Origin of the sequence: Endozoicomonas sp. G2_1 (assembly GCF_017744155.1) — a bacterium.
GTDB lineage: Bacteria > Pseudomonadota > Gammaproteobacteria > Enterobacterales > Alteromonadaceae > JAGHQT01.
In genome coordinates, this window is sequence record NZ_JAGHQT010000010.1 from 1 (window position 1) to 57671 (window position 57671).

General features: G+C 43.6%; 47 protein-coding genes and 1 tRNA gene (1 of these 48 running past the window's edge). 28 read left to right on the forward strand and 20 right to left on the reverse strand.

Annotated features, from left to right (window positions below; genetic code table 11):
- On the forward strand, positions 1-90 hold a 90-nt coding region (locus J7384_RS12270; RefSeq protein WP_209114217.1), incomplete at its 5' end, for an integrase core domain-containing protein.
- Between the two features lie 40 nt (positions 91-130).
- Here the strand turns inward: J7384_RS12270 and csrA are convergent.
- The 7 genes from csrA to folB all read right to left on the reverse strand — a co-directional run bounded on the left by csrA (position 131) and on the right by folB (position 6736).
- On the reverse strand, positions 131-331 hold the full coding sequence (gene csrA, locus J7384_RS12275; RefSeq protein ID WP_209114437.1) for a carbon storage regulator CsrA: 201 nt from the start codon (positions 329-331) through the stop codon (positions 131-133).
- Positions 332-733: 402 nt separating this feature from the next.
- Complete coding sequence (gene alaS, locus J7384_RS12280; RefSeq protein WP_209114439.1) at positions 734-3358, reverse strand: alanine--tRNA ligase; 2625 nt, start codon at positions 3356-3358, stop codon at positions 734-736.
- 160 nt (positions 3359-3518) lie between these two features.
- Positions 3519-3950 carry a recombination regulator RecX gene (gene recX, locus J7384_RS12285; RefSeq protein WP_209114440.1) on the reverse strand — a complete coding sequence of 144 codons (432 nt, stop codon included), beginning with the start codon at positions 3948-3950 and terminating at the stop codon, positions 3519-3521.
- 27 nt (positions 3951-3977) lie between these two features.
- Positions 3978-4826: a tetratricopeptide repeat protein gene (locus J7384_RS12290; RefSeq protein WP_209114442.1), complete on the reverse strand. Its 849-nt coding sequence runs from the start codon at positions 4824-4826 to the stop codon at positions 3978-3980.
- 73 nt (positions 4827-4899) lie between these two features.
- On the reverse strand, positions 4900-5724 hold the full coding sequence (locus J7384_RS12295; protein WP_209114444.1) for an undecaprenyl-diphosphate phosphatase: 825 nt from the start codon (positions 5722-5724) through the stop codon (positions 4900-4902).
- 89 nt (positions 5725-5813) lie between these two features.
- Entirely contained in the window at positions 5814-6341 is a 528-nt protein-coding gene (gene folK, locus J7384_RS12300) for a 2-amino-4-hydroxy-6-hydroxymethyldihydropteridine diphosphokinase (RefSeq protein ID WP_209114446.1), read from the reverse strand.
- Positions 6341-6736: a dihydroneopterin aldolase gene (folB, locus tag J7384_RS12305; protein ID WP_209114448.1), complete on the reverse strand. Its 396-nt coding sequence runs from the start codon at positions 6734-6736 to the stop codon at positions 6341-6343. Before folB ends, folK begins: the two co-directional genes overlap by 1 nt.
- Positions 6737-6881: 145 nt before the next feature.
- Between folB and plsY the strand changes: the two genes are divergently transcribed.
- Positions 6882-7457 carry a glycerol-3-phosphate 1-O-acyltransferase PlsY gene (plsY, locus tag J7384_RS12310; protein WP_348523870.1) on the forward strand — a complete coding sequence of 192 codons (576 nt, stop codon included), beginning with the start codon at positions 6882-6884 and terminating at the stop codon, positions 7455-7457.
- A gap of 1 nt (position 7458) precedes the next feature.
- Here the strand turns inward: plsY and tsaD are convergent, their stop codons facing one another.
- Positions 7459-8499, reverse strand: a complete 1041-nt coding sequence (tsaD, locus tag J7384_RS12315; RefSeq protein ID WP_209114450.1) for a tRNA (adenosine(37)-N6)-threonylcarbamoyltransferase complex transferase subunit TsaD — start codon at positions 8497-8499, stop codon at positions 7459-7461.
- A 247-nt stretch (positions 8500-8746) separates the two neighbouring features.
- Between tsaD and rpsU the strand changes: the two genes are divergently transcribed.
- The 7 genes from rpsU (at position 8747) to J7384_RS12350 (ending at position 18795) form a co-directional block, all read left to right on the forward strand.
- Positions 8747-8962 carry a 30S ribosomal protein S21 gene (gene rpsU / locus J7384_RS12320; protein ID WP_193022122.1) on the forward strand — a complete coding sequence of 72 codons (216 nt, stop codon included), beginning with the start codon at positions 8747-8749 and terminating at the stop codon, positions 8960-8962.
- A gap of 29 nt (positions 8963-8991) precedes the next feature.
- Positions 8992-9438 carry a GatB/YqeY domain-containing protein gene (locus tag J7384_RS12325; RefSeq protein WP_209114452.1) on the forward strand — a complete coding sequence of 149 codons (447 nt, stop codon included), beginning with the start codon at positions 8992-8994 and terminating at the stop codon, positions 9436-9438.
- A gap of 209 nt (positions 9439-9647) precedes the next feature.
- The gene (gene dnaG, locus J7384_RS12330; protein ID WP_209114454.1) at positions 9648-11408 is read left to right on the forward strand and encodes a DNA primase; all 1761 of its coding nucleotides are present in this window, start codon (positions 9648-9650) and stop codon (positions 11406-11408) included.
- 176 nt (positions 11409-11584) lie between these two features.
- Positions 11585-13438 carry an RNA polymerase sigma factor RpoD gene (gene rpoD, locus J7384_RS12335; protein WP_209114456.1) on the forward strand — a complete coding sequence of 618 codons (1854 nt, stop codon included), beginning with the start codon at positions 11585-11587 and terminating at the stop codon, positions 13436-13438.
- A 366-nt stretch (positions 13439-13804) separates the two neighbouring features.
- Positions 13805-13881 (forward strand) — tRNA-Ile (locus tag J7384_RS12340).
- Positions 13882-14278: 397 nt separating this feature from the next.
- On the forward strand, positions 14279-15181 hold the full coding sequence (locus J7384_RS12345) for an ABC transporter ATP-binding protein (RefSeq protein WP_209114458.1): 903 nt from the start codon (positions 14279-14281) through the stop codon (positions 15179-15181).
- 14 nt (positions 15182-15195) lie between these two features.
- Entirely contained in the window at positions 15196-18795 is a 3600-nt protein-coding gene (locus J7384_RS12350; RefSeq protein WP_209114459.1) for an ABC transporter permease subunit, read from the forward strand.
- A 302-nt stretch (positions 18796-19097) separates the two neighbouring features.
- Here J7384_RS12350 and J7384_RS12355 read toward each other — a convergent pair whose 3' ends face one another.
- The 4 genes from J7384_RS12355 to J7384_RS12370 form a co-directional block, all read right to left on the reverse strand.
- Positions 19098-19586 (reverse strand): helix-turn-helix transcriptional regulator, encoded by a 489-nt coding sequence (locus J7384_RS12355; protein WP_209114461.1) that lies wholly within the window; start codon positions 19584-19586, stop codon positions 19098-19100.
- A gap of 448 nt (positions 19587-20034) precedes the next feature.
- Positions 20035-21489, reverse strand: a complete 1455-nt coding sequence (locus tag J7384_RS12360) for a TolC family protein (RefSeq protein WP_209114462.1) — start codon at positions 21487-21489, stop codon at positions 20035-20037.
- Entirely contained in the window at positions 21479-22504 is a 1026-nt protein-coding gene (locus J7384_RS12365; protein ID WP_209114464.1) for an HlyD family efflux transporter periplasmic adaptor subunit, read from the reverse strand. Before J7384_RS12365 ends, J7384_RS12360 begins: the two co-directional genes overlap by 11 nt.
- A 2-nt stretch (positions 22505-22506) precedes the next feature.
- On the reverse strand, positions 22507-24210 hold the full coding sequence (locus J7384_RS12370) for an ABC transporter transmembrane domain-containing protein (protein WP_209114466.1): 1704 nt from the start codon (positions 24208-24210) through the stop codon (positions 22507-22509).
- A gap of 474 nt (positions 24211-24684) precedes the next feature.
- On the opposite strand from J7384_RS12370, the gene J7384_RS12375 reads away from it, so the two are divergent.
- The 3 genes from J7384_RS12375 (at position 24685) to J7384_RS19715 (ending at position 30099) form a co-directional block, all read left to right on the forward strand.
- Positions 24685-25818 (forward strand): efflux RND transporter periplasmic adaptor subunit, encoded by a 1134-nt coding sequence (locus J7384_RS12375; RefSeq protein WP_209114468.1) that lies wholly within the window; start codon positions 24685-24687, stop codon positions 25816-25818.
- A gap of 3 nt (positions 25819-25821) precedes the next feature.
- On the forward strand, positions 25822-28959 hold the full coding sequence (locus J7384_RS12380; RefSeq protein WP_209114470.1) for an efflux RND transporter permease subunit: 3138 nt from the start codon (positions 25822-25824) through the stop codon (positions 28957-28959).
- Between the two features lie 129 nt (positions 28960-29088).
- Positions 29089-30099, forward strand: a complete 1011-nt coding sequence (locus J7384_RS19715) for a GGDEF domain-containing protein (protein WP_209114472.1) — start codon at positions 29089-29091, stop codon at positions 30097-30099.
- A 123-nt stretch (positions 30100-30222) separates the two neighbouring features.
- Here the strand turns inward: J7384_RS19715 and ccoG are convergent, their stop codons facing one another.
- On the reverse strand, positions 30223-31608 hold the full coding sequence (gene ccoG, locus J7384_RS12390) for a cytochrome c oxidase accessory protein CcoG (protein ID WP_209114474.1): 1386 nt from the start codon (positions 31606-31608) through the stop codon (positions 30223-30225).
- A gap of 236 nt (positions 31609-31844) precedes the next feature.
- Complete coding sequence (locus J7384_RS12395; protein ID WP_209114476.1) at positions 31845-33278, reverse strand: sigma 54-interacting transcriptional regulator; 1434 nt, start codon at positions 33276-33278, stop codon at positions 31845-31847.
- A 273-nt stretch (positions 33279-33551) separates the two neighbouring features.
- Here J7384_RS12395 and J7384_RS12400 point away from each other — a divergent pair, with 273 nt between their 5' ends.
- The 5 genes from J7384_RS12400 (at position 33552) to J7384_RS12420 (ending at position 40941) form a co-directional block, all read left to right on the forward strand.
- Positions 33552-35018 carry an imelysin family protein gene (locus tag J7384_RS12400; RefSeq protein ID WP_209114478.1) on the forward strand — a complete coding sequence of 489 codons (1467 nt, stop codon included), beginning with the start codon at positions 33552-33554 and terminating at the stop codon, positions 35016-35018.
- A gap of 212 nt (positions 35019-35230) precedes the next feature.
- Positions 35231-36943, forward strand: a complete 1713-nt coding sequence (locus J7384_RS12405) for a di-heme oxidoredictase family protein (protein ID WP_209114480.1) — start codon at positions 35231-35233, stop codon at positions 36941-36943.
- Between the two features lie 15 nt (positions 36944-36958).
- Positions 36959-38437 carry a di-heme oxidoredictase family protein gene (locus J7384_RS12410; protein WP_209114482.1) on the forward strand — a complete coding sequence of 493 codons (1479 nt, stop codon included), beginning with the start codon at positions 36959-36961 and terminating at the stop codon, positions 38435-38437.
- 5 nt (positions 38438-38442) lie between these two features.
- Complete coding sequence (locus J7384_RS12415) at positions 38443-39660, forward strand: imelysin family protein (RefSeq protein ID WP_209114484.1); 1218 nt, start codon at positions 38443-38445, stop codon at positions 39658-39660.
- 27 nt (positions 39661-39687) lie between these two features.
- Positions 39688-40941 carry a DUF1513 domain-containing protein gene (locus J7384_RS12420; protein ID WP_209114486.1) on the forward strand — a complete coding sequence of 418 codons (1254 nt, stop codon included), beginning with the start codon at positions 39688-39690 and terminating at the stop codon, positions 40939-40941.
- A 20-nt stretch (positions 40942-40961) separates the two neighbouring features.
- On the opposite strand, the gene J7384_RS12425 is transcribed toward J7384_RS12420, so the two are convergent.
- The 3 genes from J7384_RS12425 to J7384_RS12435 all read right to left on the reverse strand — a co-directional run bounded on the left by J7384_RS12425 (position 40962) and on the right by J7384_RS12435 (position 43416).
- Positions 40962-41846 (reverse strand): aspartoacylase, encoded by an 885-nt coding sequence (locus tag J7384_RS12425; protein ID WP_209114488.1) that lies wholly within the window; start codon positions 41844-41846, stop codon positions 40962-40964.
- A 149-nt stretch (positions 41847-41995) separates the two neighbouring features.
- On the reverse strand, positions 41996-42751 hold the full coding sequence (locus J7384_RS12430; RefSeq protein ID WP_209114490.1) for a transporter substrate-binding domain-containing protein: 756 nt from the start codon (positions 42749-42751) through the stop codon (positions 41996-41998).
- Entirely contained in the window at positions 42751-43416 is a 666-nt protein-coding gene (locus tag J7384_RS12435) for a transporter substrate-binding domain-containing protein (RefSeq protein WP_209114491.1), read from the reverse strand. Before J7384_RS12435 ends, J7384_RS12430 begins: the two co-directional genes overlap by 1 nt.
- A 255-nt stretch (positions 43417-43671) precedes the next feature.
- On the opposite strand from J7384_RS12435, the gene J7384_RS12440 reads away from it, so the two are divergent.
- From J7384_RS12440 to J7384_RS12490, 11 genes are all read left to right on the forward strand, one after another.
- Positions 43672-44232, forward strand: coding sequence for an LON peptidase substrate-binding domain-containing protein (locus J7384_RS12440; protein WP_209114493.1), 561 nt, complete (start codon positions 43672-43674; stop codon positions 44230-44232).
- Between the two features lie 62 nt (positions 44233-44294).
- Complete coding sequence (locus tag J7384_RS12445) at positions 44295-45083, forward strand: sigma-70 family RNA polymerase sigma factor (protein WP_247741776.1); 789 nt, start codon at positions 44295-44297, stop codon at positions 45081-45083.
- Positions 45076-45771: a ChrR family anti-sigma-E factor gene (locus J7384_RS12450; RefSeq protein ID WP_209114496.1), complete on the forward strand. Its 696-nt coding sequence runs from the start codon at positions 45076-45078 to the stop codon at positions 45769-45771. The genes J7384_RS12445 and J7384_RS12450 overlap by 8 nt, the downstream gene beginning before the upstream one ends.
- Before the next feature lie 28 nt (positions 45772-45799).
- Positions 45800-46777: a DUF523 and DUF1722 domain-containing protein gene (locus tag J7384_RS12455; RefSeq protein WP_209114499.1), complete on the forward strand. Its 978-nt coding sequence runs from the start codon at positions 45800-45802 to the stop codon at positions 46775-46777.
- Positions 46778-46898: 121 nt separating this feature from the next.
- A complete protein-coding gene (gene phrB, locus J7384_RS12460; RefSeq protein ID WP_209114502.1) occupies positions 46899-48353 on the forward strand; it encodes a deoxyribodipyrimidine photo-lyase in 1455 nt (484 codons plus the stop codon).
- Between the two features lie 4 nt (positions 48354-48357).
- Entirely contained in the window at positions 48358-48951 is a 594-nt protein-coding gene (locus J7384_RS12465) for a nuclear transport factor 2 family protein (protein WP_209114505.1), read from the forward strand.
- Complete coding sequence (locus J7384_RS12470; protein WP_209114508.1) at positions 48948-49730, forward strand: SDR family NAD(P)-dependent oxidoreductase; 783 nt, start codon at positions 48948-48950, stop codon at positions 49728-49730. The genes J7384_RS12465 and J7384_RS12470 overlap by 4 nt, the downstream gene beginning before the upstream one ends.
- Before the next feature lie 36 nt (positions 49731-49766).
- Positions 49767-51149 carry an FAD-dependent oxidoreductase gene (locus J7384_RS12475; RefSeq protein WP_209114511.1) on the forward strand — a complete coding sequence of 461 codons (1383 nt, stop codon included), beginning with the start codon at positions 49767-49769 and terminating at the stop codon, positions 51147-51149.
- A 75-nt stretch (positions 51150-51224) separates the two neighbouring features.
- Positions 51225-52019, forward strand: coding sequence for a DUF1365 domain-containing protein (locus J7384_RS12480; protein WP_209114513.1), 795 nt, complete (start codon positions 51225-51227; stop codon positions 52017-52019).
- A 92-nt stretch (positions 52020-52111) separates the two neighbouring features.
- Positions 52112-53362: a cyclopropane-fatty-acyl-phospholipid synthase family protein gene (locus J7384_RS12485; protein WP_209114515.1), complete on the forward strand. Its 1251-nt coding sequence runs from the start codon at positions 52112-52114 to the stop codon at positions 53360-53362.
- Positions 53363-54549: 1187 nt separating this feature from the next.
- Positions 54550-54909, forward strand: coding sequence for a DUF5329 family protein (locus J7384_RS12490; protein WP_209114517.1), 360 nt, complete (start codon positions 54550-54552; stop codon positions 54907-54909).
- Positions 54910-54968: 59 nt separating this feature from the next.
- Here J7384_RS12490 and J7384_RS12495 read toward each other — a convergent pair whose 3' ends face one another.
- From J7384_RS12495 to J7384_RS12505, 3 genes are all read right to left on the reverse strand, one after another.
- Complete coding sequence (locus tag J7384_RS12495) at positions 54969-55571, reverse strand: response regulator transcription factor (RefSeq protein ID WP_209114519.1); 603 nt, start codon at positions 55569-55571, stop codon at positions 54969-54971.
- On the reverse strand, positions 55564-56697 hold the full coding sequence (locus J7384_RS12500) for a sensor histidine kinase (RefSeq protein ID WP_209114522.1): 1134 nt from the start codon (positions 56695-56697) through the stop codon (positions 55564-55566). The genes J7384_RS12495 and J7384_RS12500 overlap by 8 nt, the downstream gene beginning before the upstream one ends.
- 403 nt (positions 56698-57100) lie before the next feature.
- Positions 57101-57671, reverse strand: the 3' portion of a protein-coding gene (locus J7384_RS12505; protein WP_209114524.1) for a tetratricopeptide repeat protein. Its footprint extends 110 nt past the window's final position; 571 of the gene's 681 nt are visible here — the last part of the coding sequence; its start codon lies beyond the right edge, outside the window; it ends in the stop codon at positions 57101-57103.

Below are 57671 nucleotides of genomic sequence, written 5' to 3' on the forward strand. Positions count from 1 at the left end.
GTCGAGGAATCAGTTGTTATCTATAATCAACGAAGGCCACACATGGCCTTAAAATACAAAACGCCCGATGAAGTACATCGAGCGTTTTAGCGTAAATAGTGTCAACCTATACTAGGACAACACAGACAGTTTAGTAGCTGTTGCCAGGATTTTCGTTGGCATCACCTTTTTCAGACTGTATACGCATGTATATTTCTTCACGGTGAACAGAAACTTCTTTTGGGGCATTTACACCGATGCGCACTTGATTACCTTTTACACCAAGAACAGTAACAGTTACATCATCACCGATCATTAAGGTTTCACCAACGCGTCTAGTTAAAATTAACATAACAAGATTCCTTATTTTAAAACTGAGAGATCCACTAATCGTTAAGCCAGTTAAATACCATGCCAATTAAGCTAGTTAAACTAATTTGGTATCAATTTAACGTTAGACAAGTTTTAACCAAAAATATAGTCAAATTACTTGTATGACGATAAAAGCACAACGCTAAGCGTAAATAACAACGAGCAGCTAGTTACTCTGTTATTTTCGACCTATATTAAACAATAAATATCAGGTTTCTGATCAAACCTTACACTATCGATATAATTAATATAGCAAAACTAATCAACAAGACCTGAGCTTTTGATTAATTCTTTCAATCATTCTAGCAAATAATTGCTAATACTTCCTAGACAAAAGCTATAATAATGAGCACTTTTTGCTCATTATTATATTAACTTGCTATTAGCCGAGCTTTTCGCTGAGCCAGCTGATCGCCGTTTCAAGTGCTTTAGCCAAGTTTTCTGGTTGGCTGCCACCGGCTTGCGCCATGTCAGGTCTACCGCCACCTTTGCCACCGACTTCTTGGGCAGCAACGTTGACTAACTCACCGGCTTTAACAGCACCAGTTAAGTCTTTGGTCACGCCAGCAATTAAGCTCACTTTACTATCAGCTGCCAAACCTAGCACGATAATGCCTGAGCCAATCTTATTCTTAAGCTCATCAACCATGCCGCGTAGCGCCTTGGCTTCGCCGTTTTCAAGCGCGGCAACCAGCACCTTAGTACCGTTGATTTCAACCGCTTGACCTAATAGGTCAGAACCAGCTTGAGAGGCGAGTTTTTGTTTTAATTGCTCGATTTCTTTTTCTAACTGCTTACTGCGATGAATCATTTGCTGAACTTTATCAGTCACAGAGTTGCTATCGGTTTTCACCAAACCTGCAATATTACTTATCAAATCTGCCTGCTGTTCAGTGTAAACAATTGCGGCTTCACCTGTTACCGCTTCAATACGGCGAACACCAGCAGCAATACCTTGTTCAGAGGTGATTTTGAATAAACCAATATCACCCGTTTGATCAACGTGTACGCCGCCACACAACTCGGTTGAGAATTCACCTAACGTAACAACGCGAACTTCATCGTCGTACTTTTCGCCAAACAGTGCCATTGCACCTTTGGCTTTCGCTTCTTCAATAGGCATTAACTCGGTTTCACGTACTACGTTGCGGCGAATCTCTGCATTTACCATACGCTCAATAGTACGCAGTTCATCACTCGTTACCGCTTCAAAGTGAGAAAAGTCAAAGCGCAGCTTGTCAGGATCAACCAATGAGCCTTTCTGGGTAACATGCTCACCTAACACTTTGCGCAATGCGGCGTGCAAAATATGTGTTGCAGAGTGGTTTTTAATAATCGATTGGCGGCGCTCAGTATCAATTTCAGCGTGTACTCTTTCATTTAACTGAATAGCACCGTGTGCAATACCTTTGTGGGCAAAGGCATTACCCACTTTTACAGTGTCTTGCACTTCAAAACGGTTTTCACCAAGTGTTAAGAATCCCGTGTCCCCTACTTGACCACCTGACTCAGCATAAAAAGGAGTATGGTCTAAAATGACAATCCCCTTTTGACCTGAGCTCAATTGATTAACGTGTTCACCTTCGGCAAATAGCTCAACTACAGTACCTGTGTACTCAGCTTTGGTGTAACCGTAAAATTTGGTGACTTGATCTGACTTTAACTGCTCGTTGTAATCGGTACCAAATTGGCTAGCTTGTTGCGCGCGCTCACGCTGCAAGCCCATGGCAACATCAAAACCGTTGTGATCAATTCTCAGCTGACGCTCTCGGGCAATATCAGCAGTTAAATCAGCTGGGAAGCCGTAAGTATCGTATAGTTTAAATACGTCATCACCAGAAATAGTGTCGCCATCAAGATTAGCTAAAATATCTTCAAGCAAAGCCATACCGCGATCTAACGTGCGACCAAACTGCTCTTCTTCAATACGCAACATTTTTTCAATAACGGCTTGTTGCTGAACTAATTCTGGGTAGGCTTCACCCATTTGATCAATTAGCGCAACCACTAATTTATGGAAGAAGTGACCTTTCGCTTCTAACTTGTGACCGTGGCGAATCGCGCGGCGAATTATACGGCGTAATACATACCCGCGACCTTCATTTGAAGGCATTACACCATCGGCGATTAAGAAACTACACGAGCGAATGTGATCGGCAATTACGCGCAGTGATTTATGTTCAAAATCATTACATTCAAGCAACTTAGCGGTTTCGCCAATTAAGTGTTGGAAAATATCAATTTCGTAGTTGCTGTGTACGCCTTGCATAATCGCGGCAATGCGCTCTAAGCCCATACCAGTATCAACAGACGGTTTTGGCAATGGCTCCATCGTGCCGTCAGCATGACGGTTGTACTGCATAAAAACTAAGTTCCAAATTTCGATAAAGCGATCGCCGTCTTCTTCTGGCGACCCTGGAGGACCACCCCAAATGTGCTCACCGTGATCATAGAAAATTTCAGTACAAGGACCACAAGGGCCTGTGTCACCCATCGCCCAAAAGTTATCTGACTCAAACTTTTTGGTTGGTGATTTGTCGCCAATGCGAATAATACGGTCAGCAGGTACACCGACTTGGTTTGCCCAAATGTCGTATGCTTCGTCGTCAGACTCATACACAGTAACTAATAATTTTTGTGCCGGTAAACCCAAGGTTTGAGTTAAAAATTCCCAGCCATAAGTAATCGCGTCTTGCTTAAAATAGTCACCAAAACTAAAGTTACCCAGCATTTCAAAAAAGGTGTGATGACGAGCAGTATAGCCAACGTTTTCTAAATCGTTGTGCTTACCACCGGCGCGAACACAGCGCTGAGATGATGTTGCACGGGTATAGCTGCGTTTTTCGGCGCCCAAGAAAACATCTTTAAACTGCACCATACCAGCATTAGTAAACAACAATGTTGCATCGTTACCCGGCACCAAAGAACTACTTTGTACCTTTTGATGTTGCTTCGAGGCAAAAAAATCTAAAAATGCCTGGCGTATTTCAGCACTGCTTTTAATCATGACCTAATCCACTATTTGAAACTATTTATGTTGGCTAGTTACTCGGCCAACATAGCTATTAATCTGCTTATTTATTGACTATTTTAACGCATTGATAAACGCGTTTATTTGCTCGATATCAAAGCGGGTTAACACAATGCCAACCATTGCGAAAACCTTGCTAAGAAATCAAACTGAAAATCTGATCCGAGTCAAAGCCACGCGACTGTAAAAACCGAATGCGCTTCGCCTTATCTTTTTGATCTTTAATTTCACTGTCACCAAAGCGCCTATTATACGCAAGCTCAGCTTGATAATACCAATCTATTGTCAGGCTTTCTTTGAGCTCGCTAATCACAGAGCTACTGACCCCTTTAAAACTCAACTCTTGCTGAATGTAGCGCCAGCCATAGCCCTTGTTAACTCGGCTATTACATGCACTTTCAGCAAAACGGGCATCACTTTGATAATTCTTATCTTGTAAATACAGCAAGACTTCAGCAATGTCGTCACTGCTAAAGTCTTTTTGTTTGAGCTTATTAGTCAGCTCTTTCGCTGAGTGTTCGCGCCGCGACAGCAAATCAACGGCGCGGTGCAAGGCTTCAGTATTCAATCGGTACTCAACTAATACACTAAATTGCTAATACATTAACGTGTAAAGCTTACGACGAAACTTAGTCGCCAAAGCATCGCCATCGGGCAAGGCTTTTAACACGTCGAGCAATAGCTCTTTGCTTTCGCTGTCGGCGCGATCTTTTTGTACTTGTCGAAACAATACGGTCAAAGCATCTTCGTGACGATTCACTTGGCTGTACTGCGCGGCTAATTGCTGCACTACCGCTTTATCATCGGGTGATTCTGCATATTGTGCTTCAAGCGCTTGAATTTCAGGTGAATCAGCCGCTTGGTTAGCCAGCTCGAGCTTAGCGAGTAGTGCTTGGTAATCACTGTCTTGGTCAACCATTTTAATGGTGCCAAGCAGCTGTTCTGCCTCATCGATTTTACCCACTTGTAAACAACTATCGGCAAGCACTAATTTGATATCAGCGCGCTCACTGTCGAGTTGGTAAGCTTGCATCGCAGCACTGTAGGCTTGATTAGCATCTTGATCGAGTAAAGCTTGTTTTGCTTGCGCCAGTAAATTGTCTTGCGGCTTAGGCAAATGCTTGTCTAAAAACGCCTGAATGGTTTCATCGGTTTGCGGACCAGCAATACCATCGATTGGCTGACCATCTTTAACCACAACTGCCGTTGGTAAACTTTGAATACCGAACTGCATCGCGATTTGCTGCTGCGCTTGGCAATCAACGGTGGCGTAAATCAAATGATCGTCGAAACCGGCAGTTTTAGCGGCAAGCTTGTCTCTTAGCTCAACACTTTCTGGCATTTGCTCCGCCCAAAAATCAACAAAAACTAATTTTTGCTTTGATTCTTCGAGCAAAATTTGCTGAAAATTTTCTGGGGTAATTGCAACTGTATGACTACTCACGGCACCATCCATTTAACTTGTAAATTTAACTTTTAAGAAATCTAATCAATAATATTGGGACAAAATCGCAATTTTAAAGCACGTACCAAAGTAATACTGCGCCGAGTACTAAACGATAAATGACAAACGGCATCATACCGATTTTGTTGACCAAGATTAAAAAGTAGTGGATACAGGCGTAAGCACTAACAAAGGCCAATACCGCGCCCATGCTCATTGCTGTCCAATCGACGACTTCACTACCCGTGATAAGTTTCAAGGTCATGTAACCACCGGCCATCGCAATGGTCGGAATCGACATTAAAAACGAGAAGCGCGCGGCGTTTTCACGGCTCAAGCCCAACATTAGACCAGCGGTCATGGTGATACCTGAGCGCGATGTCCCCGGAATAATGGCAAGCGCTTGGGCAAAGCCAATGATCATCGCCTTTTTAAAGGTAAAGTCTTCAAGCGAGACATTTTGCTTAGCTTTAATATCGACAACGCCAAGCAGTAAACCAAAAACAATGGTAGTAATGGCAATTACCAGTGCCGAACGCAAGTTAGCGTCGATAAAATCCGCTCCGAAAAAGCCAAACAAACCAGCGGGAATAGTGGCAAACAAAATCCACCAAGCCAGGCGACCATTGAGTTTTTCTTCTGCGGTTAGTGCGGCGTCATCTTCTTTATTAGGCGTTAAGGTCGCGTACCAAGCGACTAAAATATCGCGAATTTCTTTGCGAAAATACGAGCATACCGCCACTAACGAACCGACGTGAACGGCAACATCAAAGCCCATACCTTGGTCAGCCCAGCCAAGCAGCTGCGATGGCAAAATAAGATGCGCCGAGCTAGAAATAGGCAAAAACTCGGTTAATCCTTGAATTAGCGCCAACAGTAAAACTTCAATCGTACTCATGTAAACTCATTATCCTTTAACTCAATCTCTGTACTAATATCTTCACGCCATCAGTACAGGTATCAATGTTTGCTAAAAATCTTTTATATTCACCAAATAGCCGGGACTTTTTTAATCGCTTGCTGATCAATAAAATCACTGGTTTGTTGCTGTTCATTCGTTTTTAAACGCTGAGAAAAATCTTGCCAAAGCACGCGATAAGACTTTTTCAAGACCGGATGCTCTAACTCTGGTGCTAATTCAGCTAACGGCAGTAAAACAAATGCGCGACTAGTGATTTCAGCTCTCGGCAATTGCACCGGTTGTTCTAGCACTAAATCATCGTATAACAAGATGTCGATATCGAGCGTTCGCGGGCTAAACTTAACCGCATTTTCCGGTCTGCCATAGCGAAACTCTAGGTCGCGCAAAAAACTGGCAACATGCTCCAAACTCATGTCAGTGTCAACGGCAGCAACTAAGTTGTAAAAAGCAGCGCCTTCAAAACCGACCGCTTGACACTCGTACAAAGATGACAGTGTTAACTGACCAAACTTGTGTTTAAGTTCATCTATCGCAGCCAGTATGTGTTTATCTCGGTCAATATTACTGCCAAGCGACAAATACACCCGTGCCATTAGTTAACTGTTCCACAAAGCGGCGACACCGAAACACCAAAATCGTCAGCACTGCGCTCTATCTGAACCCCAACGCTATCGGCATCGTGCACGGCGGTTGGTTTGTGAATCGTTAATTTAAGCCAAGGCAATTGGTATTGAACAATTAAGTGCTTAGCTAAGCGTTCAGCTAGTGTTTCCAGTAAATCAACGGGATTGGCATTGGCAAATACACTTACTTCTTCAGAAACAGCTGCATAGTCTAGCGTTTTTGCCAATTCATCGTTCTGTGCTGCAGGTTTAATATTCCAGCCCATTTCTAGGTCAAAGACCAACCCCTGCTTAATTTGTTTTTCCCAATCGTAGAATCCGATCGTGGTTTGTACTTTTAAGCCGCGAATAAATACTTTATCCATTAGCAAAATGACCCCAATTGTTTCGCTAAGAAAAAAACAGCTCGCAGTTTACCTGCCAATAGTAATAAAAACTAGTAAAAGCCAATAACTAAGCGATACAATAGAAAGACTTTTTCAACAGGCAGCAATAAACGGAATTATCAGGGTGTTATTAAACGTTTTAATGATCATCGTTGCATATTTAATTGGCTCTATCTCTAGTGCCATAGTGATCTGCCGCCTGCTCAATTTACCCGACCCACGCTCAACAGGTTCTAATAACCCAGGTGCGACTAATGTCTTGCGTATCAGCAATAAACCAACGGCTGCTTGTGTGCTGTTTTTTGATATTTTAAAAGGCACTATTCCGGTCTGGGGCGCTTATTTCTTGGGTCTAACGCCAATATCGCTAGGGCTCATAGCAGTTGCCGCCTGTCTAGGCCACATGTACCCAATATTCTTCAACTTTGATGGTGGTAAAGCGGTAGCCACGGCTTTTGGCGTCTTGTTGCCAATAGGCATAGATTTGGGGGCGCTGCTTATACTTACTTGGTTATTAGTGGCTAAAGGTACGCGCTACTCGAGCCTCGCCGCGATTGTTACCGTCAGCTTAGCACCGTTATACACTTGGCTGTTGAAACCACTTTATGTTTATCCAGTGTTAATGTTGTCGGTGCTGATTGTGTTTCGGCACCATGAGAATATTAAACGCTTGCTCAATGGCACCGAAAACAAGCTGTAAGTTAACTCTTAACAGGTGGCAAAGTATCTAACGGCCAACGAGGTTTTGCTTTAAAGGTTAAATCGGCAAACACACCTGCTTTTAAGCGCTGCATACCGGCATAGGCAATCATTGCACCGTTGTCGGTGCAAAACTCAGGACGCGGATAAAAAACATTGCCACCGAGTTTTTGGGCGGTTACCGCTAATTTTTCTCGCAGGCTAGTATTGGCGCTCACTCCACCAGCAATAACCAAACGATTTAAACCACAGTGTTCAAGCGCCCGCTTACACTTTATTGATAGTGTATCTACAACTGCTTCTTGGAAGGCATAAGCAATATCAGCGTGAGTTTGAGCTAACTGCTCAGCACTCAATCCTTCATGAACTTCTTTGTGAATTGTATTGGCGGCAAAGGTTTTTAAACCACTAAAACTAAAATCAAGACCAGGTCTGTCAGTCATCGGTCTTGGAAACTTAAAACGACCTTTAGTGCCCTGCTCCGCCATTTTGGCCAACACAGGCCCGCCCGGATAATCGAGCCCTAGCAGTTTTGCCGTTTTATCAAAGGCTTCACCGGCGGCGTCATCAACAGACTCACCTAGCATTTCGTATTCGCCGATGCCGTCCACTCGTACCAACATAGTGTGACCACCAGAAACTAGTAACGCGACAAATGGAAATTCTGGCGGTGTCTCTTCCAACATTGGCGCAAGTAAGTGCCCTTCCATGTGGTGCACAGGTACTGCGGGTAAATCCCAACCATAGGCTAAGCTGCGACCAATTGAACACCCCACTAACAGAGCACCAACTAATCCCGGGCCGGCAGTGTAAGCGACACCATCTAAGTCTTGTGGCGTTAACTTGGCGTCAGCTAATACTTCTTTTACCAAAGGAATAGTTTTGCGAACGTGATCTCGAGAGGCCAACTCAGGAACAACACCGCCATAGTCAGCATGAACTTTAATCTGACTATATAAACGATGTGACAAAATGCCTTGCTCTTCGTCATAAATCGCAATGCCAGTTTCGTCACATGAAGTTTCAATACCGAGAATTCGCATAATGGATAAAATACCGCTGATAACTGATAAAAAATAGAAGCGGCGATTTTACCCGTGAATGCCTATTTTCACCAGATTAATTTAATCTAGGTTGCAATATCACTTTACAAAGGGAGGATTAAAGCCTAGAATGCCGCACCCATTTTTGATAGAGCGGGTGAGGATAAGGTTAAAAAGCAGTAAATTGTGCTGTATTTAGCTGATTTCTATCACCGATTTATATAGATATATTAAGGTAAGAGGCAACATGCCAGTAATTAAAGTAAGAGAAAACGAACCATTTGACGTAGCACTACGTCGTTTCAAACGTTCATGTGAAAAAGCAGGTATCCTTTCAGAAGTTCGTCGTCGCGAGTCTTATGAAAAACCAACTTGGGAACGTAAGCGTAAAAAAGCTGCCGCTGTTAAGCGTCACGCTAAAAAAGTTTCTCGTGAGAACGCTCGCCGCGTTCGCATGTACTAATAGCTTTCTTACCTTATTGAGTGATGAGTATGAGTTTACTCAACCAACTCAAAGATGAAATGAAAGTCGCCATGCGCGCTAAAGACAAAGATCGTCTTGGCGTAATTCGCATGGCGTTAGCAGCGATTAAGCAAGTCGAAATCGACAATAAAACCGAGTTAGACGATAACGCAATTATTGCGGTGTTAACCAAAATGGTAAAACAGCGCAAAGATTCGATTGAAATGTTTAAACAAGGTGGTCGTGAAGACATGGCTGCGGCAGAAGCTGCCGAAGTTGCTGCGCTAGAAACATTTTTACCCCAACCGTTAACTGATGACGAAATTGCGCAACACATTGCCGATGCCATTAGCGAAACGGGCGCCAGTTCAATGGCGGATATGGGAAAAGTTATGGGCATTTTAAAGCCAGCCTTGCAAGGCAAAGCTGATTTAGGTGCTGTAAGTGGTAAAGTAAGAGCTGCATTAAACAGCTAATTAATCACTACTAAAAGGATGAATTAGCGCTCCTTGTCATCCATGACACCGCGCTATACCGTTCATCCTGAACATAAGGCCGCACTATCTTTGATAATGCGGCCTTATTTTTTTAGATAAAAATTGCCGTCGACTTTTCCTGACAGACAATTATTTTCATGTAAAATAATCACTCTTTAACGTATTACTCCTTCACAAAAATAGGTTATATGGCTGGCTTAATCCCTCGACAATTTATTGATGATTTATTATCGCGTACCGATATTGTTGAGCTGGTCGATAGCAAAGTACCACTTAAAAAAGCCGGTAAAAACTACCAAGCCTGTTGCCCATTTCACACTGAAAAGTCACCGTCGTTTACCGTCAGTCAAGACAAACAGTTTTATCACTGTTTTGGCTGTGGTGCCCACGGCAACGCAATTTCGTTTTTAATGGAATACGACAGGCTCGATTTTGTCGACGCCATTGAAGAGCTGGCTAGCCTTAATAACCTCGAAGTGCCGCGCGAACAAAAACACCAAAGCCCAGCTGAGCAGCGCAAACAAATGCAAGCCCAGCAACAACGCAAAGATGACTACGAGCTCATGCTACAAGCATCGCGTTTTTTCCAGCAGCAATTGAAAGTGGCCGACGATAAACAAACCGCAATTGACTACCTCAAGGGCCGTGGCTTAACTGGCGAAGTGGTTAAACGCTTTGGCATTGGCTACATCAGTGATCGCTGGGACGGATTAATGTCTGTTTTGGGTAATAACCGCCAAGCATCACAGCAATTAGTCGACTTGGGCATGGCTATTCAAGGCGATAAAAGCCGCCCTTATGACCGTTTTCGCGGCCGTATTATGTTCCCTATTCGCGACAAGCGCGGCCGAGTGATAGGCTTTGGTGGTCGAGTCCTCGGCGATGAAAAACCGAAATACTTAAACTCGCCTGAAACCCGCATTTACCACAAAGGCCAAGAGCTTTACGGCTTGTATGAAGCCAAACAAGCAAATAAAAATCTAGAGCGCATTGTGGTAGTTGAAGGTTATATGGACGTTGTCGCGCTTGCTCAACACGGCGTTGATTACGCCGTTGCGTCACTTGGTACATCAACAACAAGTGAGCAATTACAAACCTTGTTTCGCACGGTAAAAGAAGTTATTTGTTGTTACGACGGCGATAACGCTGGCCGCGACGCCGCATGGCGTGCCATGGAAAACGCACTACCACTAATTCGCGATGGTTATTCATTGAAATTCGTATTTTTGCCTGACGGTGAAGATCCTGACTCGCTGGTGCGCGAGCAAGGTCAACAAGCCTTTGAGAACATTCTCGATACGGCAACCCCATTATCAGAGTTTTTATTCAATCACTTACTCGGCCAAGCAGACAGCCATAACCTTGAGGGGCGTGCCAAACTGATAGATTCGTTTCAACCTTACTTGGCTAAATTACCCGATAGTATTTTAAAAGACGGTATTATTAATCAATTGGCCAACAACTTTGGTACCGGTGGCGAACAGCTCAGACAAAAACTACAACAAACACCAAGTAAAACTGAACAAGCCAAAGCCGCTAACAATCCAACCAAAGTGACACCAGTCAGGTTGGCCATTGCCCTAGTACTCAGTTACCCCAATGTCGTCAGTGCCTTGCCCAACGAGCCGATTTTACAACACCTTGAATTACCGGGTATTCCACTACTCAACACGTTAATTGAACTGTGCCAACAAAAGCCAGATATCAATAGCGCTCAGTTGTTAGAATACTTTCGCGGCAGCCAAGAAGGTCAACAGCTTTCAAAACTGATGTGTTGGCAGCATAACGTGCTCGCTGAAAACGCCGAAAACACCTTTTTAGACACAGTAGAAAAACTGCTTAGTCAGTTCATCGAACAGCGCACTGAAGCTCTGCTGCAAAAGGCTCGTGCCGGGCAAATGAACGCCACCGAAAAACGCGAATTGCAAGCCCTGCTAAATCACAATTAGCCGCTATACTTACAGCAAGCGGTGAAACCACATTCCCCCGTTTTAGCGCTGGCATTTTTATCGCCAGTTTGCTAGAATTTCGTGCTTTGTATCAGCCAGCCAAAATGATCTTTCGTTTTACTGCGTTGGTATTACTGTTCAAATTTTGATAGCCATATATAGGTGGACATTCGTCAATGGATCAAGCCCCACAATCTAGATTAAAAGAGCTAATTACCAAAGGTAAAGAGCAAGGTTACTTAACTTTTGCTGAAGTTAATGATCATCTTCCTCAAGATATTATTGATTCCGATCAGGTTGAAGATATTATTCGTATGATCAACGACATGGGTATTCAAGTATTTGAAAACGCCCCTGACGCTGATGAATTGATGATGAGTGAGGCCAATACCGATGAAGACGCGGCAGAAGCTGCTGCTCAGGCACTTGCCACGGTAGAAAGTGAAATTGGTCGCACCACTGACCCAGTGCGTATGTACATGCGTGAGATGGGTACTGTTGAACTTCTTACTCGCAAGGGCGAAATCGCTATCGCCAAGCGCATTGAAGAAGGCATTAAAGAAGTTCAGCGTTCAGTTGCTGAATATCCACCAGCAATTAATTACTTATTAGAGCAATGGGACAACTTTGAAGCAGAAGAAGGTCGTTTAAGCGACATCATTCTTGGCTTTTTAGACCCAGACGCTGAAGAAGACGATATTGCCGCTGCCGCCACTCACGTTGGTTCAGAGCTTTCTCAAGAAGATTTAGAAGACGAAGATTCAGATCTAGAGAGCGACAGTGACAGCGACGATGACGAAGAAGAAGAGGATACTGGCCCAGATCCAGAGTTAGCGCGTGAAAAATTCACTGCTTTGCGCGAAGCATACGAAGCAGCTAACGCGATTATTGATGAAAAAGGTCGCGGCCACGCCGACGCTGAAAAAGCAATCGATGCCTTAGCAGACGTCTTCAAAGAATTCCGTTTAGTGCCAAAAGTATTTGACCGCCTAGTGAAAAACATGCGCGACGTAATGGACCGTTTACGTGTTCAAGAGCGTTTGATCATGAAACACTGTGTCGTTGGCGCAGGTATGCCAAAAACGACTTTCATCAAAATTTTCCCTGGCAACGAAACCTCGTTAGAGTGGTTTGAAGCACAAAAGAACGCGGGTGAGTCATACTCTAAGCGTTTAGGTGATGTTGAATTAGATGTTGAGCGTTGCGTACAAAAACTTAATCATTTAGAGCAAGAAACTTACTTAAACGTACACGGCATTAAAGACATCAACCGTCGTATGTCAATTGGTGAAGCAAAAGCTCGTCGCGCCAAAAAAGAGATGGTTGAAGCGAACTTGCGTCTTGTTATCTCAATCGCGAAAAAGTACACCAACCGCGGTTTACAATTCTTAGACCTTATTCAAGAAGGTAACATTGGTCTAATGAAAGCGGTTGATAAGTTTGAATACCGTCGTGGTTACAAGTTCTCTACTTATGCTACTTGGTGGATTCGCCAAGCAATTACTCGCTCAATTGCCGACCAAGCGCGTACTATCCGTATTCCTGTGCACATGATTGAAACGATTAACAAACTCAATCGTATTTCACGTCAAATGCTACAAGAAATGGGTCGTGAGCCTTCTCCAGAAGAATTGGCAGAGCGCATGGTAATGCCAGAAGATAAAATCCGTAAGGTATTAAAAATTGCCAAAGAGCCAATTTCAATGGAAACGCCAATTGGTGACGATGAAGATTCGCACTTAGGTGACTTTATTGAAGATGGCAGCGGTGAGTTACCAGTAGACTCAGCCACTTCAGAAAACTTGAAGCACGCTACTCACGAAGTACTTGCTGGCTTAACGGCCCGTGAAGCAAAAGTACTGCGCATGCGTTTTGGTATTGACATGAATACCGACCACACCCTTGAAGAAGTGGGCAAGCAGTTTGACGTAACCCGTGAGCGTATTCGTCAGATTGAAGCTAAAGCATTGCGCAAGCTTCGCCACCCTTCTCGTTCTGAGCAGCTTAAGAGCTTCTTAGATGGTGAGTAAACAATATGTTGTAAGTTAACTTTATTCTGAACATATACGCTCCTTGCCATCCATGGCATCGCGTTATACCGTTCATCCTGAACATATACGCTCCTTGCCATCCATGGCATCGCGTTATACCGTTCATCCTGAACATAAAAGCCTCGCCAAGTGCGAGGCTTTTTGTTTTATGACTGCTAGAAATATTGCCGTGAAAGCGACTAAACAAGAATAACGAATATAAAATAAGCAATTGATAACGCTGATAAGATTTTTACCTTGGCAAAGGGTGACAACAAAATAAAATTTGCTTATACTGCCCCCCGCTTTCAGAGCTTGATTGTCGCTTACTTATTCAAAGTAACGCATCAACTCAGCATTTAAAATGGCCCTTTAGCTCAGTTGGTTAGAGCACCCGACTCATAATCGGTAGGTCCCCAGTTCAAGTCTGGGAGGGGCCACCATTTTTCACCTCTTTCACCAAATTGTCTTAAAACAAATTAACTTGATGTTGCTTCTTCTATCATTTTAAAGAACTCTAGCCACCTTAGTAATCTACTCCATCAACGGCTAATACATTGAAAATTCAATAAAATTCCTACTAGTATTAAACATCAGACAAACTTAAATCTGTGGGATTAGTTTAAATACTCACTAATTATTCAATTTGACTACTGATTCTCCCATCAATTGTATAAATAAAAATAAAAACATTAAAAATCAATAAGATAAAAATGGTACATATGATGCTGTTATTAGACTTTAGCTATGAGCTTTGATGAAAGTATTACCCTTCATCAATCTAGGAATCCAATCAGCTGAAAGACAACAATGACAATAAAAAACAGCAGAGAAAATTGTATGTTATCCATCAAAAACCTTAGTCATACCTATCCAAACGGCGTAAAGGCCCTTAATAGAATTAACTTAGAAATTCCCAATGGTATGTTTGGTCTTCTGGGGCCAAATGGCGCTGGGAAATCAAGCTTAATGCGCACTATTGCAACGTTGCAGCAGCCCTCTAGCGGCAGTATTACATTTAATGGTGTTGATACATTAACAAACCCCGATCACTTGCGCAGTCAACTCGGTTATTTGCCACAAGATTTTGGTGTTTATCCTCGAGTTTCAGCTTATGAGATGTTAGATCACATGGCTATATTAAAAGGCATTAGTAATCGAAAACAGCGTAAGGAAGTCGTTGAAGGACTGTTAAATCAGACCAATTTATTTGATGTGCGTAAAAAGAAACTCAGTACCTATTCAGGTGGCATGCGCCAGCGTTTTGGCATAGCACAAGCGTTGATTGGCGATCCAAAGCTCATTATTGTCGATGAACCAACCGCTGGTCTTGACCCAGAAGAACGCAACCGCTTTCACAACCTACTCGCAGAAATCGGTGAGAATGTGGTGGTCATCCTCTCGACTCATATTGTCGAAGATGTGGCAGACCTTTGTCCAAATATGGTGATTATTGTCGGTGGACAAATAGTTGCTGGTGGTAAACCGCAAACATTAATTGATGGTATTCGCGGCAAAATCTGGCGCAAAGCAATTGCGCGCAACGAATTATCACATTACAAAAACAATAATACGGTTATTTCATCTCGCCTATCTGCAGGGCAAACAATCATTCATGTCATGAGTGACGACAAACCAGACAATGACTTTACCAATAGAGAACCCGATCTTGAGGATGTATATTTCGCAACACTTTTCCAAGCGCGTCGCAATATGCAAATACCACAACGTCTAGCGGTATAAACGAGGGAATCATCATGTTACTCAATATTGCATGGAATGAATTTAGGTATATGTTGCGCTCACCACAAACTTTTGTGGCCTTTGCAATTTTCTTTCTATTAACTTTCTTCGCTATGGTCAGCGACAATATACAAATTGGCGCAGGTGGTAATGTAAACGCAAACTCACCATTTGCCATCATGGAAACGTTGATTACCATGAATATCTTCGTCATTTTTGTGGTTCCGGCTTATATCGCCAATGCTATTCTCAAAGATCACGAGCACAAAATGGATGGGATTATTTTTTCCACTCCCATCACCAAGCCTGCCTATATTTTTGGTAGATTTCTCGGCGCATTTACCGCTATGTTTGTCGCAATGGCAGCGACACCTCTTGGAATGCTGATCGGCACTTTCTGGCCGTCCGTTGATCCAGAAACACTGGCACCAACGAACCTTTATCATTACCTCTATAGTTATACTATTCTTGTAGGCTCTTCCATGCTGGTGTTCAGCACCATTGTCTTTGCAATTGCAACATTAACCCGCAGCGTCATGTCTACCTATTTGGCGACCATGGGGTTACTGGTTGCCTACTTCATCGCATCTCGATACTTCAACGATCCTGAATTTCGCGACACTATGGCGATGATGGATCCATTCCTGTCCAGAGGTTTAACGGAAGCTACTCGTTACTGGACAGCAATAGAACGCAACACACGTCTCATGCCAGTTGAGGGAACTATTCTGCTCAATCGGTTAATTTGGGGAGGGATCTCTGTGGTGCTTCTCATAGCATCTTATACTTTGTTTTCATTCCGTTCGCCGGCTGGAATAAAAACCGAAAAAGCAAATAACAACACAAATTCAAAACCTATTGTGTTAAAGGCTCCTCGCATAGCACCAGATAGTAGCTCTTATGCTCAATTTATCATGCGAACCAAGTTCGAAATTAGTGCTGTAATAAAAAGTGCCCCCTTTTTGGTAATTGTTGGCTTCACCTTCTTCCTTGTGATATCAGCACTACTGAATCGCAACATCGGCTTTGGCCTAGACGCATTGCCAATAACACGGTTGATGGTACAAGGTATACAAGGATTAGCCCTCGCGTTTCTTGTTCTGATTATCTTCTACAGTGCCGACATTATTTGGCGGGAACGCAAAAACGGTATCCATGAAATCATTGACGCAACGCCAGTACCTAGCTTGGTCTTTGTTGCCAGTAAAATGATCGCATTGGCACTTGTTCTTGCGATTGTTTTGGTGATCGGCATTGTCATGGGAATTATGGTACAGCTCATGGGCGGAGCCGACTCAATTGATATGAGCCTCTATTTTAATCGAGGCTTTGCTCACTTCATTTATCCATTTTTACTGGCTAGCGTTTTAGCTATATTTGTCCAAGTGATTCTAAAAAACCGCTTCGTCGGTATGATGGTCATGGTCGTCTACCTAATTGCTACGCTTATTCTTAGCCAATTTGGTTTTGAACATCCGCTTTATTTTTACGCATCAAACATTCCAACACCATTATCGGATCTAAACGGATCTGGCCGTTATATTGAAGCGGATTTTTGGTTAAAGGCTTACTGGTCGTTTTTAGCCGTTTTATTAGTGATGATGAGCTATATGCTATGGAACCGAGGTACTTTGCAACCATTAAGCTTGCGTATACGGCGATTAACCGCATTCAAGCAGCCAGTCGCCGCAACTATCGCCGTCATTTCACTATTTGGTTTTGTCGGTACCGGGAGTTTCATTTTCTACAACACGAATATACTCAATGAATATCTTACTGCTGACGATATTGAACAACTTCAGGTCGAATATGAAGCGCGTTTCCGCCAGTATCAGAACCTTCCACAACCACGAACCGTCGCGGTAAAAATGGATGTCGATCTCTACCCCCACAAAGGCCGAGTAGAAACTAGAGGCTACCACTTACTTGAGAATAAAACCGATAGCGCAATTGAGCAGGTGCATCTTGTTTTTCCTGTTGGTTTGAACATCAATAGTATCGCTATTCAAAATGCTGATATCGAGATGGTGGACAAGCGATATAACTACTATATCTTTGCGCTTAGCTCACAAATGCAGCCAGGTGACACCCGTGAGCTAACTTTTGATGTAAGCATAGAGCAAAGGGGGTTTACCCACACGCGCAATAGCGTCAACTTAGTACGCAACGGTACTTTCATTAACAACAATGATATCGCCCCTCATATTGGCTTCTCACATAATGCTATGTTGCAAGACCGCAATAGCCGACGGCGACATGAGCTAGAGCCTCTGCCACGCACGCCAAAGCTTGAAGATAAAAGTCAGTACGGTAACAGTTTTATTCGCCAAGACAGTGACTTCGTCACCTTTGAAACGACAGTTTCCACCGTTGGTAGTCAAATCGCGATTGCGCCGGGGTATTTACAGCGAGAATGGCAGGAAGAAGGCCGTAACTATTACCACTATAAAATGGATGCGCCAATTCAAAATTACTATTCTTACCTATCTGCTGATTATGAGGTTGTCCGTGAGGATTGGAACGGTATAGCAATTGAGGTTTATCACCACGCGCCACATACCTACAATATCTCGCGGATGGTCGAAAGTGTAAAAGACAGCATTGCTTATTTCTCCAAAGCGTTCAGTCCATATCAACACAAGCAATTGCGTATTGTTGAGTTTCCGGCATACCGACGTTTTGCCGAGGCTTTCCCAAACACAGTGCCTTACTCGGAAGGTATTGGCTTTATTGCGGACCTTACTGACGAAGAGGCCATTGATCTAGCGTATTATGTAACCTCGCACGAAGTGGCACATCAGTGGTGGGCACATCAAGTAATGCCAGCTAATACGCAAGGTGGCTCAATGATGTTGGAGACACTGGCGCAATATAGTGCGCTGCTTGTCATGGAAAAGAAATACGGCAAAAACCAGATGCGTAAGTTCTTAAAATACGAGCTGGATCGCTATTTATCTGGCCGAGCTAATGATCCAGAAGGCGAATTGCCACTTTACCGCACAGAGAACCAAAATTACATCCATTACCGCAAAGGCTCTGTTGTCATGTATGCGCTTAGAGACTATCTCGGCGAACAAATCGTAAACCGCGCACTGTCACGCCTCGTGAAAGAGCTCGGCTTTTCGTCTGAACCTTATGCAACATCACTAGATCTGCTGCGGCTGTTGCGTGAAGAGGCACCTGAACATGATCAATTAATCACAGACTTGTTTGAACGCATTACCCTCTTTGATTTGAAAACCCTAGAGGTTGACGTGGTGGCGTTGGATGACGGGAAGTATCAGGTTGAACTCATTATTGAAGCGGCAAAATATGAAGCAGACGAGGAAGGCACCGAAACTTCACTTAGCCTCAACGATATGATTGATATTGGTATTTTCACAGCTAGTCCCGCTGATAGCAGATTTGCCGATGAAAATGTGACTTATCTTACTAAACATCTGGTAACTGCTACTACGCAAACGATTGAGATAATTGTTGATAAGATACCAACTCATGCTGGTATTGATCCCTACAATAAGCTGATTGATCGCAACTCAAATGACAATATCATCGCTGTACCGGTAAAAGTGTTAGCTGCAGCAAATAGCGAGTCTATGCTCATGAAAGAGTAAGACGTAAGTAATAGTCTAAACGTCTTAAAAATGTGAGACGCCTATCAAATTGGCGCCTCACAAAATTTTAGTTCATATAAAATTAACAAGTTCTTTCTACTTAGTTTAATAAAATATAGCTCTATAAGCAGTTTTATATAATTAAGTTACCTAAATAAGTTTTAACGAGAGCGGTTAGATAAGTTCAATAGAACTCAATCAAATCAAGTAGCCGCAATGGTGCCACTTACTTATTATTGAACGTCAAAATAAAAGACAAGCGGAACCAAGTCAACCTTTAGCAGTTCCACTTTATTCAGTTGTTAGTTGCCGTTACTAGCTGAATTATTGACTAAGCTTTTGCGGCTCATATAATCTATAGAAACATTTAAGCCTAAAAATAAAAAACCAACAAAGAAACTTATACCACCGAAATCAAGATACCTAAAGTTACCATGTATTTCATATTGTTGATTAAAGTCAGCCCCCTTTAATGTTGGTATTAGAATATCAACGATCCATAGGCCAAAAAAAACACTTGAAAAAGCAAACGCAACAAGCCATGCATATTTGCATATAAAACTAAAAGTAACATTTTCAATGTTACTGAGCCTTTGCAATTCATTTGGGGTTACATCAAAGACAGAAGCTAACGCCTTAGTTGTTTCTAGAGATGCTGTGCCATTTTTTTCTATACGTTGAATAGTTCTTACACTTAAGCTACTAGCAGATGCTAGTTCCTCTTGGCTCCAACATTTAATCGCTCTTAGTTTTTGAATTTTACCTTTATTTAGTTTCACATCATTACTCATAATTTGACCTTACATACATAATTAAAAGTGAAAGGTCATAGTAATTACAATTACCTGAGACAGTCCCGACAATATCAGGTCATTTTACTGACATTAACCTGACAGTTCTATGACACACTACTTCGAGAAAGCTACATAAGCAACTAACGCCCGCCTAAGCAGCACAAAAAGCTTGGCTAAAATATGAGTCTAGCGACCGGAGTAACTGTCAGTACTTTTACATGAAACAAACTCGCAAACAGTAATTGAGCCACTCAAAACCGCCATAACAAAAACAGCAAAGATACTAACCAATAAATATTTGCTGACTTCACGAATGTTAACCGCTTTATCTTCAATCGTAACAAAACTACGACAATTAAATTCAAGAAACCCGTTTTAGCGATGAAAAAACTTCGTACTTGGTACTAGTAGCGTATTAATTTCAACTTATCAGCTGCAGATACAACTATACCTGATTCAAGGTACCAGTAATCAGCAACACGTGAATTTCTGATTTTAGTAAATCAACGCTAGCTGCAATAGCTGAAAGTTTGGCTTGAATCGCTGACGCTTCGCGGCTGTTCAAAACAAACAAATCGCTGTCACCTACTCTAAAGCGAGTTAATTCCTGTTTGAGTAGTTCGTTGGCGACTTCTGCTTGTTGCTGGTTGAGCTTTAATACCGTTTTCCCATAGTTGTAGCTCGTTAGAGCGGTCAGTACATCTCGCTCTAATTCGCTGACTAAGTTGACCAAAGCAAAATTCAGCTCGTTAATTTTTTCACGAGCTTGTGAGCGTTTGGCTTTTGCTGCACGCACACCAAGAGGCATTGAAAACGCTAACTCTATTTTGCCCTCGGTGCCGGTTAACGTGTCGCTGCCACTGCCAACATCACGTGCTAGTTTTAGCTCTAAATCGAGCTTGGGTTTTAGTCCCTCAGCAGATAACCGTTCATTGTTGCGAGCGCGGTCGATCTCGGCTTTGAGCACCTTAACATTTGGGTGTTGGTAAACTTTTTGAGTCAAATCTTCTGCGTTGTGGCTTTGCAGAGAAAATGGCCAGTGAATATCACTTGCCGACAGTGCCGGAATGTCTTCAACATCTCGCATGTTGCCGTGCTGGTCACGCCAATAAAAAACCAATTCTTGTTTTGCCAGCGCCAATGCGCGTTTGGCTCGTTGTTCACTAAGCTGCCTGCTCAGTAAGGTCGCATTAAACTCAGTTAAGTTTATTTTAGCTAAATCGCCATTGGCAACTCGGGTTTCAATCCCCGCTAAACGCGCTTCAGTAGCTTCAACAAGCTCAGAAACAACAAGCAACTGCAAACTTGCTTGATACCAGTTTAAGTAAGCCGAAAGCCCTTTGTAAATGGTGTTATTGAGTACCGCTTGCTCGCGAGCACGCCAGTTTTCTTGCGCCAGTAACGCATTTTTTAGCGCCGTACGATCTTTGTCGGTCTCTCTATTTTGCAACAGTGAAAAACCAATACCAATGTTTGCTTCACCTGCTGACAAGGTTCGCAATTCGCCCTCGTACTCAGGAAAATTGCCCTCAGAAATGCGGTAGCCACCAAAAACTTTAGCACTAGTCCCTGCAATGCGCTGAGTCACTTTTTGATCAATATACTGGCCGTCGTAATAGCCACTTGGCCTTAATATTGTCGATTGACTAACCACAGGATCAAACGCGGCAGCTAAGCGAATCTCTTCCAAATTTACCTGTTTACGCTTAGCGGCAACTTCGTGCAATTTCGGGTGAAAGTGCTTGATAGCCTCAATAATATCAGCCGCTTGTAAGGTTTCTTGGGCATAGCTTTGCACCAAAAACACCGGTGTAATCGCTATTGCGATGGCAAGTGCTCGAGCGCGGATGATCAATCTAGGTTTACTAAGCTCCTTATGCGCTAAAACGCTAGTTTGCATTTGCCGCTCCTTGTGCGCGCTTGGGCGGGAAGTTATTGAGCTGACGCCAAATTTCATAACCTAATTTCACTTCTTCTAGTAACACCCAACCTTTAACCCGGCTACCAAGTCTCACGTAATTTTCATTGGGCCAGCCGTAATCGTCTGGATCTGGGCTTACCCAAACATTGAATTGACCATTCTGATCTGCCACCGGCTCTACGAAATCAACAATACCGCCAAAGGTGCCTAACGCGATATCTGGTGCGCCGCTAAACTGAAATACTGGCCAACCTTCAAACTGTAACCGTACTTTGCGCCCTTTCATCACTAATGGTGCATCCAAACCGCTCACTTTCATTACTACTGAACGTTGAACGCCGTCAGGAATAAACCAAGCCAACACTTCACCCGATTTAACAAAGGTTGAATTACCAGCAGACACTAAACGCAAAATAGTGCCATTTTGTGGTGCTACTTTGGTTTGAATGGATTGGCGAGCCAACGAAACGCTAATTTCACTGACTTTAGCCTCAGATGATGAGGCCTTAGCAATTAAATCGTCGAGGCGAATTTCAACCATTTCTAAATCACGCTGCGATACTAAACCTTCGCCAAGTAACACCTTTTGACGCGCTAGGTTGCTCTCTACTTTCGTGATTGCCGACAAATTGGCTTGGTGGCGCTGCTTTGCTGCCATTAATTGTGATTGCAAACGCTCTACTAACGCTTTGTCGCGGTCAATTAGCGTGACAATTGGGTCTCCCGCTTTTACTCGCTGACCTTCACGGACATGCCACTCTTGTATTTGGCCATCAACCAACGCCGAAATTGCCTGAGTTCGGTCGCGAGGATCCAATGTGTTCACTTCGCCCGAACCTTGCGCGGTTTGTACCCATGGCGTTAACGCCAACAACGCAAAAATAACTATGGTGATAACAATCAATAGTATCGCCGCCACTTTGTGTGGTTTTGGTACTTTAATCTTGTTTAGAGAGCTAATGCTCTCCATGTAACGCCTTTCAACTGAGCCCATGATTACTCCTGCTCCGATTTGCGCGAATTAGTGATTTTAGCAACGAGTGGTGTCTGGCAGTCTTTACCCAGTTCTATCACGCCGTCAAAACAACTGTCTTCGGGGTGCGTGGTGAAATAGAGCACGGTAAAAGGTAAATCAGCAATCACTTCTAGAAGCCTCGTGCGCTCCTCGTGTGGAATCGCGTCAAAGTGTTGATTTAAAATGACGACTTTTGGCTTGGCAATAATAGCAGCGGCCAATTTCAGCAACAGCAACTCTGCCGGCAACAACGGCGTACCAAGTGGCGTCATTCGGGTTTCAATGCCATCAGGTAAGTTACCAATTACCCGGTCTAAACCTACCATAATCAAGGCTTGGTTCATTTGGGCAATCGTCGCCTGTGGCGCAGACATTCTCAGGTAGTCTTGAATCGTACATTCAACAATTAATGAGCGGTCAACCATGCTGATCATTTGCCTAAGTTCAAAGGTGTCGTAATCAGAAAACTCCAATGAACCGAGCTTTATCCAGCCCTGTTTAGGCTCCCTAAATAGCTTTAACAAATGAATAAACTGACGCTGAATCCAGCTAGATTCGGTCATCACGTAAACCTTAGCACCCTGCTCTATGTGTAAGTTTAAATAGCACTTGCGATCAAGGTGGCTCAATAGCAAGTCTTTGCATTCTAAACAGCCGTCATCCTCGTCGTGATGACGCGCCGCCATGTTGGTTTCTTCTTGCGGAATAACCAAAGCTTTACCGATTTTGTCAGCTGAACCATAAAGCTCGTAGTAAAGCTTTAAATAGTATGAAAAACGCGACAAACCAAAGAAAATGCCCGACATCACAAGTTCAGCGGCAACTAACTGACCAATTGACAACTGCCCTTGTACCACTAACCAGCCGCCAAGGCCGAGTAGCGCTGCACTCGCCAAAGCGTACAACAACAAAAAGGCAACTGATTGATAAAAGGTATAAACGAAGTGACACGAGTGTTTTTCAACATAATGGTCAATATGTTTTTCTGTGGTTTTACCGGCGTAATCAACGTGACGACTCGACTTAAAAAACTCGTGAGCAGCGGCAATGTCACTCAACCACTTTGCCGTGCTGTATTTAGCGTGCGAAAGTTCAATCGCGGTGCGTTTAGCGCGGTTACCCCAAAGCTTATAAATAAAGTAAAACACTAATAACAGCACCATATTGAACGCCAACAAAGCCTCGTGGTAAAACGAAATTAACGTAACCCCCACCAACATTTGCAGCATAAAGGCAAAGCCATCTACCATCAGGTTCGGTACATTTTTCTGCAAAATCATAATGTCGAAGTAACGCTGAGTAATACCATTGTTTTTGCGCCCTTCAAAAAAACTATGGGGCGCGAGAATGGTTCTCAAGCCTAAATCTGCAGTAAGCCTTGTGTATATCCGGCGCTCGTAATACTCCATCACTCGCATCCGCAACGCACTAACAACACCAGAAACAAAAAGCGTGGTAAACAGCACCATAGCGAGAATGGTAACCGCGCGTACCGACGCAATATTGGCAATGGTATTAATTAGTGTTTGTACCGCAATTGGTACGGCAAGTGTTAGTAAACCTATGGCTACGCCATAAACCATAACAACACCAAAAAAGCCTGCTTCTGGCTTCAATAAGCCTTTGAGTAATTTTCTGGTTCGGTTTAAATCAATGGAGTCTTCAACGGTATTGGTTTCAGCCATAAGGGTCCTGCTATATAAAGTCGATAGTTCTCGATAATGCGGTGCGAACTGTAATGGAACACTATTTAAAAAGAAAGCGCATAAAAACTGTTTAGCTATTCGGTTTTATCTGACAATAAAACTTTTTCAATTCAGTTTTTATTCGTTAATTTCGATGATAAGACAGTTTTTTGTTCAAAAACATAACAAAAAGTTAAGTAAAAGCTCGAATTACGTCAATAACGGCGTTTAAGTTTATCGATAAACTTATCAAGGTAAATGCAATTCACCCCGAACTCAGAGACCATCATAGATATTATTCATGCCGAAATAATATTAGCGAATCAAAAAGATAATAAGTGTTAAACCAGTATAGAGCACATTAACGATAAATCTGGGTTTATTCGCGACTATGACCTAATCTATGAATTGCTGTTGCTCGTATAACGTCAACAACCATATAATAACAAGAATCATTATCAATAAAAAAGCGCTATGTTAACAACTCTCTCGGTTCGCAAACTCTGTTTTATTTTTGGCTTATCTATCACCAGCTCGTTATCGGCACATACAACCGCGGTTGATGTATTTTATCCAAAGCCCAGTACAGCGTTTAAAACGCTTAAACTAACGGGAACGGTTGAGGCTGCGCAAAATGCTGATTTAGCCAGTTTGCAGGCAGGTGTTATTGAACAGTTATTTGTAGAGGTAGGCGACAAAGTCAGTAAAGGTCAAAAGTTGCTCGCGCTAGATGCGACCTTAGCTAAATTAACTTTAGCTGAAACAAAGGCCAGCGTTGACAGTAGTAAAGTGAGCTTGGCGGAAGCAAAACGCCTTTATCAAGAGGTGTTGGCGCTCTCGAAACAGCAAGTGGTTGCCCAAACACTCATTAACGAACGCAAAGCGGCGGTTGCTGCGGCAAATGCCGAATTAGCCAGACAAACAGCTAGCCTTGCACGCCAAACAGAATTAGTTAACCGACATACCCTGTATGCGCCATTTGCCGGCATAATTGCCAGTAGAAATGCTGACCTTGGTGAATGGGTGACCCAACAAACTTCTGTTTTTAACTTAGTAGAGCAAGATAAGCTGCGACTCGCGCTCGCAGTGCCGCAGGAATATTACCAGTACTTAACTCATGACCAAGGACAAAATACTGAGCAAGCCTCCGTTAGCGCCTTAATTACGCCAGATTTCAACGGTGCCACCAGTTTTACTCGCACCGTTAGCCGACTCGTTGCGGTTTCTAACCAGCAAAGTAGAACACTATTGGTACATATCGATTTATCAGGTGAGCAACAAGAGCAAACTTCAGCGCTAGTGCCCGGGATGTCGGCAACTGCAGAGTTGCAATTTAGCCTCAACCAGCAAAACCAAACACCGGTAATTTGGTTACCCGAGCAAGCGCTTAAACAACACCCGGACGGAGGCAGCAGTGTCTTTGCGGTTGTTAACAACCAAGCTAAGCGCTTTATCGTTAACGTGCTAGAAAAGCGCGAACAACAAATCGCGGTAACAGGTGCGCCAGCAGAACACGCTTATGTTACATCAGGAATTGCCCTGCTTCGCGATGGCCAGGCGTTAACAATCAAGTCATCAAACACTGCAACACTTGGCAATAAGGAATAGACGATGATTGAAGCAGCAGTCAAACGCGGCATCATCGTTGCGGTTATTGTACTTATCAGTTGTATTTTAGGCTTAGTTGCCGCTTTCAAAATTCCGGTACAAATGATCCCTGACTTGGAAGTGCGAACGATCACAGTACAAACTGGCTGGTCAGGAGCGACCCCGCAAGATGTTGAAAAAGAAATACTGATAGAGCAAGAGCGTTATTTGCGCAGCCTGCCTAATCTAAAACGGATGCTGTCGTATGCGGAAATGGGCGAAGCGACCATTGAGCTTGAATTTCCTTTTGGCGTCGATGTTAACGACGCCCTTATTCGGGTCAACAATGCTCTTAGCCAAGTGCCCGCTTATCCTGAAAACGTCGACCAACCGCGCCTGTTTTCAAGCTCGTTCTCTAGCAATGCTTTTATGTATTTTAGTTTACGGCCTATTGCTGGCAATCCAATGGAACTCGATGTTGATTTACTGAGAGATTTCGCCGACGACTTTATCCGGCCACGAATGGAAAGCGTTGCCGGTGTCTCGGAAGTACGCGTTGGCGGTGGTGCCCAGCGTCAAATTCAAATAAAAGTTAATGCCGCTCGTTTAGCTCAGCGTGGCATCAGTTTAACTCAGGTCAGAAGCGCGATAAGAGCGCGTAATAGCGATGCGTCTGCCGGAGATATTGAAAGCGGCAAGAGCCGTTACCTGATGCGTGTTGTTGGTCGTTTTGAGCAACTCGACGAACTTGAAAACTTAATTATTGAACGCCAAGGCCAAGCAAATATTCGCTTAAAAGACGTTGCCAGCGTTGAGCTTGACCACTTTGAAACCCGCGGCGAATCCTATTACAACGGTCAGCGCAGTTTAAGCTTATCGGTACGTCGCGAAAGCGGCTCTAACGTGTTGGCGATTAAAGAGCAACTGCTGCCAATTGTCGCTGATATCAACCAGCAGTTATTAGCACAAAACGGGCTTGAATTAACCTTGAGTAGTGACGATGTGAAGTACGTTAAAAGCTCGTTGGAAAACGTGTGGACCAACTTAGCCATTGGCGCACTGCTCGCCACCTTAGTTATGTTTTACTTTTTGCGTTCTGGCCGCGCGACCTTAATTGGTGTTATTGGTATTCCAATTTGTACCATTTTTGCCTTCCTCGCCTTGATGGCGTTTGGCCGTACTATCAATGTAATATCACTTGCTGGCGTCGCCTTTGCCATAGGCATGACAGTCGATAACACCATAGTTGTGCTTGAGGCGATAATGCAGGCCAGACAAAAAGGCTTAAGCAAAATTCAAGCGGCGATTAGCGGAGTTAAAGAAGTGTGGCCGGCAGTATTGGCCTCTACCACCACAACTGTGTTGGTATTCGCACCCATCTTATTTGTTGTTCAAGAAGCGGGACAACTGTACTCAGATATCGCCATCGCCATTTCAGGGGCAATCATTGCATCAATGTTGGTGGCCATTTTAGTGATTCCGGCAGCGCTTGCCCACTTTGGTAAAAAGTCTGCGGTCGCTCAAAGTAAGCACTTTCAACTCTCGCAACGTTGGTTAAAACTATCGTCGTTTTTCACCCAAAGTCAGCAACGCGCAAGAATGTACACCGCAGCCTTTGTTATTGGTATTTTGGGACTGGCTTATTACCTGATGCCAGCAGCCGAATACTTGCCCGAAGGTGAAGAACCAAAAGCGTTTTCTATGATGATTGCGCCGCCAAACTACAACCTGTCAGAGATGAAAAAAATAGGTGTCGAACTTCGTGAATACTTTGGCGATTACATCAACGCAGATTCGGCGAGCTTTGACAGCGGACAAGACAATATGCCGCCGCTGGCATATTACTCGATGTCGGTATCGGTTGGCCGCATTTGGTTTTTAAGTGCGCCAGTTGATCCAGCAAACATCAATGCCATGATGACCGCCATTACCGACAAGTTTAAAAGCTATCCTGAAATGCGTGCGTTTTCGGCGCGTGGCTCTATTATCTCGAGCAACGATGGCGGTACCCGTGCGGTCGCAGTTGATATCGCCGGTAGCGATATTGTTGAGTTATACAAGGCTGCCGAAGCGGTCTATCAAGGCGCTAATCAACTATTCGACAACCCACAAATAAATTCGGATCCGCGCTCACTGACGCTTAATCAGCCGCTAATTCAAATAAAACCTCGCTGGGAGCGTTTAGCTGAACTCAATATGAGCAGTAACGAATTCAACTACGCCATTGCCGCAATGAGCGACGGCGCTTATGTTGACGAGTTTATTTTAAACGACGATAAAATCGATATTTTCTTATTTAGCGATGCCGGTAACCAACAAACTTTGGGGCAACTGGCAGACTCGCCAATGTTAACCAGTAACAATCAGATACTGCCGCTCAATGCACTTGCAGACTTAGTTGAAAGTAAAAACAGCGACAGTATTCGTCGAGTGGATAGCAATCGCACCGTGACTGTTTATATTATTCCGCCCCGAGATCTCGCGCTAGAAACCGCAGAAACTATGGTAAGGCAACAATTATTACCTCAACTTTGGCAACAAGGCCAAATTGCCCAAGGGATAAAAGTGAGTATTAGTGGCGCCGCTGACCAACTCGAGGCAACGAAAGAAGCGTTATCGAGTAATTTTGTCATCGCGCTAGCGCTGATTTATTTGATATTAGTCGCGATATTCAGCCACTGGCGTTATCCACTATTTATTCTCGCGACAGTACCGCTGGGCATGGCGGGCGGTTTACTCGGTTTAGTCTTAGTCAATGGTATTAACGCTGGTCTTAACAGCATTGGTATTGCCAGTTTTCATCAACCATTCGATATGATTACCATGCTCGGCTTTTTAATTTTACTCGGTACTGTGGTTAATAACCCAATACTGATTGTTGATCAAACTAGGCGCAGCTTACTTGAAGCCGATATGACGGTAAAAGACGCCATAGAGCAAGCACTGCAAAAGCGCTTAAAACCCATATTAATGTCAACTGCGACCACTATTTTTGGCTTAGCTCCTTTGGTACTTATTCCCGGAGAAGGTACTGAACTTTATCGCGGGGTTGGTATTATCGTATTAAGCGGTATATTGGTTTCAACGCTGCTGAGCTTAACGTTCTTACCTGCGTTATTAATGGCTTTGTTGTCACCGACAAGTAAACTTTCGCAACAATAAGTACACAAAATAAGGTACTAAGTTAATGCCTAGCCGCTGTCACTTAGTACCAATTAGCAATATTCTTTTCACTGTAATTAGGTGGTAGTATTGGCCGCTCACGCTAATTATTTCTCGGATTAGGAACTCGTGGCAGATAAAATCAGGATAGATTTAGGTAACGAACGTTCCCGCGATGGCGTTCTTATTGCCTTGAGCGCAATGCTAGCGCTAGCAGCACTAGCGATGGCAATTAATAACATTTTACTTGGCTACCAAAACATCAATACCGTTATTATTGCCGAATTTCTTACTTCTGGCATTTTCGCTTATGTCGCCTACAAAACAGTTAAACGACAAAAAAAACCTTGGTTTGCTGTTCTAATCAGTTACGCCTACGGTGGTCTAATTAGTTTGGCCCTATATACCTTTCCCGCGGGTAGCACCGTTATTCAATGGTGGTATGCCTTTCCAGTTCTGAGCTTGTTTCTACTCAGTAGATTACACGGCACCGCTGTGTCCATTGTTATGTTAGCGGTAGCAACATCTTTGAGTATTGATAACAATATTACCGTTTTTGACCGCGCTTGGAATGCTGGTTTACCCAATTTAATACTGCCTTACTTAATTATACTTGGGCTTGCCAGTGTTTACGAGAAGGTGAGAGTACAAAACGAAAGACAATTAACCGAATTTGCCCTAACGGATCCACTAACCAAGTGCTACAACCGACTGGCACTTAAATCTAGCTTTTCTCACTTTCAAAGCTTAGATACTCAATACAGTATCTTGTTATTGGATATTGATAACTTTAAATCAATCAACGACACCTATGGCCATGAAGGCGGTGATCATATTCTGATAAAGATCAGCCAACTATTTAGCAAATTCTTTCCTCACAAGAATATATTTAGGATTGGTGGTGAAGAATTCCTACTAATTATCGAAGGTGAGAAAACGGAGAGTGTTGAAAAAGCACAGACGCTTCGCAAAAATATAGCGGACTGTAATTTCTCTTATCAAGGCAAGAGTATTCACATTACCATTAGTGCCGGCTTAGTGTCTGGTATCAAAAATCAATCGTTATCAAACTTGTTATTGTCTGCAGATAAACTGCTCTATCAGGGCAAAGCACAAGGTAAGAACTGTATTATCCAATAGTCTAGTCAAGTATCATTCAAGCTTAACAGCCATAACTAATACAGAGCGCTGTAAAAAGGCTGATAGTAAGCTCAGCACTCAATATCAGCCTTATCCCGTCAAACTTTTTATTTAGTTACCTACTTATCTGTGCCCGTAAAAGCTCGTGTCTTTAGTCAAACTAATATCGTTTTGCTCTAGCGCATTAATGTGGATCCTAATCGGCATCACCGACTGCTCCATCACGCCATCAGGTGCTGTTATCGTCACCGGCAGCGTTAGCATTTCACGTGCTTTAACCGTCACTGGCTGTTCAACGTTAAGTTCAAGGTCTTTCAAACCAGTCACCGATAAACGATATACTCGGTCCTGTTGCGACTTATTGGTTATGTTCAAAGTATAAGTGTTTTCAATATCACCTTGAAAATTCTCACGATAAAGCGCATTTCTATCGCGTAATACTGATAATTCTAGCGGCACTCTAGTTGCTAAAAATACGACCATTGCAGAAACAAAAGCGATTGATAGTGCACCATAGCCCAGAATTTTAGGTCTCAATAAATGCTCTTTTTTACCTTTTAGCGCATTTTCACTGGTGTAGCTAATTAGGTCGGGCTGATAACCAAATTTTTCCATGGTTTGGTTACAAGCATCCGCACACGCTCCACAGTTAATGCACTCATACTGTAAGCCATTGCGAATATCGATACCAACCGGGCAAACTTCAACACACAAATTACAATCAACACAATCACCTAGGTTTAATGCTTTAGGGTCAGCATTACGCTTACGACGACCGCGATTTTCACCGCGAGCCTTATCATAAGCAACTAACAAGGTATTTTTGTCAAACATCGCCGATTGAAAGCGCGAGTATGGGCACATGTAAATACACATTTTTTCTCGTAGGAAGCCGGCATTGCCATAAGTACACAAGGTAAATAAACCAATCCAAAACCACACTAAACCACTCCAAGTAAAGCTTGCTAAGCCAGCATATAGCTCGGTAACCGGTATAAAGTAGCTCATAAAAGTCAGCGAAGTAAGAAAGGCAATCGTTAACCAAGCACCGTGTTTAAGGGCTTTTTTCTTGAGCTTGTCGAATGACCAAGGTTGTTGATCGAGTTTGATCCGCTGGTTGCGTGTACCTTCAAACTTTTCTTCAAACCAAATATAGATAAATGACCAAACCGTTTGCGGACACATATAACCGCACCAGACTCGACCAAGCCAAGTGGTAAAGAAGAATAGTAAAAAAGCTCCAACGATAAACAGCCATGCCAAGATAGGAAAATCTTGCGGGAATAGAGTGACGCTAAAAAAGGTAAACTGCTGATTGGCAATGTCGAGCAAAATAGCTTGCTCTCCCTGATACCTAAACCACGGAATAACAACGAATAATGCCATCAAAATCCAACCTACGTTGGCTCGAATTTTTTGGAATTTGCCCTTTTGCTTTCGGACATAAATACCGTTATCGTCTTTATAGGGTTTAATAATCAGGTTTTCAGCTTCAATATCGAATTTCATAGGTTACTTCCAAGCGGAGAAAATCAGATGACAACACTTGCACGAGGACATCTACAGACACTCGCGCAATAGCAAGCTGTATACCAACAACAAACCAAGCAGTAACATATTGAATAATAAGAGTTATATTGGAAAGGCAAGGATATAAGCAGGAATAAAAAAGCACGATATATCGCGACTACGTGATATATCGTGCCTTTTTATCGTAATAAATTATTAAAGTAGAGCCGTTAACGCTATACCGGACGCTCAATATTGAGCTTCTTCATTTTCGATCGCAAAGTACTGTCTGGTAAACCCAATAATTTTGCCGCACCTTGCACGCCACCAATACGCCAGCGGCATTGCTTTAATACACTGATAATATGGTGTTTTTCTGCTTCAGCCAAAAGCGTAATAGCACTCGCTCTATTGCCGCTCGACTGCTTGGCTAAGCTCTGTTTTATATCAAGCACAGCGCCTTTGGCCAAAATCACTTCTCGCTCTAGTATATTTTGCAGCTCTCGAATATTGCCCGGCCACTGATATTGACTAAGTTTGACTAAACTCTTGTTGTTAATTGCCTGAATATTTTTACCGAGCTTTTGGTTGAGCTTGTTGATAATCACCTCAGCAATTAATGGCAAATCTTCTATTCGGTCCCTTAATGCCGGCGCTTTAATTGGAAACACGTTCAAACGGTAATACAAGTCCATGCGAAATTCGCCACGCTCTACCATGGCAGCTAAGTCTTTGTTGGTTGCAGTGATCAGACGAATATTGACCTTAATCGTCTTACTCCCTCCAACTCGCTCAAACTCTTGCTCCTGAATAACCCGCAACAACTTACTTTGTGCCGATAGAGAAAGCTCACCTATTTCATCTAAGAATAAGGTGCCATTATTCGCTAACTCAAAGCGCCCTTTGCGAGTTTCGGTTGCCCCAGTAAATGCGCCTTTTTCGTGACCAAAAAGCTCTGACTCCAACAAGTTCGCCGAAAATGCAGCACAGTTGACTCGTACCATGGTTGATTGCTGACGCAAACTTCGGTTGTGAATATTGCGGGCGATCAGCTCTTTACCGGTGCCATTTTCGCCTAAAATAAGCACGGTACTGTCGGTCTTGGCGACTAAATCGAGTTGTTCCAACATTTGCTGGAATACTAAACTTTTACCAACCAACCCTGTTTCTAGCCATTCTTGCTGAATTTCGCTTTGCAAATAGGTGTTTTCTGCTTGTAATTGCTGAGTCAATTGTTGGTTATCGGCGAGTGCGGTTCGAAGTGCCGATTCAGTCTGCCTTTGCGAGCTGACATCGCGAAATATCGCGACTGCACCAATTAATTCATCCTCACGATATACCGGAGCAGTTGTGTACTCAACCGGAAAGCTAGAGCCATCTTTGCGCCAAAATACTTCATCGTTGACTTTTCTTACTTTGCCATCTTTTAGAGTTGCATAAATTTTGCAGTCACAGGCAGGATAAGGCGTACCATCAGCATGGCTGTGATGATGATATTGATGAATATTCTGTCCGAGCAATTCGTCGTTTTGCCAGCCAGTCATTTGTTCTGCGGCTGGGTTAATAAAAACAGCATTTCCTTGCAAATCAAAGCCATAAATCCCTTCACCTACTGCGTTTAACAGCAAATAGGGATCAGCCAAAAAGCGTTCAACAATACTCATTTTCATCAACCTCAGCTAAAGCACGATATATCGCGCCCTAAGTTATCACATGTACCAACCTATTGCATTAGCCCCGATAGACATAATAGGCAAAGACCTATTTATCTTGTCGACCAGTCTACATATCTTGATTTAACTGGATTTCGACAGATTTTTGATATTGATCATGTTATCGCCAAAAACATCGTAAATAACAATAATTATCGTTTGCGATCTGATTAATTTTTATTTAATCTATTACAGTTCGATAATAACCACACAAATTAAATGGGATTAACCATGAAACTAAGTAAAATTGCTTTAGCAAGCTTAATGGCGCTTTCACTAGCTGCATGTGACGGTGACGACGGCGCAACAGGCCCAGCAGGTGCTGCAGGTCCAGCTGGCGCAGCAGGCCCGGCAGGTACAAACGGCACGAATGGTGTTAGCAACCTCGTTACTCGTGACGACGTTGTAAAAACTAATGCTAACATTGCTTACGCTGCCTACAGTGATTCACTGATCACTGCTCGCGAAATGCACCAAGTGTTAGAAACGTTTGTTAACAACCCGACTACCGACAACATGAAAGCTGCTCGCGAAGCATGGTTAGCTGCTCGTGAACCATACGGTCAAACTGAAGTTTACCGTTTCCGCGCAGGCCCAATCGACGCGCTACAAGACAATGGCACTATTGGTCAAGACGGTGACGGCCCAGAAGGTCGCATCAACGCATGGCCATTAGCTGAATCAATTATCGATTACGTAGCGACTGAAGTTGACGGCGTTGCAACTGCTGATGCTGGTACTATCGCAGGCGGTATTATTTTCAACAATACCGTTGCACCAACCATCAACAAAGCGACCATCGAAAGCTTCTTTGAAAACCAAGGTGATGAAGCCAATGTTACAACGGGCTACCACGCAATTGAATTTTTACTATGGGGCCAAGATTTAAACGCTGATTTAAGCGGTAACGGTCCTCGTGACATGAGTGGCGGTCAACGTCCAGTATCTGATTACTTCAGAAGTGCTGCTGATGGCAACGCAACTGACGGTCTAATTTGTACAGCGGGTCGCGCTACTGCAGCACAAGCTGTTGACGGTGATGCATTCGGCAGCTGTAAGCGTCGCGGCGAATACTTGTTAGCCGCTTCAGAGTTGTTGGTCGATGACCTACAACGCGTTGTTAACGCATGGCAGCCAGGTGTTTCTGGTAACCACTATGCAAGCTTCGTTGCTGGTGGCGATGTTTCATTGAGAAAAATGCTAGACGGCATGGGCAGTTTGAGCTTAGGTGAACTAGCTGGCGAGCGCATGAGAATTGCGTTGCGCGATAACTCACAAGAAGATGAGCACTCGTGTTTTGCCGATAACACGCACCGCGATATTTTCTTAAATGCCAAGGGTGTTCAAAACACATTCATCGGTAGCTACACCCGTGTTAACGGTGAAATCGTTAACGGTGCATCACTACAAGATTACTTGGTGGTACAAAACCAACCAGCACTTGCTAACACCTTACGTGCAGCACTTGAAGACACTATGGTAAAAGCGTCAGTTATCTCTGACAAAGCACTTGGCGGTATGCCGTTCGACAACTTGATTCAAACATCTAACACTGAAGGTAACGCAGCAGTTAACGCTGTAATTGCTAGCTTAGAAACGCAAACTGAATCAATTGAAAATGTTGTCAGTGAACTTGGCTTACCAGCCATTGACGCATGTGAAGGCACCGAAACTGGTGTTGGTAACTGCCCACAATAATGTGGCTTAGTTGATGACATAAATTGATGAAATAAATTCATCAAATCAATGTTTCACAAAAACCATCAAATAGGGCGACGCAGCCCTATTTGATTTTTTTGCTTTAAGTACCGCCCAATTTTGCGCTCGCTAAAAGCTTCATCAACAATATTTTGATCGATGGTTACCAAAGGTTGAACTGACCACGATCACCGACAAGCTTGGGGTAAGCTATGTTCCACTCATTCAACGGCAAATTAAAAACACTTGCAACAATTAGCACGTTAACGCTAGTTGTCAGCTGTGGCGGCGGAGGTGACGGCTCAACACCAGCGCCAACACCGACACCAACGCCTTCTCCGACACCTGCACCGGCTCCGACGCCAACACCTCCTCCAGCGCCAACCACCGACCACAGTGGCCTACCACCACTGACAGCGACGGAAATTGTCGATGGCGAGCACTTATCAGGTGGTGATGCAACCACGGTAATAACCAATGATGAGGCATTTGGGCAAATGCCGAACTCGGTTCGCGACAACTTCAGACAAAGAGCAAATTTTGCTGCTGGTAATTTTGTTTTTCGCCGTCAGCACGACAACAGTGGACCACTGCTCAACGCTGGCTCTTGCCAAGGTTGTCACTTGAAAGACGGTCGAGGTTTAGTGCCGCGCGACGAAAACGATCCTATGCTGAGCATGTTCTTGCGTATTAGCGACACTCAAGGCACGCACGATCCTATTTACGGCAACCAGTTACAAACCTTTGCTATTCAGTCGTTTACCACTAACGATAGAAATTCTGGCTTACCTGTCGCAGGTGGTTCAATTAACGGCACCGAGTTATTTGGTGAAGCCTATGCCTTTATTCGCTATGAAGAGGTCAGTGGCCAATACGACGATGGCACCAATTACACCTTGCGCAAACCAACCTATGTCGTCAGAGATTTGTCTTACGGCGATTTCGCGCCTAACACAATTTTTTCACCGCGGGTTTCACCTAGTGTCTTTGGTTCAGGCTTACTAGAAGCCATCCCTGAAGACAATATCAAAGCACTTGCCGATGAAAACGATAGCAATAACGATGGCATTTCAGGCCGCTATGTCACCATTACCAATCGAGTTAATGGTCAGAGCGAAGTTGCTCGCTTTGGTCACAAGTTAATTACCTCTGCAGTACTGCATCAATCGGCAGGTGCATACCGCGGCGATATGGGCATTACCAACCAATTTTTCCCAGAGGAGCCTTGTACCTCAAGGCAGCAAGCGTGTAACTTAGCGGCAGAACGAGAAGATGCCAATGGCGATCAAGTCGACATCGACGATGTCCGTTTAGCCGAAGTCGAATTTTATGTTCGTACCTTAGCGGTGCCTGTGCGCCGCGGCTACGACGCCAGCAGCGACAGCTGGGATACTGACATCAGCGCCGGTCGCCAGTTGTTTTTTGAAACCGGCTGTGTTGGTTGTCACACGCCTCGTCATGTTACCGGTGAAGCGCAAGGCAGTGTTTTAGGCGAACTCGGTCTTTCTGGCTTAAGTCCAAATGCAGCGCCAATTGAGGTGTTGTCTAATCAAACCATTTATCCGTATTCAGACTTGTTGCTTCACGATATGGGCGGTAGCTGCCAAGTCACCCGCGAACTCAACGATGGCACCAATTGCCAAGCTGGCGACGATTGCTTTTACGTTCAACGCTGTGAGGGCTTAGCCGACGGCCGACCGGAAGGGCAAGCCTCTGGCACTGAATGGCGAACACCGCCATTGTGGGGCTTGGGACTAGTAAAAACGGTAAATGACGAAGCCACTTTCTTGCACGATGGCCGTGCCCGTACTATCGAAGAAGCCATTCTTTGGCACGCCGGCGAAGCAAGCAATGCGCAACGTGCGTTTAAAGCCCTCAGTCAAAATGAGCGGACACAGTTGCTCGCCTTTTTAAATTCACTTTAGAGGTCAAACAAAAAAGTGAATTTACAACTAACGAGAAAACAACGAGCGAACAAAAGCAAAGCCCTAGCATCAGTAGGTGCTTTGCTGACGTTTTTCTTGGCAATTACTTGGTTATCAGGATGCGACCAAGCTCAACAAAACAGCGCACCAAAGTTTGATCCAAGTGAGCTTGCTCCCGGTGGCCAAGCGACGATAAAAAACTTTAATTATCGCAGCTTTATTCAACCCGGCGCCCATCTAAAAGGTTTAGATCGCGTAGACTTTTGGGCTGGCTTTACCTTTTTTGAAATGCCCTGGGTCGCGGCACCAGCTTCGACCACGGTACGGGACGGTTTAGGGCCTTTGTTCAACACCCATTCTTGTCTTTCCTGTCACAGTAAAGGCAGCCGTGGTAAGTTTTTTGCCGAAGGTGTTGGTGAGCAATCGGGCCTATTGATAAGACTGGGACCAAAACATTCAACCGCCCCTGAGGTTGATCCCGTTTACGGCGGTCAAGTGCAAGTACGCACCATAGATGCCGTAAAAAAATACCTCACAGACGATTTAAAGCCAGAAGCAAAGATTGATTTAGCGTTTGAATATATCGAAGGTCGCTACGCGGACGGCGAAGCTTATCAACTGCGCAAACCAATCATTAAACTCACGGAACTAGGCTATGGTGAATTAGCTGATGGCATTGGCTTATCACCTCGTTTTGGTCCCAATATTTTTGGCATGGGCTTGCTCGATTCGATTAGTGATCAAGACTTGTTAAACCAAGAAGAGATTAATGACACTGATGGTGACGGCATCAGTGCCAAATACAATCGCGTGCCAGATGTGGTCACCGGTAAACAGGCCATTGGCCGCTACGGCTTTAAAGCCAAGCACCCTACCCTTGTTCAGCAAGTCACCGCTGCCTTTACCCATGACATTGGTATTGTTAACCCTCTGTTTCCCAATGAGGTTTGCACTCAAGCGCAAACTGCTTGTCAACAAGCGAGCAAATTAACCAACCCAAAAGGTGAGCACGAAATTGCGCAGCGACTAGTGCAAGATGTGATGATGTTTAGCCAACACATTGGTGTGCCGCCTGCGCGAGATTTGCAATCAGAACAAGCGCAGCAGGGTCGCGAGCTATTTTACCAATTGAACTGCCAAAGTTGTCACACACCAAGTTACACCACCGCCGCTAATGCCAAGGTTGAAAGCCTAGCCAACATTAAAATTTGGCCGTATACCGACCTCGCACTGCACGATATGGGACCGGGTTTAGCAGACAATGTCTTGGAATATGACGCCGACGGTCAAGAGTGGCGCACGCCGCCACTTTGGGGAATCGGTTTACAACAGCGGGTTCAAGGACAACAACTTTATTTACACGATGGACGCGCGCGCACTATCAGCGAAGCGATCTTGTGGCATGGTGGCGAAGCAGCAGCTAGCAAACAAGCCTTTAGCCAATTAAACCAATCAGAGCGCCAAGCATTACTCAAGTTTTTGCAGGCGATATAGAGGTCATGATGAACAAAAAAACATTATCAACTCAACATAAAACATTTACCAAGCAGGCAGCTACGAGTTCATTGGTTGCTCTTGCCTTAACAATTGCCGGTTGCGGTGGCGGTGGCGGCGGAAGTACTCCTGCGCCAACACCAACCCCAACACCAACGCCTAGCCCGGCACCTGCGCCAGCGCCAGCTCCGACGCCAACACCGACGCCTTTAACGCAAGATCAAGCATTTGAACAATACCTGACCGCATTAACAACACGCGTGATCGTACCTGGCTACGAGAATTTTCAAAGCCGAGCGCAAGCGTTGATGAATACCACTACCACGGAATGTCAAAATGCAGGTAGCACCAGTGATGCTAACGACTTTGGCACGATTCAAACCAGTTGGCGCGAAGCAAGCCAAGCTTGGCAAGCTGTTGCTTGGTTAGGCCAAGGCCCCGCGGGCGAGAACAGTAATCGCTTTAAAATTCAATCGTGGCCAGATGAGCGCGGTAACGTCGCTCGCGGTGTTGCCGCGCTTGAAGCAAACCCAGAAACGGTAACGGCTACTATCGTCGCCAACACTATTGCCAGTGCCCAAGGCCTTACTGCTATGGAGTTAATTCTTTATCGCGCACAAACAACACCTGTAGATGCCGTTGCCAAAGCAAAAGAGTGTGAAGTATTAACAGCTATTGCCACTAACATTCACAATCTAAGTGTTAGCTTTAGCAGTGCATGGCAAGCCAACGACGGTATTCGACAACAACTTGTCAGCGGCAGTGGTCAGTACACCAGTCGCAAAGACTCGGTTGAAGAACTCGTCAGCAACTGGCTCGAATATTTCGAAGTCGTGAAAGACGACAAATTAATCGATGGCATTACCAATACCGCACGCGCTGAAAATGCGTTAAGCGATCAAACAACCTTTAACGTGCGCACGAATATCGATAGTTTTATCAAAGTATTCAATGCTGACAGTGACTTTGGTTTAGACGATGTTTTGATTCGTGCCCATGAACAAAACAGCATTGCCACCCAAATCAACGACAGTTTTGCGACAGTAACAACAGCTGGTAATGCCTTACAAGATAGCTTCCAAGCCGAAGCGGGCTCAGTGCAAGGTCAAGCGCGCATCAGGGCGTTATCTGATGCCATGGATGTCAGTCGAGACCTAGTGCGCACCAACATGGTACAAGCGCTTGATTTGAACTTAGGTTTTAATGGTAACGACGGCGACTAGGCAGTGAATACTAAGGCAATAAATACTATGTCGACGAAAATTACGCCTCAATCCCATGACCTAGGTATTAGAGAAAACCTAAGCCATCGAGAAAGCCTCAGCCGTCGCAGCTTTTGTCAGCTGCTGACGGCTGGCGCCGCAACTAGCCTACTAATGGGCTGTGAGCAAGGCGCTAAACTGCCAAATAATCAAATAGCCAAGGCCGAAAGGCCTTTAGTACAGGCCAGCGGCCCATTATTTGTCAGTGGTTTAAAAGATACCAATGTTGCTGAACAGCCTTACTTTCTCGGCGTTTTTAATCAAAGCGGCGAAATTATCAGTCGCGCTCAACTGCCCAGTCGAGGTCATCAAGTGATTGATGTCCCCAATAAACCTAACAAGGTCTTGGCGTTTGCCCGCAGACCAGACAACTGGTTGTTAGAAGTAGATGCTTTAAGCGGTGAAATAAGCCAGCAGTTTACCACTAAGTCGAATCACCATTTGTTTGGTCACGGCTGTTTTAACCGCAGTGGTCAATACTTGTTTACCACGGAAAATGCCTACCCGGCGAATATTCCCACCAAGGCAGAGCACGGTAAGATTGTCGTGCGCGATAGTAGTAACTATCAGATTGTCGCGGAATATGACTCTGGTGGTATTGGCCCACACCAGTGTGAGCTAATGCCCGACGGTAAAACCTTGGTGATTGCCAATGGCGGTATTTATACTCACCCGGCTAAGCCTCGCGAAAAACTCAACCTTGCGACCATGGCGCCCAATTTGAGTTATATGGATATTGCCAGTGGCAAAATTATTGGCCGCTACCAACCTCAGCACTTTCAATCTAGCCTTCGTCATTTGGCGGTTTCGAAAACTGGGCAAGTGATTGTTGGTATTCAGCAGCAAAATAAAGCCGGCTTAATGGTACCGTTAATTGTCTCGCATCGCGGTGAAGATCAATTGATGCCAATGCAAGGCGATGAAAACCTTTGGCGTGAATTTAATCATTACACCGCCAGCGTTTGTATTAACGATGATGCCACGATAGCGGCAGTTAGCTCGCCAAGGGGAAATATTACGTCGTATTGGCAGCTGTCGGATTTGTCGTTACTGGCTAAACACAAGTATCGCGATGGCGCTGGTGTCAGCTTCTATCAAGACGCTTTTGTATTAACCAATGGTCATGGCCGCATTGTTGGCAGCCAACCAGCGCTGACTCAAACACAAGCGCGCGTCAAACGCGATACCTGGAGTCAGCACCTAAATATTCAATGGGACAATCACGTTGCTAAAGTCAGTTAGCTAACCAGTACAGTGACTCGTTATAGAGTCACTGTAATTTTTTTACCCAACGACATCGCTAGATTGTTGTCGTAATAAGCCGCTTCATTAATAAAGTGAGGATAGGCCTCATAATCGCCCTGCCAGCATATTTCTTCGCCACTAAATAGCGTAAAAATAGGATCGCCCGGGTTCAGCGGTTTAAAATCTTGGTCTTGGACATTTTTGTGCACCATGCCAATGCGTTCACCCTTTTCATCCATTGGCAAGGTCAAGGTTTCAACATAAGTGTACGCTTGATATTCAGCAGGCAGCTCAGGCAAGTTATCAGCATTAAAGGCATCGACAAAGTCTAAAATATGCCCTGTCATGTCCTCCATCCAATCGAGAATATCTTGTCGAATCACCGACTGTGGCTGGGGGCCAATTTCAACAATAACCCCCTGCTCAGCTATCGAGGCCAAAAAGTAATGCTCAGCCATGCTTACTTGATCTTCGTAAACCACAACGGCATCTGGCATTTTTGCCAAGACATAAGCACCTAACTTTTTGTTAAAGTCGTCTGATTTTAGCAAAATCAAACTCGGTCCCATATTGCTAGTGGTGTTGTGTAAATCGATAATAAAGTCAGTTTTGGCATCGCCTTTAGGACCGAGCTGATGGTTAATCGCTTTTGCTCGAGACTGTTCATAGTTGGCTAACTCAACATCTGTCAATTGTGCCTCGGTAAATTGGCGATTTAAGTCGCAGTCGAGGTAGCGTTTATTCGCTTCAAACGCTTGCGGGTTAGCAAAAACAGTTTCAGTGGCAAAACTTGCCCGCTCAACTAGCTCAGGATTTTCCTGCCACTTTCTCAGTAAATAAATACCGCTGAATTCGTTGCCATGGGTGCCACCGACAACGGCAACTCGATTGATTTTTTCCATTTTTTACCTTTACAAATATCGATGATATTTATCTGTGCGCGTGCGCTGATAATCTTTTTTGATACTACTTTAATAGCGGATTAGTGAATCAATGCCCAGCGTTTTGTTAGATCGTTTATCTACCCCAATAAGAGATTGGGCATAATAACCTATTTAGGTAAATTAAACAGTTGGGCACGACCAAGCGCCAAACTTTGCCAAAGGCTATCCACTTGTTTTTTGTGGTCTTGATAAAAATGCCGACTAAAAGCAAGGTGGCCGTATGTTTCGAGCAAAAACTCTTTGCTAGCCTCGACTTTATCGGCCAGCTTTAAGCGTTGTAGCGCCGCCTGTCCGATTTCAGAGTCGACCACATAAGCGTCGAGCCGACCTAACGCCACCATTTTTAGGCCACTTTCTAAGGTATAATCATACGGCGCCAACAAACCTTGACGCTTTAAGGTGTCATAGCTGACATAGTGGTTGGGGGAGCTAATACCGTATTTCCCTTGCTGCCGATACTCTTCCAGTGAGAAAACACTACCCTTTTCAACAAAAAATGGATAATGGAAACGCCACAAATAGGCCGGCGGCTTTGACAGTTCTGCTCCTTGGGGAAACGCCATCAACTTCGCTCGCGCCGGTGTGTAGTTGACGGCCATTGCAGCATCAACTTTACCATCTGCGATTTCCGAAAGGCAACGTCCCCACGATTGCCGTTTCAAAACGACATTAAAGCCAATCCGTTGGGCACTCCAACGCAGCAATTCAACCACATTGCCATCAGCCCGTTTACGCTCATCTTTGTCTAAATAAGGAATATAGAGCTGGTCTTCAACACAAACCATCAAGTTGACAGCCGCTGCAGGTCGTGCGATTGCAGCTACCAAGCTTATAACAATAAAGCTCAACTTAAGATTAAACATTATTCAAGGCCGTGTTTTGATTTTATTTGTTGAAAACGACCATCCTGTCGAAACTCTGATAGTTTCTTATTATAGCGCTCAACCAGAGCAGATGAGCGATGATTTTTTCCACAAAACAAAACATATTGCTGTTCAGTGTGTAAAACTTGAGGCATTGCCTCAACGTGTGATTTGAACGGGGCAAACTCTGGGGTTAATAACAAACTGCGTGCGTAATCGCGATCTACTGTAATCAGATCAACACGACCTCTGGCCAACATACGAAAATTCTGGGCATCGTTCGCAACTTGATAAAGCTCGACACCAGACTCAGCCAAACCATCAACCAAAACATACCCTCTGACCATACCAACGGTAAGACCTTGTTCAGCGAGTGTGGCAAAGCTATCAAAGTGAATATCGCTTTTTTTATTACGGTAAAACACCATTTGATTAGCGATCAACGGCAGGGAAAAATACCCCAACTGTTCGCGCTCGACAGTATGCCAAATACCAATAATACCGTCGATTTTTTCATTCCGGCACCAGTTAATCGCTCGAGCCCATGGCATAAAAATAGTCGAACTTTCAAAGCCAGCTTGTGCTAGCACCTGATTAGAAAGGTCAACCAAAGCACCATAATTTTTCAACAATGGCCCTGAAAATGGCGGATAATCAACGCTCACCAACGTCAACTTTTCAGCTGAGCTAAATATCGGTACAACTAACAACAGGAAGCCTATTAAGCCTCGTTTACATCTCTTCAACTTAATAATCAGCTTATCATTACCGCAAGTATTGACGATTATTTTACCTCAACATCACCAAGTAGGGATAGATGATGCGGATCATTTATTGATAAGCCTCAATAAATGATCTAAGTGAAAAACAATGACGTAAGTTTCATTGAATCATCTTTATCCACTTTATCATTGAGTACTATGCAGTTAGCCGTTTTTCCATTACCGATTTTTTTACTCCCAGGCGGTGTCACCCGTTTGCGCATTTTTGAGCAACGCTATTTGCGCATGGTCAAAGAAGCTGCCGGTGATAAAGGTTTTGCCTTAACCGCGTTTTACGACGACCTGCCAAACAATGTTTCAGACTGGGCAACATGGGTGAAAATTGTCAACTTCGAAACCTTGCCTGAAGGCTTATTAGCTATCGATGTAAAAGCAGAAAAAATGTTATCAATAAGCGATGTTACCGTCGAGCCAGACGGTCTGCGACAAGGTACTGCAAAGGTTATCGAACATTGGCAACAACAAGCTCACAGTAAAGATACTAAACAGCTAGCAACGTCGTTGGCCAACGTCTATCAAGATTACCCTGAGCTTGCCGAGCTTTATCCGCAGCCTCAATTTGATAATGCCACTTGGGTTTGTCAGCGATGGTTAGAGATAGTACCGCTAGCAAATAAAGACAAATCATTGTTTGTCCAAGAAAAAAGTTATCAGCAAGCCTTTCAATTTTTGCGTACACTAGTATTAGCGAAAAAATAACTGATCGATTTAGCTTGTTGTATCGTTTATTCAGTATCTAGGCAAAAATGTGGATCTGTCTAATGAATAAAGAGATACAAATACACGACACCGGGCAAGGTACTGCTAATAAGCTATCTGGGTTGACGTCAACACTACAGGTAAAGGATCCTGAATCAGTGACACCAGAAAAACGCATAGCGTCAAAAAGCATGTCTAACGAAAATACCGCAGACAAACAAACTGCTTCGGTAGATCAAGGCACAGGCGATCCCGATAGCAAGCAACTCGCCGCTTGGCTGATAGCGGTTGCCAACCAGCGCGACAAGCAAGCATTTGCCAAACTATTCACTTGGTTCGCCCCTAAAATTCAACGGGTATCTCAACGCAAATTTAACAACGAAAATTTATCGGTAGAAATCGTTCAAGAAACCATGACCAATGTTTGGCGTAAGGCACATCTGTATTATCCAGAGAAAGGTGCAGCGACTACGTGGATTTATACCATCATGCGTAACGTTAGTTTCGATTTACTGCGCAAAATGAAGTCACAACAAAACGAAATACTGAGCGATGACATCTGGCCAATGGCAGAACAAGCCAACGACGACGAACATGAGTTTCGCGACCACTTGCTCGACCAACAGATGCTTAATCTGGTTGAGAAACTGCCGGACGCACAAAAAGAAGTACTGCGAGCAGTTTATTTCCAAGAGCTGACCCAAGAGCAACTAGCTAAACAGTTAAATATTCCTTTGGGTACGGTTAAATCAAGGTTGCGCTTAGCGCTGACTAAACTTAAACAACAAATGGCGAACACCGATGAAAATAGCGATACCAAGAAATCAGCGCGAGGAGAAAAACATGATTAAGCATCATCCAAGCGAAGAGTGGTTAACTAAATTTGTTAGCGGTGATTTACCTGCGTCAATCAGCTCAGCGATAGCAATACACGCAGAGATGTGCCCCGTATGCCAAGCGCAAATTGAGCTCTTAACAGAAAAAGCTGCAACTGCATTAGAAATTTCAGAAGCCCCATTAGTAGCGTCAAACCAGAGCAATGACGAAGTTACTGCTGACTTTTCTTTATATGGCTTAGATATTGACGATATGATTGCAGACATCACCAGTGATATCAGCATTGAGCCTGCAACGGCAAGCGCCAATTTAACGTTAGAAGTTAAGGGTAATAGCTATCCATTACCAAGAGCGCTCAACGCTATCGATATGGGCAGTTTTTCTGGTTTAGGTAAGATATCTAGAGCAAAATTGCAATTGAATGAAGGTGAAATTCACACCCACTTATTGCACATGGAGGCCGGGGGTAAAGTACCAGTGCACACCCACAAAGGTTACGAGTTAACCTTGCTGTTGGCGGGCACCTTTAGCGACGATATGGGTGAATACTCACCAGGTGATTTTATTTTGCTCGACGGTCAACACCAACATCAACCGTATAGTAAAGACGGTTGCTTGTGCTTAACAGTCGTTAATGATGCCTTGCACTTCACTCAGGGTATTAGCAAGTTACTCAACCCTATTGGTCAATACATCTATTAGATGCACGCAGTAATTAAAGGAGTTTATCATGGCTATTAATCGCCAAAAAATTACCTTAGGTATTAGCGCTTGCTTGATGGGTCAAGAAGTGCGCTTTGACCGCAGTCATAAAAAATCTAATTTTTGTGTCAACGAGCTTGGCAAGCATGTCCAATATAAAAGCTACTGTCCTGAAGTGGCGATTGGTTTGCCCGTACCACGAGCAACAATTAGACAAACTCGTATTGGCGATAACGACAGTAACATCATTAAAGTTAGTCGTCCTGACGGTTCAGGCGATGTCACTGACGCGCTCACTGAGTATGGCCAAAATGTTGCCACTAAAATTGATGATTTAAGTGGCTTTATTTTTACCGCAAAAAGTCCGAGCTGTGGTATGGAACGCGTAAAGGTGTATTACCAACACGGCAAAGGTGCATCAAGCGATGGCGTGGGCTTGTTCGCAAAAGAAATTATGGCGGCTAACCCACTGTTGCCATGTGAAGAGAGCGGTCGCCTTAACGATCCATTAATCAAAGAGAACTTCGTTTTGCGGGTATATGCTTATCACCAATGGCAATGCTTAGTTGATAGTGGCTTAAGCAAACACAAACTGTTTGATTTTCACAGCCAATATAAATACCTGATTATGAGTCACTCAAATCAAGCTTATCGCGAGCTGGGTAGACTATTAGGTGATGGTTTGAAAGAAGCAGATGCCGACATCGCAAACGTTGCTGGTGCCTACATTGCCGGCTTTATGAATGCACTTAAGAAAAAGGCCAGTCGTAAGAGTCACGCCAACACTTTACAGCACCTACAAGGCTATTTTAGTAAACAGTTAACTAAGATAGAAAAGCAAGAATTGACTGAGCAGATTGATGAGTATCGCAAAGGTCTTATTCCGTTAATTGTGCCGCTAACGTTAATCAAGCACTACTTGCTGGAGTTTCCAAAGCCTTATTTGGCGAGCCAAAAGTACTTAGAACCATATCCTGCAGAGCTTAAGTTGAGATACGGTTACTAGTGGTATTTTGAAGTTACTAGAATAAAACATAACGTAGAAAAATTTTAAGCGGCAGTTTTTCTGCCGCTTTTGTTTTTGCCAAAGCCATTACTTGAACGAACAACTTTAGAACAAACGACTAATGAATAATCACTCTCTACTATGGTTTCGTCGTGACATCAGACTGGACGACAATCCAGCCTTTAACCACTACCTTCAGGCTATAGAAACAGCGCCACAAACGCACAATTACGCGATTTTCGTAGCAACACCAGAACAGTGGCGAAAACACAATGTTGCAGGCATTCAGATTGATTTAGTTCAACGCCACCTGCAATGGCTAAAACAGCAACTCAAGCACTATCAAATAACGCTGAAAATTATTGAAGCAACTAATTTTCACAGCCAAGTAGCAATGCTTAGTGAGTTTTGCCAGCAACATCACATTAGCCAAGTATTTGCCAATGGCGAGCCCGAAATCAATGAATTGGCTCGAGACCAAGCCGCTCACCAACAGTTAGCCACTCACGGCTGCCAAATGACCGTCTTTGAAGCCGACGTTATTGTCGATAAAGGCAGTGTGCTTAACAAGCAAGGTGAGATGTTCAAAGTATTCACTCCATTTAAAAAAGCTTGGCTCAATCAGATAAAACAGTACGGGCTTAACCCGTTTCCAAGCTATGAAAGAAGTCCTACCGACAGCGATAACCAAGAAGCCCCTCTTGAGCAACAAAATGCCGATAGCTGTCAAGCATTCAACTGGAACTACCCAATAACCGATTCAAGTAAGTGGCCACTGATAGACGATGTTAAGCAGCAAGTATTACCCTTATTTTTCCGTTATAAACTTGCTGAGTACCACAACAACCGAGATATTCCCGGCATCAAAGGGACGTCGGGGTTATCTCCCTACTTTGCTATCGGCGCGTTAAGTGCCCGACAAGTGTGTCACCAGTTATTGCAGCAATGCCCAGAATTGCTCGACAATGACAAACTCCCCCAGTTTAGCTGGCTTAATGAACTGATTTGGCGAGATTTCTATCGTCACTTGCTGTTTCACTACCCCAACCTTTGCAAGCACCAAAACTTTAATCAAAAGTTTGATGCTCTGCCTTGGCCTAACGATCAACAGCGCTTTGACGCTTGGTGTCAGGGCAAAACCGGCTACCCGATTGTCGACGCGGCAATGCGCCAATTAACCACGACTGGTTGGATGCACAATCGACTGAGGATGATCGTTGCCAGTTTCCTCACCAAACACTTATTGATTGATTGGCGCTTGGGAGAAAAATTTTTTAATCAACACTTAATTGATGGTGACTTTGCCGCCAATAATGGCGGTTGGCAGTGGTCGGCTGGTACCGGGTGTGACGCTCAACCTTATTTCCGTATTTTTAACCCAATTAGCCAAAGTGAGAAATTTGATCCTGAAGGCAAATTTATCCGTAAATATTTACCACAACTTGCTAAGCTACCTAACAAGGAAATTCATTTCCCACACAAGTACTTAGCTCAAGTAAAACAAACTGATTATTGGCCAGCTATCGTCGACCACAAAAGCGCCAGACTAGCCGCCCTAGATTTTTACAAAGTGTAGCCTTATGAATACAAGTGCGTCCAACAACATAAATACGAGCTCAGATAGTGCGTCAGAAAAGACCAATGCCACCGTAACTGTTGGTCTGGACGAGCTATCTCTCGATCAAAAACTAGATATTTTAAACCAAGGTGACGGTGTTGAAATCAGTAAGTTGAATCAGCGGCCTGCTTTGCCAACTTGGTTGCAAAACTTTATTGATACATACCAAACACTAGCGACGGACAACCTAGCGCTGATTAAAAATATTTATCATCCCGAGGTGGTATTTCAAGACCCGCTTCATCACGTTGTCGGTTTAGATGCCTTGTCGGATTACTTCGACGGCCTGTACACCAATGTTTTAAGCTGTAAATTTGTCGTTACCGACTACTTTTATCAAGAACAAAACGCCGCCATTTATTGGCAAATGAGCTTTCGCCATAACAAACTTAACGGTGGTAAAACCATTGAAGTAACCGGTCATTCAAAGCTAAAAGCAGAAGATGGTAAAGTCATTTATCACCGAGATTATCTCGACGCTGGTGCAATGTTGTATGAGCATGTACCACTACTTGGCAGCTTGGTAAAAGTAATAAAAGCTAGGGCATCACAATGAGTACAGTCAGCGCCAGCTCAAAGCCTTGTGTGATGATTACCGGTGCTTCTTCAGGTATCGGTAAAGCACTTGCCCTACACTACGCCGCAAACAATTATCAGGTTATTGCTTGTGGCCGAAATCAAGACAGATTAGCTGAGCTTGAAAATAAAAGCGCAAACATCACCACCGCAAGCTTTGACGTTACCGACAAACAAGCCCTGTACGAACATGCGGACAACTGTCAGACCACGCCTGACATCATTATTCTCAACGCCGGTGACTGTGAATATATCGATGATGCCAGGCACTTTGACGGTGACCTGTTTGAACGAGTTATTCAGATAAATTTAATTGCCATTGGTCATTTAATCGCAACTTGGCTGCCAAAACTCAAACCCGGCAGTCAATTGGTCTTAGTTGGTTCTAGCGTCACCCTACTACCACTTTCAAGAGCAGAAGCTTATGGTGCCTCAAAAGCCGCGCTTGCTTATTTGGCGCAAACTTTAAGTATTGATTTATATGACAAAAGCATAGATATTAGTTTAGTATCACCGGGCTTTGTCAAAACGCCACTCACTGATAAAAACGATTTTCCGATGCCTTTTTTATTAACACCGGAACAAGCAGCACAGAGAATTGCGGCGGGAGTAAGCAAGCGCCAATTTAATATTGTATTTCCCAAAAGGCTGACCTGGTTATTGCGTTTATTTAATGCCTTACCGTTTAGCTGGTGGCGAAAAATAAGCCAAAAATTAAGACAAGAACCTCAACACTCAAAATCAACGATCTCCAATTAACCGCTCGCACCCAGTATTTCACGAAGGACTTTATCGATGGCGCTAACAACTCCAGACCAAACAAAAGCAATAAAAGCAACAACAGCAGCCAAGAAAAAAATAGCCGTTATTGGCTCAGGTATCGCCGGGCTGACTAGCGCTTATTTGTTAAGTCAAAAGCACGATGTCACCGTGTTTGAAAAAAACGATTACATTGGCGGCCATACCGCAACGGTTGATGTCGAAGTCAACGGCCAGCAACAAGCAATTGATACGGGTTTTATCGTTTTTAACAACAAAACCTACCCGAACTTTCTCGAGTTATTAAAGCAAATAGGTGTCGACAAACAGGCGACAGAAATGAGCTTTAGCGTCACTAATCAAACCTCAGGCTTAGAGTACAACGGGCATAACCTCAACACACTATTTGCTCAACGCCGAAACTTGTTCAACCCCAAATTTTGGCAATTGATCAATGAAATCTTGCGCTTCAACAAGCTCTGCAAGTTGCGTTATCAAACAAAAGACTTTACCGATGGCGCCACGCTGGGACAGTTTCTAGCCGAGCAGAACTTTTCTGAGTATTTTGCCAACCACTATATTTTACCGATGGGGGCTGCTATTTGGTCAACCAGCTTGCTGGAAATGAAAAACTTTGAATTGAAGTTTTTTATTCAATTTTTCCACAATCACGGTTTACTCAATATTCAAGATCGCCCTCAATGGTATGTTATTCCCGGTGGCTCGCGCAGTTATATTAAGCCTCTGACTAAGGGCTTTGCCGATAATATTCACTTAAATGCCGACATCACTCATATTAATCGCCATCACAACGCCGTGGTGATAAAATTTGCCGACGGAAGTGAGCAAACGTTTGATGACATTGTCTTAGCTTGTCACTCAGACCAAGCGCTCGCTTTGCTCGACGATGCTAGCCCAGATGAAATATCGATTTTAGGTGACATTCCATACGCCAATAACGATGTTGTGCTGCACACGGATACCAATTTATTGCCGAAGAAAAAAGCTGCTTGGGCGAGCTGGAATTATCAGCTCAGTGAAGATAGAGCAAGACCGGCAAGTGTCACTTACAACATGAATATTTTGCAGGGATTACAATTATCAAAGACTTTTTGTGTCACCCTAAACCAAAGCGACCAAATTGCCCCTGAAAAAATCTTGCGCAAGTTCAACTACGCTCATCCAGTGTTTAACGTAACCAGCCAAGCGGCGCAACTTCGTCGTTTAGAAATTTGCGGCCGCAATCGCACCCACTTTGCCGGTGCATATTGGTATAACGGCTTTCACGAAGACGGCGTGCGCAGTGCAGTAGACGTTGCTGAGCGCTTTGGTTGCTTCCTAACTACGCAACAAGCTGAGCAAGCGAGAGAAACATTGGCGCAAGTTAACCAGCAAACAGCGCACTTGAGTAACGCCTAATGGTCAATTATCCGCAAGCAAAATCATATTTAATCGCTAACGCATTATTCGCCGTGGTTTAGCTTTGGAGCTGATATGAGTAGTAGTGAATCATTAACTAGCGCCATTTATCACGGACAGGTCAGGCATAGACGCTTTACCCCAGCATCGCACCAGTTTGATTACAAGATGTACATGCTAGCACTTGATGTCGATGAAATCCCGAGACTAGAACAACACTCCCTGTGGTTTGGAAAAAAGTGGTACAAACCGCTGCGCTTTTGCCAAAAAGATTATTTGAAAAATGAGCCAGGCTCATTAAAAGACCGTATTATCAATAAAATAGTTAGTCTTGGTGGGGTGATACCGAGCACCAGTGACCAGAAGCAAAACATCAGTATTATCATGCTGTGTCAGTGTCGCTGCTTCGGCATTTACTTCAATCCGGTTAATTTTTACTTTTGTTACAGCGACGACAATTGTCTCTACATGTTGGCAGAAGTAAGTAATACACCGTGGAACGAGCGTCACTATTATTTGATAGATATGAAGCTTTTTGGCAACGACCAAGAGGGTCCTGTAACCTCAGATAAGGCATTTCATGTGTCGCCTTTTATGGACTTAGCAATGGCTTATCATTGGCGCATTAAACCGCCGACTAAAAAGTTGTTAGTACACATTGAAAATCACAAAAATACTGGCAGTGAAACTAAGATTTTTGATGCCACACTCGCGCTAAAAAAGCGTGAGCTAAACAAAATAAATATAGTAAAGACCTTGATCAGTTTTCCGGTGATGACAGTAAAAATATTTGGGGCTATTTATTGGCAAGCGCTAAAGCTTTTTATTAAAAAAGTACCATTTGTCAGTCACCCCAAACACTTGAGTTAAGATCAAATGGTTGGTGCATGATCACTAAACATACTGCCTTAAACAGCAAATAAACAGCACAGTAAACAACAATAACAAACGGCAAATTTATCATGGAACAAATCGACAATACCATTGAAAACAAGTCACTTGAAAGCAAGCCGTTAGGCGTATTTGCCAATTGGCAAATAAACACCTGTCGCAAACTGATGTTCAATCAGTTGAACAAAGTGACCCAAGTGGCGATTGAAATCCATGAACAAGGCCAAGTCACTGTTTTGGGCAACAAAAACGCTGACATCGTCGGCCAAGTTAAGGTCTTAGACCCACAAACTTACAGCCATTTTGTCAAGGGTGGCAGTATTGGCGCAGCAGAAGCCTACATCGAAGGACTGTGGCAAAGCCCTGATTTAACAAAACTAATACAAGCCTTTGCCAAATGCCAAAATGAGCTCGACCAGCTAGAAAAAAGTGGCAACTTTCTCACCAAACTCAAGAATACATGGTTTCACGCCCGCAATAAAAATAGCGAGAGTGGTTCTAAAGGCAATATTCTCGCCCATTATGATTTGGGCAACGAATTGTACACACGATTTCTAGACCCAGAAATGATGTATTCTTCGGCAATATACAATGAAAATGCCAACGACCTAGACAGCGCTCAGCTCAATAAACTGGAAACCATTTGCCAACGCCTAGAACTAAGCGCAGATGATCATTTACTAGAAATTGGCACTGGCTGGGGCGGGCTGGCAATTTATGCCGCCAAAAATTATGGTTGTAGAGTAACCACGACGACAATATCTGACGCTCAATACGAATATGCGAAAGATCGCATCGAGACTTTAGGGCTTGGTGACAAAATCACTTTACTCAATCGCGATTACCGCAAGCTCAACGGCCAATTTGACAAACTTGTTTCAATAGAGATGATTGAAGCGGTTGGCCACCAATACTTTTCAACATTCTTCCAACAATGTAATCAGCGCCTCAAAAAAGGCGGAAAAATGCTATTACAGGCGATTACCATCGCCGACCAGCGCTACCATCATTACATCAACAACGTCGATTTTATTCAGCGTTACATTTTCCCAGGTGGGTGTCTTCCTAGTGTCAGTGTGATGAGTCAACACATTGCGACAAACACCAATATGGTCATTGAACAGTTAGATGACATTGGTTTGGATTACGCAAGAACACTAGCCGATTGGCGTGAGCGCTTTCACGCTAGCTGGCACGAACTTATCGATCATGGCTTTGACGAACGATTTAAGCGTTTATGGGACTATTACTTATGCTATTGCGAAGGTGCTTTTTTAGAACGCGCAACCAGTACCGTTCATTTAGTTGCGCGCAAGCACTAGACATTACCGATCCTAGGTCCTCACTACATACCTACCTAAGCTCTTCAATAAAATAAAAAAGCCGATAACCTAAAGGTTATCGGCGAAAGCCTGGAGATGGCGTAAGAAAAACAAATCAAATAGCTACGTTAACCCAAAAGTTAATGAGTCAATTAACTCTATCTCGTTAACGCCAAACCAATATAACCAAATAGAACTCAAAAAACAACAAATAAAAATAATTCTCATTTATGTTTACTTTGTTTTTTTGCTGTGTAATACTTGTTCACGATTAGAAAGAGCCCATAGATACCGAACCGTATGCTCTATTTATTGTTCAAATTTGGTTCCCCCCAAGCACCAAACACTTGCACACAGGCAATAAATTTACGGTAAGGTATCTTCTCTTCTAACCAACATCTGCCGTCTCGATACTTACAAAAAACTTCGTTAAATCCTTCAATTATATTAATACCCAAACACTGTCTCGTTTTAACAATTTCTTTAGACGCAAAATAAGTTTCTACCCAAATGAAAGTGTTTAAGCCAGTTTGTTTAACTGTACTTCTATTCATTTTTTGAAATTAACAACAAAAATTTTTGTAGCCGCGAAAGCAACTGCTAAGAATAAATAACAACATCGATTAGTAAAAAGAAAAAAGCCGATAACCCAAAGGCTATCGGCGAAAGCCTGGAGATGGCGTAAGAAAAACAAATCAAATAGCTACACTAACCAGACGAATCATGAGTCATTAGTCCCGTCTCGTTAACGCAAAAACACTATAACTAAATTAAATATCAAAAACAACAAATAAAAATAATTCTCATTTGTGTTTACTTTGGTTTTTTACTGTGTAATACTTGCTCTCGATTAGAAAGAGCCCATAGATACCGAGCCGTATGCTCTATTTATTGTTAACATTTGGTTCCCCCCAAGCACCAAACACTTGCACAAAGGCAATAAATTTACAGCGAGGTATCTTCTCTTCTAACCAATGGCATGATTGCTTCCCTATTTTGAAAATAGAGATTCGGTTTAGATAATTTGATTTAGGTCATAAAACCTCTGTCAAATCATTGATATATTGGGTCTCGCTTAAATGTTGTTTTTTCTTTGTCAACACGTGTTTAGCAGGCTCTCCCTTTTTCTTGCTAAGCACGTTTTTTTTTGCTAAAAATTCGCTACTTCCCAACTTATTGCGGCTCTTGTGAAATACACCTTTTTATTTTTCTCGTTATTTATCTCTTTTTTTACGCTTGCTGACAGCCAACAAGAAATTAATCACTTACTCAAGTTTGTCGAAACAACAAGCTGTAGCTACGAGCGCAACGGCAAACAACACACAGGGCAAGAAGCTAAAGAGCACATCATCAAAAAATATCGCTATTTCATCGATGATATCGAGTCAGCTGAAGATTTTATTCGCTTAGCCGCAACTAAGAGTACGTTTTCAGGCAAACACTACCAAGTGCATTGCCCTAATCAAGCCAGCCAAACCAGTAAAGATTGGTTAACCCATGAGTTAAACCAATTTCGAGCAACAAATAAAACGAGCGTTGAAAAATAGTCATTAATGACTTGGCGGTATTGATCTTTCAAGATTAAATTTCGTTTTATCAAAATGTCCTACAGCCAACCTTTATCGCGAGCAATGCGAGCGGCATCTATGCGATTGGTGGCATTGAGCTTAGCGATAGCCTCCGAAAGATAATTGCGCACAGTTCCCTCTGATAAAAACAGCTGACTAGCAATATCAGCAGTTTTTATCCCGTCACTGGCCAAACGCAGCGCTTTGCGCTCTTTGTCTGAAAGCGGATCTTGATCATCAAGCGCGCTTATTGCCAGCTCTGGTTCAATGACTTTTTTACCTTGTGCAACCTTGAGAATTGCTGAGATAAGATATTCCGACGGCGCCTCTTTTAAGACAAAACCTTTAACGCCGGCATTTAGTGCTCGACGAATATAACCGGCTCGACTAAAGGTTGTCATAATAATCGATTTAATCTCTGGCGCTTGTTGAGCTAGCTTTTCAACCAATTCTATTCCAGTCATCTTAGGCATTTCTATGTCCGTCAAAACAATATCAACCGAGTACTGACTGAGCAACGCAAGTGCCTCGATCCCATCACTTGCTTGGCCGACAACCTTGACTTGCTCACTTAGCTCTAGCAAGGCACAAATTGCGCCGCGAACCAATGCTTGGTCCTCAACCACTAAAACACTAATCATGACTTATCCCTCGTTGAGCCGCATTCTGTTGCGCCAGCCGTTCAGGTAACAATATTGCTAATTCGACACCATCATCTGTATTTACGACCATCTCACCACCGAGCTCCAGACAGCGCTCTTGTATTCCGTTGAGGCCATTACCCCAAGCCAGTTGTTTTACTTCACCATTGTCTTTTATCGTCAAGCGATAACCATTATCAAAGACGGTCTTGATACTAACTTGGTTGCCGGTGCTGTGGCGCAAAATATTGGTAACCGCCTCAGTTAACATCAAGGTTAATTGAGTTTCGACCAAGGCGGGCATATCGTTTAAGCGCTGGTCAACATCGACCGCAAAGCCGCCTTGATCCAACCGCTCTACCAATTGCGTTAAGTGATGACTGAGCTTCTTTTGCTTTAAACCCGACACTGCCTCGCGAACTTCGGCCAACACAGTGCGGCTCAACTGCGCTACTTCATTAACTTCAAGCGCGGCGCGCTCAGTTTTATTGGCACTGATTAATTTTTCTGCCAGCTCAGCTTTCAGCGCTATCGATGACAGTGCGTGGCCGATCACGTCGTGTAAATCTCTGGCGATGCGTTCACGCTCAGCAATGGTCGCCAATTGCTCAATTTTTTCAGCGCTGCGCTGTTGCTCAAGCTGATGCTTGCGATCTTTGCGTTCAGCTTGGCCAAAAAAGAATAACCCCAAACTAATAATCAGCGATGGCGCCAAGAAAAACATCGCTAGAAAATCAAACCACCAAGCCGACAGTAAAATTGTAGCAACAACCAAGAACAAACCTTTAACCGCAGTTTTAAAGACAAAGTTAAAGCCAAAAATAAAACTGGCATAACCAAATAGTGCTTGAGTTCCCGGTGTAAAGGCAGTACCAACAAAACAGACTATTAACATCGTCAGAAGCAGCGGAGTTACTCGCTCTGCTTGGGTTTTACTCGCCTTTAGATACAACCACAAGAATGCGACATAGGTCACTAAAGCGCCGACAACAATAGTCAAACTGACGGGTTGTAAGCCAAAAACTAGCGGCAAAAAATAAAAACTTGAAAAAGTCAGCGAAATCCAACTCCAGTAACTTTTGTTACTAGTCGCCAAACTTTGGTTTAACCTAATCGTGTCCTTCATACCCCGTCCAATTCTAAAAATATTAATGTCATACACAACAAGAGCTAAGCCAACATAGCATATACCATTCCGCATAGATAATTGACCGCTCAGAGCGCCATGAGCGACACTAGAACAAACAAAATGAGAGAAAATATAGTCGTTCTCGGTTTTATTTCCTAAGTTGCTCTACCTTCTGCATCCATGTAGTCGTAAGTAGAACTTATTTTGTACAGTTATCATGTTGCTCCATGTACTCCCTTCGGGCGAGTTTTAAAGGCTTATATGCCGCGTTATTGATTTTAACAAGGGAGTAACCATTCTTTGCAATCAATGCCTTGCCTCTAAGCCTTTAAATTCTCGCTGAGTGACCAATTACTTATCCGGATTGGTATTAGTTCTTACAAACTAACAACAAGATAAATTAGTTTTTACTTTTTAGCATCTTAGCCCAACCATAATCTGGTGCTAACTCTATTGCTCGTTGCCAATCGGCTTGTGCTTGCTCCCCGTTATTGAGCGCCAACTGGGCTAAGCCGCGCCAAACATAAGCTTCTTCATACCCCCAGTGGTAACCAGAGTTTTGGTCTGCTTGATAAAACTCAATGGCATCGTCAAACGCTTTTATTGCCGATGATTTACTGCCACCAAAAATGGCAGGGGTTTGGTAGTCACTAATTCCCTGTACTAAATGAACGCGCGGATTTTCAGGTGCCAGAGCCTTTGCCTGTTCAAGCACTGACGCAGACTTAACACCGTAATACGCACCTTTGTAGGGTTTTAACGCAATTTGGAAGCCGTACACTTGAGCCAACAAAATCATGGTTTCAACATCTTCAGTATTTGATTCGAGACGACTTTCAAGTATGACCATGGCTTGGTCTAGATAGCGCTTAGAAGACTTATTGTCACCGACGACACTCTCGGTAACCGCTAATCGGTAGAGCGCAAATGCTTGATCATAACCCTGGTATTGTTCAGTCAAGGTGGCAAGT

Bases quoted from the DNA above. Each gene is read 5' to 3' on its own strand.
- csrA (WP_209114437.1), bottom strand. From the start codon at position 331: ATGTTAATTTTAACTAGACGCGTTGGTGAAACCTTAATGATCGGTGAT.
- alaS (WP_209114439.1), bottom strand. From the start codon at position 3,358: ATGATTAAAAGCAGTGCTGAAATACGCCAGGCATTTTTAGATTTTTTT.
- J7384_RS12295 (WP_209114444.1), bottom strand. From the start codon at position 5,724: ATGAGTACGATTGAAGTTTTACTGTTGGCGCTAATTCAAGGATTAACC.
- folK (WP_209114446.1), bottom strand. From the start codon at position 6,341: ATGGCACGGGTGTATTTGTCGCTTGGCAGTAATATTGACCGAGATAAA.
- folB (WP_209114448.1), bottom strand. From the start codon at position 6,736: ATGGATAAAGTATTTATTCGCGGCTTAAAAGTACAAACCACGATCGGA.
- tsaD (WP_209114450.1), bottom strand. From the start codon at position 8,499: ATGCGAATTCTCGGTATTGAAACTTCATGTGACGAAACTGGCATTGCG.
- rpsU (WP_193022122.1), top strand. From the start codon at position 8,747: ATGCCAGTAATTAAAGTAAGAGAAAACGAACCATTTGACGTAGCACTA.
- J7384_RS12325 (WP_209114452.1), top strand. From the start codon at position 8,992: ATGAGTTTACTCAACCAACTCAAAGATGAAATGAAAGTCGCCATGCGC.
- dnaG (WP_209114454.1), top strand. From the start codon at position 9,648: ATGGCTGGCTTAATCCCTCGACAATTTATTGATGATTTATTATCGCGT.
- rpoD (WP_209114456.1), top strand. From the start codon at position 11,585: ATGGATCAAGCCCCACAATCTAGATTAAAAGAGCTAATTACCAAAGGT.
- J7384_RS12345 (WP_209114458.1), top strand. From the start codon at position 14,279: ATGTTATCCATCAAAAACCTTAGTCATACCTATCCAAACGGCGTAAAG.
- J7384_RS12350 (WP_209114459.1), top strand. From the start codon at position 15,196: ATGTTACTCAATATTGCATGGAATGAATTTAGGTATATGTTGCGCTCA.
- J7384_RS12355 (WP_209114461.1), bottom strand. From the start codon at position 19,586: ATGAGTAATGATGTGAAACTAAATAAAGGTAAAATTCAAAAACTAAGA.
- J7384_RS12360 (WP_209114462.1), bottom strand. From the start codon at position 21,489: ATGCAAACTAGCGTTTTAGCGCATAAGGAGCTTAGTAAACCTAGATTG.
- J7384_RS12365 (WP_209114464.1), bottom strand. From the start codon at position 22,504: ATGGGCTCAGTTGAAAGGCGTTACATGGAGAGCATTAGCTCTCTAAAC.
- J7384_RS12370 (WP_209114466.1), bottom strand. From the start codon at position 24,210: ATGGCTGAAACCAATACCGTTGAAGACTCCATTGATTTAAACCGAACC.
- J7384_RS12375 (WP_209114468.1), top strand. From the start codon at position 24,685: ATGTTAACAACTCTCTCGGTTCGCAAACTCTGTTTTATTTTTGGCTTA.
- J7384_RS12380 (WP_209114470.1), top strand. From the start codon at position 25,822: ATGATTGAAGCAGCAGTCAAACGCGGCATCATCGTTGCGGTTATTGTA.
- ccoG (WP_209114474.1), bottom strand. From the start codon at position 31,608: ATGAAATTCGATATTGAAGCTGAAAACCTGATTATTAAACCCTATAAA.
- J7384_RS12395 (WP_209114476.1), bottom strand. From the start codon at position 33,278: ATGAAAATGAGTATTGTTGAACGCTTTTTGGCTGATCCCTATTTGCTG.
- J7384_RS12400 (WP_209114478.1), top strand. From the start codon at position 33,552: ATGAAACTAAGTAAAATTGCTTTAGCAAGCTTAATGGCGCTTTCACTA.
- J7384_RS12405 (WP_209114480.1), top strand. From the start codon at position 35,231: ATGTTCCACTCATTCAACGGCAAATTAAAAACACTTGCAACAATTAGC.
- J7384_RS12415 (WP_209114484.1), top strand. From the start codon at position 38,443: ATGATGAACAAAAAAACATTATCAACTCAACATAAAACATTTACCAAG.
- J7384_RS12420 (WP_209114486.1), top strand. From the start codon at position 39,688: ATGTCGACGAAAATTACGCCTCAATCCCATGACCTAGGTATTAGAGAA.
- J7384_RS12425 (WP_209114488.1), bottom strand. From the start codon at position 41,846: ATGGAAAAAATCAATCGAGTTGCCGTTGTCGGTGGCACCCATGGCAAC.
- J7384_RS12430 (WP_209114490.1), bottom strand. From the start codon at position 42,751: ATGTTTAATCTTAAGTTGAGCTTTATTGTTATAAGCTTGGTAGCTGCA.
- J7384_RS12440 (WP_209114493.1), top strand. From the start codon at position 43,672: ATGCAGTTAGCCGTTTTTCCATTACCGATTTTTTTACTCCCAGGCGGT.
- J7384_RS12445 (WP_247741776.1), top strand. From the start codon at position 44,295: ATGAATAAAGAGATACAAATACACGACACCGGGCAAGGTACTGCTAAT.
- J7384_RS12450 (WP_209114496.1), top strand. From the start codon at position 45,076: ATGATTAAGCATCATCCAAGCGAAGAGTGGTTAACTAAATTTGTTAGC.
- J7384_RS12455 (WP_209114499.1), top strand. From the start codon at position 45,800: ATGGCTATTAATCGCCAAAAAATTACCTTAGGTATTAGCGCTTGCTTG.
- phrB (WP_209114502.1), top strand. From the start codon at position 46,899: ATGAATAATCACTCTCTACTATGGTTTCGTCGTGACATCAGACTGGAC.
- J7384_RS12465 (WP_209114505.1), top strand. From the start codon at position 48,358: ATGAATACAAGTGCGTCCAACAACATAAATACGAGCTCAGATAGTGCG.
- J7384_RS12470 (WP_209114508.1), top strand. From the start codon at position 48,948: ATGAGTACAGTCAGCGCCAGCTCAAAGCCTTGTGTGATGATTACCGGT.
- J7384_RS12475 (WP_209114511.1), top strand. From the start codon at position 49,767: ATGGCGCTAACAACTCCAGACCAAACAAAAGCAATAAAAGCAACAACA.
- J7384_RS12480 (WP_209114513.1), top strand. From the start codon at position 51,225: ATGAGTAGTAGTGAATCATTAACTAGCGCCATTTATCACGGACAGGTC.
- J7384_RS12485 (WP_209114515.1), top strand. From the start codon at position 52,112: ATGGAACAAATCGACAATACCATTGAAAACAAGTCACTTGAAAGCAAG.
- J7384_RS12495 (WP_209114519.1), bottom strand. From the start codon at position 55,571: ATGATTAGTGTTTTAGTGGTTGAGGACCAAGCATTGGTTCGCGGCGCA.
- J7384_RS12500 (WP_209114522.1), bottom strand. From the start codon at position 56,697: ATGAAGGACACGATTAGGTTAAACCAAAGTTTGGCGACTAGTAACAAA.